The 57,671-nt window shown below is 61.8% G+C and carries 50 protein-coding genes and 2 pseudogenes (1 of these 52 running past the window's edge); 34 read left to right on the forward strand and 18 right to left on the reverse strand.

Features of this window, described 5'->3' with window-relative positions; genetic code table 11:
- Window positions 1-202 (reverse strand): annotated as a pseudogene (locus tag GK109_RS21975) (MFS transporter); the annotation flags it as partial.
- A gap of 563 nt (window positions 203-765) precedes the next feature.
- Here GK109_RS21975 and GK109_RS00005 point away from each other — a divergent pair.
- Window positions 766-978, forward strand: coding sequence for a hypothetical protein (locus tag GK109_RS00005; RefSeq protein ID WP_157238210.1), 213 nt, complete (start codon window positions 766-768; stop codon window positions 976-978).
- A gap of 420 nt (window positions 979-1,398) precedes the next feature.
- Here the strand turns inward: GK109_RS00005 and GK109_RS00010 are convergent, their stop codons facing one another.
- Complete coding sequence (locus GK109_RS00010) at window positions 1,399-1,983, reverse strand: GntR family transcriptional regulator (protein ID WP_157238211.1); 585 nt, start codon at window positions 1,981-1,983, stop codon at window positions 1,399-1,401.
- 383 nt (window positions 1,984-2,366) lie between these two features.
- Window positions 2,367-2,545 (reverse strand): annotated as a pseudogene (locus GK109_RS00015) (IS3 family transposase); the annotation flags it as partial.
- 219 nt (window positions 2,546-2,764) lie between these two features.
- On the opposite strand from GK109_RS00015, the gene GK109_RS00020 reads away from it, so the two are divergent.
- On the forward strand, window positions 2,765-3,823 hold the full coding sequence (locus tag GK109_RS00020; protein ID WP_157238212.1) for a BMP family protein: 1,059 nt from the start codon (window positions 2,765-2,767) through the stop codon (window positions 3,821-3,823).
- 212 nt (window positions 3,824-4,035) lie between these two features.
- Here the strand turns inward: GK109_RS00020 and GK109_RS00025 are convergent, their stop codons facing one another.
- Window positions 4,036-4,560 carry an AAA family ATPase gene (locus tag GK109_RS00025; RefSeq protein WP_157238213.1) on the reverse strand — a complete coding sequence of 175 codons (525 nt, stop codon included), beginning with the start codon at window positions 4,558-4,560 and terminating at the stop codon, window positions 4,036-4,038.
- A gap of 274 nt (window positions 4,561-4,834) precedes the next feature.
- Between GK109_RS00025 and GK109_RS00030 the strand changes: the two genes are divergently transcribed.
- Entirely contained in the window at window positions 4,835-5,299 is a 465-nt protein-coding gene (locus tag GK109_RS00030) for a hypothetical protein (RefSeq protein ID WP_157238214.1), read from the forward strand.
- A gap of 443 nt (window positions 5,300-5,742) precedes the next feature.
- Here the strand turns inward: GK109_RS00030 and GK109_RS00035 are convergent, their stop codons facing one another.
- Entirely contained in the window at window positions 5,743-6,321 is a 579-nt protein-coding gene (locus GK109_RS00035; RefSeq protein WP_321216094.1) for a TetR family transcriptional regulator, read from the reverse strand.
- A 134-nt stretch (window positions 6,322-6,455) separates the two neighbouring features.
- Between GK109_RS00035 and GK109_RS00040 the strand changes: the two genes are divergently transcribed.
- Window positions 6,456-7,133: an NADPH-dependent F420 reductase gene (locus tag GK109_RS00040; RefSeq protein ID WP_157238215.1), complete on the forward strand. Its 678-nt coding sequence runs from the start codon at window positions 6,456-6,458 to the stop codon at window positions 7,131-7,133.
- A gap of 526 nt (window positions 7,134-7,659) precedes the next feature.
- On the opposite strand, the gene GK109_RS00045 is transcribed toward GK109_RS00040, so the two are convergent.
- Window positions 7,660-8,253 carry a lytic transglycosylase domain-containing protein gene (locus GK109_RS00045; RefSeq protein ID WP_370460287.1) on the reverse strand — a complete coding sequence of 198 codons (594 nt, stop codon included), beginning with the start codon at window positions 8,251-8,253 and terminating at the stop codon, window positions 7,660-7,662.
- A gap of 849 nt (window positions 8,254-9,102) precedes the next feature.
- On the opposite strand from GK109_RS00045, the gene GK109_RS00050 reads away from it, so the two are divergent.
- Complete coding sequence (locus GK109_RS00050) at window positions 9,103-9,882, forward strand: hypothetical protein (RefSeq protein WP_370460288.1); 780 nt, start codon at window positions 9,103-9,105, stop codon at window positions 9,880-9,882.
- A 213-nt stretch (window positions 9,883-10,095) separates the two neighbouring features.
- Here GK109_RS00050 and GK109_RS21980 read toward each other — a convergent pair whose 3' ends face one another.
- Window positions 10,096-10,245, reverse strand: coding sequence for a hypothetical protein (locus GK109_RS21980; RefSeq protein ID WP_231754767.1), 150 nt, complete (start codon window positions 10,243-10,245; stop codon window positions 10,096-10,098).
- 132 nt (window positions 10,246-10,377) lie between these two features.
- Between GK109_RS21980 and GK109_RS00060 the strand changes: the two genes are divergently transcribed.
- Window positions 10,378-10,647: a hypothetical protein gene (locus GK109_RS00060; protein WP_157238218.1), complete on the forward strand. Its 270-nt coding sequence runs from the start codon at window positions 10,378-10,380 to the stop codon at window positions 10,645-10,647.
- A 1,006-nt stretch (window positions 10,648-11,653) separates the two neighbouring features.
- On the opposite strand, the gene GK109_RS00065 is transcribed toward GK109_RS00060, so the two are convergent.
- On the reverse strand, window positions 11,654-11,857 hold the full coding sequence (locus GK109_RS00065; protein ID WP_157238219.1) for a hypothetical protein: 204 nt from the start codon (window positions 11,855-11,857) through the stop codon (window positions 11,654-11,656).
- Between the two features lie 814 nt (window positions 11,858-12,671).
- Between GK109_RS00065 and GK109_RS00070 the strand changes: the two genes are divergently transcribed.
- The 14 genes from GK109_RS00070 to GK109_RS00135 all read left to right on the forward strand — a co-directional run bounded on the left by GK109_RS00070 (window position 12,672) and on the right by GK109_RS00135 (window position 30,083).
- Complete coding sequence (locus tag GK109_RS00070; protein ID WP_157238220.1) at window positions 12,672-13,715, forward strand: LacI family DNA-binding transcriptional regulator; 1,044 nt, start codon at window positions 12,672-12,674, stop codon at window positions 13,713-13,715.
- A 206-nt stretch (window positions 13,716-13,921) separates the two neighbouring features.
- The gene (locus tag GK109_RS00075) at window positions 13,922-15,382 is read left to right on the forward strand and encodes an extracellular solute-binding protein (RefSeq protein ID WP_157238221.1); all 1,461 of its coding nucleotides are present in this window, start codon (window positions 13,922-13,924) and stop codon (window positions 15,380-15,382) included.
- On the forward strand, window positions 15,379-16,308 hold the full coding sequence (locus tag GK109_RS00080; protein WP_157238222.1) for a carbohydrate ABC transporter permease: 930 nt from the start codon (window positions 15,379-15,381) through the stop codon (window positions 16,306-16,308). The genes GK109_RS00075 and GK109_RS00080 overlap by 4 nt, the downstream gene beginning before the upstream one ends.
- Before the next feature lie 8 nt (window positions 16,309-16,316).
- Window positions 16,317-17,228, forward strand: a complete 912-nt coding sequence (locus GK109_RS00085) for a carbohydrate ABC transporter permease (protein ID WP_157238223.1) — start codon at window positions 16,317-16,319, stop codon at window positions 17,226-17,228.
- A gap of 23 nt (window positions 17,229-17,251) precedes the next feature.
- Window positions 17,252-18,769, forward strand: a complete 1,518-nt coding sequence (locus GK109_RS00090) for a glycoside hydrolase family 32 protein (RefSeq protein WP_157238224.1) — start codon at window positions 17,252-17,254, stop codon at window positions 18,767-18,769.
- 27 nt (window positions 18,770-18,796) lie between these two features.
- Window positions 18,797-19,759, forward strand: a complete 963-nt coding sequence (locus GK109_RS00095) for a carbohydrate kinase (protein WP_157238225.1) — start codon at window positions 18,797-18,799, stop codon at window positions 19,757-19,759.
- A gap of 162 nt (window positions 19,760-19,921) precedes the next feature.
- The gene (locus GK109_RS00100; RefSeq protein WP_157238226.1) at window positions 19,922-20,992 is read left to right on the forward strand and encodes a LacI family DNA-binding transcriptional regulator; all 1,071 of its coding nucleotides are present in this window, start codon (window positions 19,922-19,924) and stop codon (window positions 20,990-20,992) included.
- Window positions 20,993-21,070: 78 nt separating this feature from the next.
- Window positions 21,071-22,747: an ABC transporter substrate-binding protein gene (locus GK109_RS00105; protein WP_157238227.1), complete on the forward strand. Its 1,677-nt coding sequence runs from the start codon at window positions 21,071-21,073 to the stop codon at window positions 22,745-22,747.
- A 141-nt stretch (window positions 22,748-22,888) separates the two neighbouring features.
- Complete coding sequence (locus GK109_RS00110; protein WP_066275479.1) at window positions 22,889-23,866, forward strand: ABC transporter permease; 978 nt, start codon at window positions 22,889-22,891, stop codon at window positions 23,864-23,866.
- 11 nt (window positions 23,867-23,877) lie between these two features.
- On the forward strand, window positions 23,878-24,816 hold the full coding sequence (locus tag GK109_RS00115; RefSeq protein ID WP_157238228.1) for an ABC transporter permease: 939 nt from the start codon (window positions 23,878-23,880) through the stop codon (window positions 24,814-24,816).
- Window positions 24,813-25,775 (forward strand): ABC transporter ATP-binding protein, encoded by a 963-nt coding sequence (locus tag GK109_RS00120; RefSeq protein WP_157238229.1) that lies wholly within the window; start codon window positions 24,813-24,815, stop codon window positions 25,773-25,775. The genes GK109_RS00115 and GK109_RS00120 overlap by 4 nt, the downstream gene beginning before the upstream one ends.
- Window positions 25,772-26,866, forward strand: a complete 1,095-nt coding sequence (locus tag GK109_RS00125; protein ID WP_157238230.1) for an ABC transporter ATP-binding protein — start codon at window positions 25,772-25,774, stop codon at window positions 26,864-26,866. The genes GK109_RS00120 and GK109_RS00125 overlap by 4 nt, the downstream gene beginning before the upstream one ends.
- Window positions 26,863-28,419 (forward strand): glycoside hydrolase family 32 protein, encoded by a 1,557-nt coding sequence (locus tag GK109_RS00130; protein ID WP_157238231.1) that lies wholly within the window; start codon window positions 26,863-26,865, stop codon window positions 28,417-28,419. Before GK109_RS00125 ends, GK109_RS00130 begins: the two co-directional genes overlap by 4 nt.
- A 239-nt stretch (window positions 28,420-28,658) precedes the next feature.
- A complete protein-coding gene (locus tag GK109_RS00135; protein WP_157238232.1) occupies window positions 28,659-30,083 on the forward strand; it encodes a glycoside hydrolase family 32 protein in 1,425 nt (474 codons plus the stop codon).
- An 801-nt stretch (window positions 30,084-30,884) separates the two neighbouring features.
- On the opposite strand, the gene GK109_RS00140 is transcribed toward GK109_RS00135, so the two are convergent.
- The 6 genes from GK109_RS00140 to GK109_RS00165 form a co-directional block, all read right to left on the reverse strand.
- Window positions 30,885-31,634: an SDR family NAD(P)-dependent oxidoreductase gene (locus GK109_RS00140; RefSeq protein ID WP_157238233.1), complete on the reverse strand. Its 750-nt coding sequence runs from the start codon at window positions 31,632-31,634 to the stop codon at window positions 30,885-30,887.
- Between the two features lie 216 nt (window positions 31,635-31,850).
- Window positions 31,851-32,846: a Gfo/Idh/MocA family protein gene (locus GK109_RS00145; protein ID WP_157238234.1), complete on the reverse strand. Its 996-nt coding sequence runs from the start codon at window positions 32,844-32,846 to the stop codon at window positions 31,851-31,853.
- The gene (locus GK109_RS00150) at window positions 32,843-33,748 is read right to left on the reverse strand and encodes a sugar phosphate isomerase/epimerase (protein WP_231754768.1); all 906 of its coding nucleotides are present in this window, start codon (window positions 33,746-33,748) and stop codon (window positions 32,843-32,845) included. The genes GK109_RS00145 and GK109_RS00150 overlap by 4 nt, the downstream gene beginning before the upstream one ends.
- Complete coding sequence (locus GK109_RS00155) at window positions 33,745-34,329, reverse strand: VOC family protein (protein WP_231754769.1); 585 nt, start codon at window positions 34,327-34,329, stop codon at window positions 33,745-33,747. Before GK109_RS00155 ends, GK109_RS00150 begins: the two co-directional genes overlap by 4 nt.
- The gene (locus GK109_RS00160) at window positions 34,326-35,321 is read right to left on the reverse strand and encodes a LacI family DNA-binding transcriptional regulator (protein ID WP_157238235.1); all 996 of its coding nucleotides are present in this window, start codon (window positions 35,319-35,321) and stop codon (window positions 34,326-34,328) included. The genes GK109_RS00155 and GK109_RS00160 overlap by 4 nt, the downstream gene beginning before the upstream one ends.
- The gene (locus GK109_RS00165; RefSeq protein WP_157238236.1) at window positions 35,314-36,294 is read right to left on the reverse strand and encodes a Gfo/Idh/MocA family protein; all 981 of its coding nucleotides are present in this window, start codon (window positions 36,292-36,294) and stop codon (window positions 35,314-35,316) included. Before GK109_RS00165 ends, GK109_RS00160 begins: the two co-directional genes overlap by 8 nt.
- A gap of 143 nt (window positions 36,295-36,437) precedes the next feature.
- On the opposite strand from GK109_RS00165, the gene GK109_RS00170 reads away from it, so the two are divergent.
- From GK109_RS00170 to GK109_RS00180, 3 genes are all read left to right on the forward strand, one after another.
- On the forward strand, window positions 36,438-37,085 hold the full coding sequence (locus GK109_RS00170; RefSeq protein WP_157238237.1) for a bifunctional 4-hydroxy-2-oxoglutarate aldolase/2-dehydro-3-deoxy-phosphogluconate aldolase: 648 nt from the start codon (window positions 36,438-36,440) through the stop codon (window positions 37,083-37,085).
- Window positions 37,082-37,630, forward strand: coding sequence for an AAA family ATPase (locus GK109_RS00175; protein WP_157238238.1), 549 nt, complete (start codon window positions 37,082-37,084; stop codon window positions 37,628-37,630). Before GK109_RS00170 ends, GK109_RS00175 begins: the two co-directional genes overlap by 4 nt.
- Window positions 37,631-37,977: 347 nt before the next feature.
- Window positions 37,978-39,399, forward strand: a complete 1,422-nt coding sequence (locus GK109_RS00180) for an MFS transporter (protein ID WP_157238239.1) — start codon at window positions 37,978-37,980, stop codon at window positions 39,397-39,399.
- 1,825 nt (window positions 39,400-41,224) lie between these two features.
- Here the strand turns inward: GK109_RS00180 and GK109_RS00185 are convergent.
- The 4 genes from GK109_RS00185 to GK109_RS00205 all read right to left on the reverse strand — a co-directional run bounded on the left by GK109_RS00185 (window position 41,225) and on the right by GK109_RS00205 (window position 44,854).
- A complete protein-coding gene (locus tag GK109_RS00185) occupies window positions 41,225-41,668 on the reverse strand; it encodes a hypothetical protein (RefSeq protein ID WP_157238240.1) in 444 nt (147 codons plus the stop codon).
- A gap of 973 nt (window positions 41,669-42,641) precedes the next feature.
- Entirely contained in the window at window positions 42,642-42,917 is a 276-nt protein-coding gene (locus GK109_RS00195) for an HPr family phosphocarrier protein (protein WP_157238242.1), read from the reverse strand.
- A gap of 192 nt (window positions 42,918-43,109) precedes the next feature.
- Window positions 43,110-43,904: an HAD family hydrolase gene (locus tag GK109_RS00200; protein WP_157238243.1), complete on the reverse strand. Its 795-nt coding sequence runs from the start codon at window positions 43,902-43,904 to the stop codon at window positions 43,110-43,112.
- The gene (locus tag GK109_RS00205; RefSeq protein WP_157238244.1) at window positions 43,901-44,854 is read right to left on the reverse strand and encodes a metallophosphoesterase; all 954 of its coding nucleotides are present in this window, start codon (window positions 44,852-44,854) and stop codon (window positions 43,901-43,903) included. Before GK109_RS00205 ends, GK109_RS00200 begins: the two co-directional genes overlap by 4 nt.
- 279 nt (window positions 44,855-45,133) lie before the next feature.
- Between GK109_RS00205 and GK109_RS00210 the strand changes: the two genes are divergently transcribed.
- The 11 genes from GK109_RS00210 to GK109_RS00260 all read left to right on the forward strand — a co-directional run.
- Complete coding sequence (locus GK109_RS00210; protein ID WP_157238245.1) at window positions 45,134-46,117, forward strand: sugar-binding transcriptional regulator; 984 nt, start codon at window positions 45,134-45,136, stop codon at window positions 46,115-46,117.
- Between the two features lie 1,197 nt (window positions 46,118-47,314).
- On the forward strand, window positions 47,315-48,004 hold the full coding sequence (locus tag GK109_RS00215) for a PTS glucitol/sorbitol transporter subunit IIC (RefSeq protein ID WP_370460289.1): 690 nt from the start codon (window positions 47,315-47,317) through the stop codon (window positions 48,002-48,004).
- Between the two features lie 3 nt (window positions 48,005-48,007).
- Complete coding sequence (locus GK109_RS00220; protein WP_157238247.1) at window positions 48,008-49,096, forward strand: PTS glucitol/sorbitol transporter subunit IIB; 1,089 nt, start codon at window positions 48,008-48,010, stop codon at window positions 49,094-49,096.
- A gap of 23 nt (window positions 49,097-49,119) precedes the next feature.
- Window positions 49,120-49,530 carry a PTS glucitol/sorbitol transporter subunit IIA gene (locus tag GK109_RS00225; protein ID WP_157238248.1) on the forward strand — a complete coding sequence of 137 codons (411 nt, stop codon included), beginning with the start codon at window positions 49,120-49,122 and terminating at the stop codon, window positions 49,528-49,530.
- Window positions 49,527-49,922: a transcriptional regulator GutM gene (locus tag GK109_RS22265; RefSeq protein WP_157238249.1), complete on the forward strand. Its 396-nt coding sequence runs from the start codon at window positions 49,527-49,529 to the stop codon at window positions 49,920-49,922. The genes GK109_RS00225 and GK109_RS22265 overlap by 4 nt, the downstream gene beginning before the upstream one ends.
- Before the next feature lie 87 nt (window positions 49,923-50,009).
- Window positions 50,010-51,326 (forward strand): NAD(P)H-dependent oxidoreductase, encoded by a 1,317-nt coding sequence (locus GK109_RS00235; RefSeq protein WP_157238250.1) that lies wholly within the window; start codon window positions 50,010-50,012, stop codon window positions 51,324-51,326.
- Between the two features lie 49 nt (window positions 51,327-51,375).
- Window positions 51,376-52,347, forward strand: coding sequence for a thiamine pyrophosphate-dependent dehydrogenase E1 component subunit alpha (locus tag GK109_RS00240; RefSeq protein WP_157238251.1), 972 nt, complete (start codon window positions 51,376-51,378; stop codon window positions 52,345-52,347).
- A gap of 64 nt (window positions 52,348-52,411) precedes the next feature.
- The gene (locus tag GK109_RS00245; RefSeq protein WP_157242480.1) at window positions 52,412-53,386 is read left to right on the forward strand and encodes an alpha-ketoacid dehydrogenase subunit beta; all 975 of its coding nucleotides are present in this window, start codon (window positions 52,412-52,414) and stop codon (window positions 53,384-53,386) included.
- A gap of 1 nt (window position 53,387) precedes the next feature.
- Window positions 53,388-54,653: a dihydrolipoamide acetyltransferase family protein gene (locus GK109_RS00250; RefSeq protein ID WP_157238252.1), complete on the forward strand. Its 1,266-nt coding sequence runs from the start codon at window positions 53,388-53,390 to the stop codon at window positions 54,651-54,653.
- 215 nt (window positions 54,654-54,868) lie between these two features.
- Complete coding sequence (ppsA, locus tag GK109_RS00255) at window positions 54,869-57,280, forward strand: phosphoenolpyruvate synthase (protein ID WP_370460759.1); 2,412 nt, start codon at window positions 54,869-54,871, stop codon at window positions 57,278-57,280.
- A gap of 48 nt (window positions 57,281-57,328) precedes the next feature.
- Window positions 57,329-57,671, forward strand: partial view of a pyruvate, water dikinase regulatory protein gene (locus GK109_RS00260; RefSeq protein ID WP_370460290.1) — the 5' end (the start) only. 476 nt of this gene lie beyond the right edge of the window; 343 of the gene's 819 nt are visible here — the first part of the coding sequence; the start codon lies at window positions 57,329-57,331; its stop codon lies beyond the right edge, outside the window.

Raw genomic sequence — 57,671 nt, forward strand, 5'->3', positions numbered from 1 at the left:
CGGCAAGGGCCCACGTCACGCTGCCTCCAAACAGGTACTGCAAAGGCTGTGTCAGTCCTGCCCCCAACGCCGCACCGAGACCGATACCCATGGTCCACAGTCCGGTTGACCATGCTGTGCCGCGGTTTGCCCTTAGTACCTGGGGCACCAGGACGCTCGCCGCCATGATGGCAACGCCGGCCAGAAAGGTGCCGGGGAGCATGACAACGGGACCTAGAACACGCCCGCTCAAAGCGGCAGCGAGAACAACCATTGCGACTGCAATGGCGCGTCCAGGGCCGACACGGCGAGCGAGCCACGGTCCACAAGGGGCAGAAAGTCCGAAAGCCAGTACCGGAAGCGCCACGAGAAGGGGAATTGCCCGCGGGTCCAAGCCCAGTACAGATCTGAGTTCTTCTAAAACTGCTGCCACAGATGTGATTGCTGGACGAAGGTTGAAGGCGACGAGCGTGATGGCGACAAGCAGCCACCAATTCCGGAACATCATCACCCGACGGCAGCCCACTGATACATCTTCCGCTTGGTGCGACATCGGGCCCTCCTGTAGACTTGGTATACCAAAGTGTAGTCGAGGGTTTTGGACTCCACGCGTTGGTAACAACGTAGATGCAGCGGGTCGTGCATGGCGCCGCAACGTGCCATCCGGGGAGACGTCTCTGGCGGCATCAGAGATTCCCCCAAAACAGCGACTTCCCGTGGGACGCGGAAAAGCACGGGCCAGATGGCCGGCATCCGTACACCGGCACCGACAAAGAAGGACAGCAAATGGCAGCGTTTGAATTGATCATGACCATCACTGCGGAGAACAAAGCGGCTATGGACCATCAAATCGCCGAAGCCGAACGCATCGCCATAGCCCGCGCCGTCGTCGACGGCACCAAAGGCATTATGGTCACCCGTCATAAGCCGAACTTGTGCACTGTGGTACTCAGCGACGAGGTTCCCTACGGCCTAACGCGGGAACGCCTGCTTATGTAGCAGCGGGGAATCCCACACGTTCAGGCGCGGGAGCAAATCCAGGCGGCTCAGTGATCTGTCCTCAATTGCGTCGATCAGCATGCCGGCCATTCCTGGCGCTGGGCTTCGATGGCGACTCCCGGCAGTGGTGAGTCAGGCCCGGTTAAAGGTGTTGTGCCAGCTGGACAGCCCTACAAGTAACGACTGCCACTTCATCAACGATGTCCCCTTTCCTCTCGGCGCACTAGGCTAAGAACCCGCGTTCGGCGCCGCCAGTCAGGTCTAGGGCTGAATCGACGTGAGGACGTCCTCGTAAGCCAATCAGGAAACCCCGAACGCTCGCTCTTTCGGTGATTGGTCAGACCTCTGGAAGACATCCAGCCAGACCTTGGAGCGATGGAGCGAGGCCCAGCTCCACGTGGGCAAAGCCCAGGGCTGCCGCTAGGTCCGCTTTGCCGTTACAGATGGCTGGCACAGGCTTAGGTGCTCCGCACACTGAACCTGCGGGTTGCGGTGCCCGGTCAGGGTGAAAAGCCACTGCGTCCTGCCCAACAGAGGCTTCATTGAGTACTCCAGCAGGGAGTTGCCCCCCCCCCATCGAAACGATTTTGCATGCAGGGCGGTGTTTTTGAGTGGCATCTGCGCATGGTCATGGTGCAGGGTTACTTCTTCTGCCTTGCCCATCATCTGCTGCAGACGCGACGACGACTCGCCCCGTGCCGCGGCCTGGGCCGCGAGGCGCGCGGCGACGACTTCGAGGCTGAGCCGGACGTCGAATAGTTCTTTAACGTCCCGCAGGGTGGTCTGCTTGACGGTGGCTCCACGCCGCGGGGAGGTCTGAGTGAAGCCTTCTGTTTCAAGCTGCTGAAGGGCTTCGCGGAAGGGCACGCGGGAAACGTCCAGAGCCTGTGACAGCTCGCGTTCCCTAAGCCGTGAACCGGGCGCGAAGTCAGCTCCCACGTGGGTGCCGTGTTCGGCTTCGATGTCCTCAACGCCCATGACGCCCTCGGTCACAGGGATGATCACGCGCCCGATTAGGCCTTGGCCGTGGCCAGGCTGTCCACAAAGACCCGCGCGCGAACCATGCCTGCCGAATCTATCTGCAGGTGGTCCGCTCTCTGGCGGGATCCGAAGCGTTAACGGAATCAGACCGGTGGATTCAGGCTAAGCCTCAGGCTGGCCGCGTGCCGACGGAAAGCCGGGCGGGTCGTGAATTGAGCGGAATGAAACTTGCCCGTTTGGCGTCGATGACTATCCGGCCGTTTGCTGCACAAACCTTGCTCTCACTCAGCGCTCCCATTGGGAAATGACCGCAGTCTTGAACCAATTGCTGGCATAGGTGCATTTCAATTTCGAATTAATCGTACGTGCACGACAAGGGACTGCCCGGTTTTAGTTGAGCCGGAATCTTAGGCCGCTGTGAGCGCGGGCGGGTTGATTGGTTCATATTTGATGGGGTTAGTTTTCCCAGCCGTATTTGCCGTCGGCGGCGGTGGTAAGTCCTTTAGATCCAGGTCGTGATGGCCAGCCGCACGTCCTGCCTATTTTGCCACCGCCGACGGTCCACAACGTTCTTCTGCAGTAGCGCCAGAGAGCCTCAGGCGCAACATAAAGGGGTGGAGATATGTGGAGCAGGATGCTCACGGTCACATTCGATAAACACTGATAAACCCGTCACCCCTTGAATGAGTCGCTGTATCCTTCTGAAACAACGTGGCGCGAGTCACGTGACCTGAGAGCAGCAGGCAGGGTCGTAATGAGCTGGCATCAATTGATGCCAGCTCTTTTTTGTTGACCGACCGTCTGGATGCAGAAGATCTATCAAAGGAGAAAGATGAAGCGAGAGTTAGCAGTACTTGCCGTTATTGGGATTGCCTTGACTGGTTGCAGTGCCCAGAGTGTGGCCCCGAAGACCGGCGAGAACGCAGCATCGTCCTCGGCCTCAAAGTTGGAGGTCGCCATGTTGCTTGCAGGGTCAGCGTCTGATGGCGGCTTCATGGAATCAGGGTTCAACGGACTTCAGCGCGCCCACGATCAGTTGGGAGTTGAAATCAGCTACAAGGAAGGCGTTGAGCCGGAAAAAGCTGCTTTGGAGAGCGCGCTAGACGAGCTCGCCAGCTCAGGCGTGGACATGGTCATCGCACACGGCGGCCAGAACGCCGAAGCCGCGAAGACAGTAGCACAACGTTTCCCGGAAACCATGTTTGTCGTCACCCAGGCAAACGTCACCGGTCCGAATCTATCAAGTTACGAGGTCCTCCAAGAAGAGTCTGCGTGGTTGGCAGGGGCAGCCGCTGGACTCCTGACGGAAACCAACGTCGTCGGCCACATGTCGGGCATCCGGCCAATTCCTGGACTCAAAGGTAGGGCGGCGTTCGTCGACGGAGTAGCTCACACAAACCCTCAAGCGACCGTCCTATCAAACTTTTCGGGGGACCAGGATGATATTGAGCTCTCACGAAAGATAGCCGTCGCGGAGATAGAGGAAGGCGCTGACTACATCTTCACGATGCTCAACGCTGGGCGCCCAGGAGTAACCCAGGCTATTCAGGAGACAGGAAGAGCCCGACAGTTTGGAAACGTCCGGGACTTCACCCAAGATGACGCAAAGGTATTTGCCGGTTCTGCCGTTGCTGATTCCGGGGCAGCAGCATTCGCTGCAGTAAAAGACTTGGTGGGCGGTACGTTCCAGGCAGGCTCCAGCCACCACATAGGCCTTGAAAACCCTGACGCAGTCAGGCTGACGCTTAGCGAGGACATTCCACAGGAGGTAAGGGCAAAAATAAATGATCTCGCTACGAAAATCGCTGCTGACGAGATTACCGTAAGGACCGAATATACTGGCCCGGAATTCGATGTGAAGTAGCCCCGGCTCCGGCAGCAAGTATGTCAATACTTGGGCCACGGTCGCCGGAAATGTACGGCCGTGACTCAATAAAGCTAAATATAGAGCCCTGTGAGTGCCGCGCAGCTGTGGGCGGCACTCACCGGAAGGCCGGCATCAGACGTGAAGGAACTATTGGAGACCCATCTGAAGGACACTTCAGCGGACTCTACAATCCCGGACGTTTGGCTGTCTCAGCGGCCAAGCACCGACGCTGCGATCTGCTGTGCGGCTTGTCCCGGTGTGATGTCGGTGGTGTCGATGACCTCTGCTTCATTGTGCAGCCAGGTGCGGGCTGCGTCAGCGTATGGTTCCAGATACGCGAAGCGAAACGTTGAGGGGCCGAGAACTTTGTCGTTCTGCATGCGTTCGCGCAGAGTCGCTTGGTCGGCATGGAGCACGAAATGCCGGATCGGTATGCCGTGCTTAGTAAGACCGTCGCTGATCTCCCGCCAGTAGCTCTCAACCAGAACTGTCATCGGCATCACTAGTGTGCCTCCAGTGAACTCAAGCACGCGCCGCGCAGTTTCGACAACGAGCGGCCGCCATGGCTCCCAGTGTTGGAAGTTATCTGTCGCGGGGAGCCCTGGTGTAATGTCCATGAGCACCTCGCCGACCTTCTCAGCGTCGAGGGCGCGCGCGTCGGGCAGCATTGGCTGCAAGAGCGCGCTTGTCGTCGTCTTTCCCGCCCCGTGGGTCCCGTTGAGCCAAACGATCATGGAGCGAACTCTAGCGTCACGGAGTATCGTTCATAGACAAGTTCTTCTCACGTTTGCCTAGTACCCTCATCGTCATAGGGCAGATTGCCAAGAGCGAGCCGATGAGCAGCACGACGTCGCCGTGAGCAAGGTCCCAGATCGCGCTTCGGACCAGTATCCGGTCTTTCATGGACCCTGGGCCCGCCCCGAGGTACTCTGGCCTGCAAAGCTCTGGGGTAAAACCGGGCTCACTGCGCCGGCGGGGACGCCGTTGAACCGCATCCGGGGGGATTCGATGACCACACCGGTCCATGCCGAAGGCGAACAGCGTTCTCTGGCAGACGAAAGCTCCGGGGACGGACCCGCAGCCTCAGAGCCCGGCTCGACGAACTTCACCCTCACCGTTGAAAGCGAACGGATTCTCCGGATTACGTTGCGTCCCGGAAGTCAGATTACTGCCGCGGACGGAACCTCCGTGCGGGAGCGCTTCCTGACCCTGACCGGAGGCGCGGGCTGCGCGGTCTTACTGCAGGTCACGGGCGTTGAGCATGTCAGCCGCGATGCCGTCCGTGTCTTCAGTGAAGCCGTAACCGTCACAGCCTTTGCAATCCTCGGCAGCACGTCAGTGGACCGGGTCATCGCCCACGGGCGGCGCGGACTGCCCCTGCCAAAGTGCCCGAGCAGGTATTTCACAGACGAGCAGGAGGCTTTGAAATGGCTCCGCGCTGCTAGCATCCCGGCCGGGGCATGCGCCTCATGACCCCCGACCCTAGCGGCCCGGTTCCACGGCGCGGAACCCGCCCCACATGCCTGATCGAGGGATTTCCACTTCGCTGCGAGTCACACGCCCATGGATCACCGCACCGTTCGTGCCCGTTAGCGGAACCCTCTGCGGCACTTTCCGCTAGGCTCCGGACCATACTTTCGTCCTGGATCATTCTGATTTCACTTCACGCAGTCGCCGGATAGGCAGCGGAGAGAACACAGACGGTGACGTGATCCATTTCCGTGGTGGCTGCGGTGAGCTGTGCGGTGATCCGCGAATTTTCCAGATCAGGGCGGGCAACGACGACGAGGGTGCGATGCGGGGTTCATGAAGGGTTGTGTTCTTTCACAATCAGGTTCAAAGCTACGAAATCCGTGCCGATTTGCTGGAGACGGCCAGCGTCGACCGGGGTGGCCAGCAGAGCAGCAGTCCGGGATTTAGGGGCGGGGACAGGCATCGTGGACGATGCGTCGGGCCAGGCCCAGGGCGCGTGTCCCGTAGGCAGCGCCGTCGAGTACGGAGCCTGTGGCATAGGCGCCGTTGAGGATAAGAAGAAGTTCATCCGCGAGCTGGTCGGAGTCGTTGGCGTCGGCCTCGGCGGCGAGGGAATGGAACCAGTCCCGTACCTTCTGCTTGTGCTCCACGGCCACCAAATGCGCCGGGTGCTCCCCCTCCGGGAACTCGGTGTTCGTGTTCAGCATCGGGCACCCGCGATAGGAGGCTCCGGCTGTGTCACCGGCGAGTACCTCAAAGACGGCTACGAGCTTGTCGCGGGGGTCCGGGAATTCCTCGGCAGCCTGCCGCATCCGTTCGAACCAGGCTTCCGCGCGGCTCTGCACGTAGGCGGTGGCGAGAGCGTCCTTGGTGGGAAACTGGCGGTAAATGGTGGCGTTGCCGACGCCGCATTCCTTGACCACCGTGTCCATCCCGACGGCCCGGATGCCGCGCTGGTAGAACAGGCGGGTCGCCACTTCGAGAACGTTGCGCCGGTTCTCTTCGCCGGTCTTGCGTGCCACGGAAATCCCACTCCTATTTGAACTCTCACCAGAGGCCTTGCTGCTTCAAGTTTGACAGACGGATCGATCCGTCACAAACTGTGGGAGAACGATCCGTCACATCGGATCCAGTCATCGACAACGGGAGACAGCCCATGAAGACCGCCATTCTCGGAACCGGCACCGTAGGCCGCATTATCGCCGCACGGCTGGTCGAACTCGGACACGGTGTCACTATCGGCACCCGCGATCGTGAGGCCACACTTGCTCGCACGGACGCCGACGCCATGGGCAACGCACCTTTCGCCGACTGGGCAGCGGAGAACCCCGGCGTCGCCCTGGCCGGCTTCGCGGACGCCGCAGCAGGGGCTGAACTCATTGTCAATGCCACGAATGGCGCCGCCTCCCTGGACGTCCTGGCCCAGGCCGGGGTGGAACACCTCGACGGCAAGGTCATTCTGGACATCGCCAACCCCCTCGACTTCAGCCAGGGCATGCCGCCGACCCTGTTCGTCAAGGACACTGATTCACTCGGCGAGCAGATCCAGCGCGCTTTCCCCGCCGCCCGAGTCGTGAAGTCGCTCAACACCCTCAACGCCGATCTCATGGCCCGTCCGGGTAGCCTTCCCGAAGCCAGCACGGTCTTTGTCTCCGGGAATGATTCTGCCGCCAAGCAAACCGTCACGGAACTGCTAAAGGAGTTCGGCCACCAGGATGTCATCGACCTCGGCGACATCACGACAGCGCGGGGCACCGAAATGCTCCTCCCCGTCTGGCTCCGCCTTTGGGGCGCACTCGGCACACCTGCCTTCAACTTCAAGATCGTCCGCTAGGACACTGGACAAGGCAGCAGATCACCGTCCGCCACAGTGGCCCGGAAGCTGCACCTCATGGCAAGGGTTCCGCGCGATATAGCCGAGCATCTCCGCGGTATTCATGGCTGCCGTGAACGCTGGGGATAGTCTTGGGCGCCTTTTCCTAGGCCATCATCGATTTGGCCCAGTGATTGAGGAGCCGGTAGTCGATTTTGTCGACCAATGATGTTCCGGATGTGCAGGTCCAGCATTACCTGATACGTCCTGGTGGTTCCACTGGACGGACGGGTCAAAAGATCGATGTGTTCCTGGACGACCTCGGCAACTGTGGGAACGCGGGTCTCGTTTGACAGGATCGCATGCTGGGCGATCTCGTAGGACTGACCATTCGCGTCCAGCAGCCGTTTGAGAGTTTCAGCCTCAGTTTCGGAGGCAACTGTTAGGCCCTGCTGCTCGCGACTCTTCGGGTCCCGCCAGGACGCCATATAGGCACGTCCGACGTTTTCTTCATACGAAGGAGGGGATGGGCTCTCCACACTCCTGCTCATCCCCTGGTGCCAGTCTTCGAGGCGTATTCAGTCGCTTGGTGACGTACTTGACGGATGTAGGCGTCGGACTGGTTGTAGGCGTAGATCGCCTCGGTCCACCCGTCCGTAGTGGTGAGGTCACGGCCGCCGGAACACAGATACGTCGCCGCACTGAGGGCGGCATCATCGATATTGAATGGATCCGCCGTGCCATCCCCGTTCCCGTCCCGCCCGACGAGCTGCCACGTGGAAGGAATGAACTGCATCGGTCCCACAGCACGGTCCCAACGGGAATCCCCGTCCAGGGCACCCGCATCTGTGTCAGCGATAGCGGCGAAACCGGCACCGTCGAGAACCGGGCCCACAACCGGTCGGCTCACCTCCCCCGCGGCGGTCAGGCTGCCGCCGCCGTACGTCCCGTGTGCTGTTTCGACGAAACCAACGGCCGCCACAGTGTTCCAACCGATCCCGCACGTCGGAGCAGCAACATTCACGGTCGCGGCCGCGGCAACATACGCCCGCAGCGCGCGTTCAGGGATCCCGGTCTGCCCAGCAGCCCGGACAACCCAGTCAGCATCCGGGTTTCTGGTGACATTCACGGCGGTGGTCATGCCGCCAGGCAGCATCTCAAGCTCAGCCTCCGCTCGCGGCGGTGGAGAAAAGGCACGCCGCGCTTCAACGCCAGCTTGCCCAAGGGCCCAGGACAATGAAGCGGTTGTGACACAAACTGCAAACACGATTAGAACCACGAGGCGTCTGAGACGAAGCACCAACCAATCAAACCACCGTAGAAGTCATGCTGCCTGTTCTCCGCACCCAGATGAATGAGCAGAAGTACGAACTGCTTGTCATTCTGATATGCCCCCACGATCGCTGGGCGGGTCCTCCGCGCAACCAGGGCGCTACCGCGCCGACCCCAAGATCGAAAACTTGCCAGACCGGAGGGGAATGGCTTCGAAACGAAGTTTTCGCTCCCGACACAGGTTTCCCAAGTTGCACTTCGGCCCCTCAACCCAGCGCGTGGTCCCCTACCAGAACGACACCCACAACCACTAACCGGAGAAAAGCCCGGCAACACCAGGTGAGGGGAATCAACGGGATTATGGAAAAGCTTACGATGAGAACACCACCAGGTCCTCAGCTTTATGGAGCACACCCTGGGTTTTCGGCCACAGGTGAGATTCTGTTTGCTTCCGCGCCTAGACGTCTCGGGCTACTTAGACCCGCGCAGCGAAAAGCTGCCCAATATTTGGCGTTTCCTCAACACTGCCTCAGCGCGTTCCTGTCATTTCGGGGATTGCTTGAGTCGAAACTGATCTCCGTACAACTCTTCATTGTCACGGGTTCTGTGCCGGAGGAGACTTGAGGCGACGGCATCCCATCCCGGACCGCCCGCGGGGGCCACCCGGCTGCAGGGCCTCACAGCACCCCTGTAGCGGCTTGGTGGATCGATGAGTTCCATGACACCCCTCGAACTGGCCGCTCAGCGGCCGCGCCATCTCCTGCCCCTGGTGGCTATCGCACTGATTGGATGTCTCGGCGGGTGCCAGTATGAGTCCGACGACGTCTCCCTCCCGTCCGCCAGTACTCCGACTACGGAGGTTCGCACGCCCCCACCGCTGCCGAACGGCGGCGACACTGGCACGGTCCCACCTCTGCCGAAGAATGGCGACATCGACGCCGGCACATACCTCGTCCTCGTCCCCGGCTACACGGAGCCTTTCGAGATCACCGTCCCAGACGGCTGGAAGTCCTTCGACGGCGACAGCGTGATCAAGGACGACCCGGATCACCCGGATGAATGGGCCGTTTACCTCACTTTTTGGCCCGCCGACTATGTGGCGACGGACGCATGCACGTGGGTGGGCAAGCTCGCCGAGGTCGAACCGTCGCCTAAGGCCTTCGTCGATGCGATGGCGTCGCAGACGTCAACGGCAAGCACCCCTGCCGTCGAGGTCATGGTGGGCAATTACTCCGGCTTCGAGTTCGACCACTCCGTCGAGGGCGACGCGGACATCACAGCCTGCGACGGCGGCAAGTTATGCATCCACTCAGGATCCTCATACGAATGCTCACGCTGGTACTCAAGCGTGGCTGAACGCGAAACCTACCGGGTGGTCGACTTGAACGGCCAGCGCGCTGTGATCGCGGTGAGCCAACTCCACGAATCGATCAACCCGGAGCTGACGAGAGAGGCACGCGCCGTCTTCGACTCCATCGTGTTCAGGTCCGGCAAGTGACCAGCTGATGCGATAGGCGATCCCGCCTGTGGCGCCGACTCATTGCATGGGCAAGCAAGAATACGGCATACCGGCACTAAGCCCATGGGAGCCTGAAATAGGCCTTCGGATCATCGGTACCCAGCAGGTCATGATGGAAGGCAATGGCGTCCACGGGCCGGGTGTCAACGAACAGAATCGCCACATCCCTGGAGTGGACCACGGTGTAGCGAGTCAGGTCTTCGACCCAGGAACGGATCCCGGTGTACTCATCGACGAACAATCCGTCACCGAGCAGTCCCGCTGCTCGAGCAGGTCGTAGACAACATTCCAGGCCAGATCCATCAGTTCGTGGATTGCCGCCTCAACAGTTGGAGCCGTCATAGGACCATGGTGCTCCCGGGCACCGACAGTCTGGTGGACGACGGCGGGCGTGTCCTGGGAGCAGGCGCAGTCGCGGGTTAGGCTGACCGGAATAGGGACGGATTGGGGGATCCAGTAAAGCGCAGGATCTGCTTGGTCTTCGCCGTGGTCCTGGCGCTGGGGGTCACGGTGCACTTCGTGGTCCGCTCCGCCGAGGACAAGGTAACCGCTGACATGCTGTCCCGCGCCGGCCGGTTCGCCATCCCGGCCGACTGGAAGCTGACCGATGAGATTGTCCGGCCCGAACGGTTCATCTGCATCAGCACCAACCCGTGCCCGAGTCTTTCGCGCCGCTGGGAGACCGGAAAAGAGCTCACCGATAACGACGTCGCGGCAGTAGTCTCGGGGTTGGTGTCGAGATGACTGCCGACGGACCGTGCAAGCGACAGTCCAACGTCATCGGGAACAGCACCATCTGCATCCGGCGGGAAAGGACGGCGAATTCAACTACTGGCTCTCTGTCGCCGGCCCCGGCCCGGGGGAACCTCAGAAAGTCGGCCTGAACATCAGGGCCCGCATGGCCCCGGACTAGCTACTCCGGTTCCCCGGTCTAGCCTTCGTCCTGAGGTCGCCCGGTAGCAATACGTTCGGCGACGCACCGGTGAACCTTGGTGCCCACGATCCAAGACATCGGATCGCACACTCGACGATGGTTGCCGACCGACTGGTGCCAGTACCTGGAGTCCCGGTCCGGAGTATGGCATCGGGCTTCCAAGGTGCCAGCCAGAGCTGAAGGAGGTAGTCATCGACCGCGCCATCGGCGAACTCCCCCCCGCATGGCCTTCATCCCGGCCTTTGGCACTGACGCGGAGCCGGTGAAGTTCGAAGCGGCGTGGACAGTGTCCGCCAGGACCTGCGGGCACTTCTGGGCGCAGGAGGCATCCTTCCAAGGGTTGCCGTCCGGATCGAGTAGGTAGACCAGCAGGCCCCCTGCGTTAGGGCCGGACGTTGGCGTAACTGGGCTGGACACGGCCGCATACCCGAGGGCCTTCATCTCGGCGAAGACTTCCCACCACCGCTACGAAACCTGGCTCGACAGGCAATCCCCTACAACTCAAGCTACGCCCCGCGGGTAGACCCCAAGCTTCGGCCCAGCGGCCACCCACCACGGGGGGCGACCGTCTGTTCGGTCGCGCCCAGGCCTATGCATACCCGACCGGGGGGCGGCAGAGGCTCCCGGGTCAAGGGCGGCCGCAGGCCGTCGCGCAGCGATCGCAGACCCTTGAGGCCGGAGTGGCCGGCCCCGGTAACCTTCGCGGCACGGGGGCGCTCAGGACCATTGACACCAATAGGAGCATCATTGTCCACACCCCCGTTTGCCCTAGAAGGGGTCCACCCGCCAGGGACTGCCCCGGTATGCCCAGACGGCTTAATTAGCTGGTGCCACAACGTCCTCCAACACTGACCTGTCGAAGAAACGGATCTCGCCCGTTGCCTCGAAGAACACCGGAACTACTGATGTGCTCAGGTCTTTGGACGTTTCGTAGATTTCAGCCGAACTCCCGTGCTTCCTGGCAATTGTTCCAACCAGCTCGGTACCACGAATCCGAACAGTTCGATATTTGTAGCTCATCGTGACTCCTTCGTCGGCTAGGGCATACCCTACCCCTTGGGAGTCCCGATTCGGGAGGTTGGCCGGCGCCGACACCATTGGCGGCGGCGGCTTCGGACACTTCTCCATAAACGCAGCGGAAGCATGGAACTGCACTCGAGTCCTACCAAACACTGGGAATCCGCGAAGACGTGATCCGAGCAACCGGAACCCGAATGGCTGGTATGAGGCTGAAACACCCAAACCGGACGTCACGAAACCGCCGGGGATAGTCAGACTGAGGTTCGCTTATCCTCCACTACTGAGAAGTCGGAGCAGCTTTAAGTTCGGAAATGCGACTCATGATTTGCTCAAACTCAGCGCCACTTCAACGTTCATCGACCCGGTCGCTCGTCAGTACTTCTCGGTCCTGGCGTCGCTCCCCTGCGCAACCAAATCGTACGCTCGGTCGGAACTTCGAAAACTTGCCGCGGCGTTCCCACGTTACCCCGGACCAGTGTACAACCCGATCCGAGACGAAGACTGTGGACAATGTCCACACCCCAATTTCAGCCCCCTGCCATACGTCTACGACGAAGGCACCTAAAGGAAATCATGGCCGCTAAGACGACAGTGACCTGGTCAGGGATGCGACTCTGGGGCACGAGCGGAGCAGTACTTAGTCTAAGTTCCGCAGCACCTACTCCTCCAGTGCGCATCGAATTCCATTACCGGCGGCTCCTCCGACCAAGACGTTCATCCGTTTCGTCTTCGCCAGAAAGCAGACCCAAACACGGCATCTCTCAACCTCACACGAGTTAGGTATGCTGGGCCGAAAGGCAGGGGATGGATCGGCATGGCCAAACGTAAAGCAACAGCACTGGATGTGGCACGACGGGCGGGGGTGTCCCGCAGTGCAGTGTCACTGGTACTAAACGGCAGGGCAGACGGCAACGTCACCGCCGAACGCCAGGAGAGGGTGCTCCGCGCTGCGGCGGAGCTAAATTACACGCCCAACTCCGTTGCCGTCAGCCTGCGTAACCAGCAGACATCGACGATCGGCATCATCACGGATGACATCGTTACCAGCCCTTTCGCCGGTCGTTTGATCAGCGGCGCCTCACGCACGGCCTTGGCCCGCGGATACATGGTCCTGGTGGTCGACACAGAACATGACACGGCCCGTGATGGCGCTGCGGCGCAGCAACTCGTGCACCGGCAGGTCGACGGGATCATGTACGCCACCGGCAGCCTGCGCGAAATTACGGCCCCGCCGGCGATGCTCACCGTGCCCGCCGTTCTGGCCAATTGCACTGATACCGGCTCGCAGCTCCATTCGGTGATACCGGCAGAGATCGACGGCGGACGCGCGGCGGCGCAGTTGCTGCTTGACCTGGGCCACCGCCGCATCACCTTGTTGACCGGAACTCTCAGCTCCCCCGCCGCCCCGCAGCGTGAACAGGGTTACCGTGAGGCTATGGCCGAAGCGGGGCTGGGCCTCGAACAACAGCATGTCCACGCGACCGGATGGGACATCGACGAGGGCTACCGGGCCGCTTCCTCCGTCCTGGGCGGCAGAGACCGGCCGACGGCGATCATTTGCTCCAACGACCGGGTTGCCACCGGCGTTTTGCTCTACGCGGCGACCGCAGGACTGCGCGTACCGCAGGATCTGTCCGTAGTGGGCTACGACGACCAGCAGAACCTCGCTGCCAACCTTGTTCCCGCCCTTACCACGGTGGCACTTCCGCACGCCGAAATCGGAGCAGCGGCCATGTCCCTGCTGTTGGATGCGGTCGAAGGAAAAGCCCCGGCAGCTGAGCAAGTTGAAGCAGGCACTCTTTACATGCCCTGCCGGATCATACCGCGGGCGTCCACTGCAGCGGTCCCGGCCGGCTAACCTGGCGGACCGTTTCCGCAGCGCCTGGCTGCGGAAAAGTTATGCCAGGGATGACCCGCCCAGCCTCCGCGGGAGCCCACTGTCCGCGCTTCGTCAAGCAGCTCACGCTCGTAATTCAAGTTCATCTAAGCTCCAGCAAAAGTCTCACTTGACACGTGTTAGGTGCTCTATTTACCCTACTTAACACGTGTTAGGAGGAGCCGACAATGACGTCTGAAAAGACACCGGGGAACACACCCCCCTCGTATGCGCCGCGGTCCGGCAGCGGACTTTCGCGGCTCACGCGTCGTTCCGTGCTGGGCCTTACTGGCCTCGCTGTTGCGGGAGCCACGGTGGGCGCCTGGCCCCGACTGACCGGGAGTGACATTCCGGGCCGCGGGAGCAAGGCACTGAACATCGCCATCCTTGGAACGGCAGCAGATGCCGCGGCCCGGCAGGGCCTGGTTAACGCCTTTACCGCCGCCCACCCAGATATTCCGGTCCGCTTGCAGGCGATCCAAGGCGCGGACTGGAAGGATTTCTTTTCCAAGATCCTCACCATGGCAGCCGCCGGAACACCGCCGGACGTCGTCTACGTAGCCACCGAGGGCGCCCAGCTGTTCGCCGACAAGCTCGCCGAGCCGCTCGATGATTATGTCCGCCGGGACGCTGGGGACATGAGCGACTACTTCGATGATGTTCATCCGAGCCTGCTGGAAGCCTTCATGTACCAGGGAAGCCTGTACCAGCTTCCGCTGGACTGGAACGCGGCGAACATGTATTTGAATACCACCACCTTCGCCCAGGCCGGCCTTGACCGGCCAAAGGACGACTGGACACAGGATGACTTCAGCGCCACCCTCCGCGCCCTGCGGAAAGCGCGCCCGGCCGACTTCACCCCGTACTACTGGACCAACCGGCTTTTTGGCGGAGTCGTGCCATGGCTGTACGCCAACGACACCAGCTTCCTAACCGAGAGCAAGGCCCCCGGCGGGGAGTGGCTCTGGGACCGCTTTTATCCCAAGGACCCTGCCCGGGCGACCCGCGGCGGCGGGTATCAATGGCTGGCTCCCAACGCCGAGGACGGCCGGGTTATCGAGACCTTCGACTACCTGCGCGAACTCGTGTCCGAAGGACTGGGCGTGCGGCCTGAATCGGGGGGCGGCAACGCCCTCGTTGGCTTGTTCGGGAACAACCGCATCGGCACCACGCCAGCGGGTGGCTACTGGGCGCAAGGTCTGCATGATGCAGGCATGACGGCCGATCAGTTCGATGTGCAGTTCTTCCCCCGCTGGCGGACGCAGCGGCACCAGTTCGGCGCTGCCGGCTATGCGATCATGCGTACGGCGAAGGATAAGGACGCAGCCTGGGAATGGGTGAAGTTCTGCTCCAGCCGCGAAGCGATGCAGCTGGCCATTCCCAAGCCGAACACCACTCCAACCCGCCGTTCGATGGTAAAAGAGTCCTTTTACGCCGCCACCGGGCCCCGGCATTGGAAGGTCTTTTACGACACCCTCGACAGGTTCCCCACGTCCGGCCCGATACCCGCGCCGCCGCAGCAGGCCGCCGTCGAAACTGCCCTGATGAAAAACGTTTCCACCGCTGTCAGCGGCAGCTCCGCCGGCGTACGGACAGCGATGGGCACCCTGCAGCGCGATCTCGAACTGGCCCTCAGGAGGAACGCATGACCACCACTTCTACTACCCCACGCCACACCGTAAAACCACCGGCCACGCGCCGCTCGTTCGTCGAGCGACGGTTGGCGATGATTTTCCTTGCCCCGACGCTGCTGGGGATGGCCCTGTTCACCTTCCTGCCGATCATCGGCTCGCTGGTCCTGGCCTTCTTCCGCTGGGACATCATTTCGGCACCCCAATTCGTCGGTTTCGCCAACTTCGCTTCCCTGGCACAGGACCCCACCGTCCGCGTGTCTTTCCTTAACACCATCGTGTTCGTGGTCGTCGCAGTAATCCTTCAACTCGGCATTGCACTCAGACTGGCTTCCATGCTCCAGGGCAGGATGCCGTCCTGGCTCAGGGTATTCCTCCGTTCCACCTTCTTCTTTCCCCTGGTGCTGTCCGCCGCGTCGGTGTCCATCTTCATGCGGTATATGTTCAACGAACAGTTTGGCGTGGTGAACTGGCTCCTGTCCCTCATCGGCATTCCCGCAGTACCCTGGCTGACCAGTCCCGTGGCGTCCGCCGCCGTCGTCGTCCTGGTGTACGTCTGGCAGAACTTCGGGTTCTCCTTCCTCCTCTTCCTCGGCGCCCTGAGCAACATTCCGAAAGAACTGCACGAAGCAGCAAACCTGGACGGCGCCACGGGCTGGAAACAGTTCAGCAACGTCACCCTTCCGCTGATCAGCCCCACCGTGCTCGTCGCCTCCGTCATGGCGATCATCAGCGCACTGCAGGTCTTCGACCAGCCCTACGTACTGACCAACGGCGGTCCAGGGGATTCCACCCGCACCGCCGTCATGGTGATCTTTGAATCCGCCTTCCAGCAACTGGAATTCGGCGAAGCCTCGGCCATCGGCCTCGTACTGACCGTGCTGATCCTGGCCGTCACCGCCCTGCAATTCCGCCTCAGCCGCCGCTTCGTCTTCTACCAGTGAGGTTCCTTATGTCCAGCCAGACCCTGAACACAGGGACCAACGAGCATCCGGGTTCCACCGCCGGCACACCGGCCACCCCACAGCCCTACCGCAACCGCCGCCTGCCCGCCGCAGGAACCGTCGGCAGATACGCCGCGCTGGCGGTGGCTGCGGCGCTGACGCTCGGCCCCGTCCTGTGGACCCTGTCCACCTCGCTGCGAACGCCGTCGGAGTCGTTCAACCTGCCCCCGTCCTTCCTGCCCATCAACCCTGACTTCACCGCCTACCGGGAGGTGTTCAAGCAGATCAATGTCGGCCTCCTGGTCCTGAACAGCGCCCTGGTGACCGGGCTGATCGCGCTTGGCCAGATGGCCTCCGCCACTCTGGCCGGCTACGCCTTCGCCCGCCTGGACTTCAGGGGCAAGAACGCCATCTTCTCGCTGGTGCTGGCCACGATGATGGTTCCAGTGCAGGTCACCATCGTCCCCGTCTTTATGCTCATCCGTGGGATGGGTCTGTCCGATACCTTGCTGGCACTGATCCTGCCGGCCATTCCCACCGCCTTCGGCACGTTCCTGATGCGTCAGTATTTCCTTGGCCTGCCAAATGATTTTGCGGAAGCGGCCGCCCTGGATGGTGCCGGACCGTGGCGGATCTTCCGTTCCGTCTACGTGCCGCTGGCCGTTCCGGGCATGGCCATCGTCGGGATCCTTGCCTTCAACTTCCACTGGAACGAGTTCTTCCGGCCACTGATCCTTACTATCAGCGAACAGAATTTCACCCTCCCCCTCGGCCTGGTCACACTCCAAGGCAACCTCGGCACCGGGAGCATATCGGTGGTCCTCGCTGGAGTGATCCTGTCCATGCTGCCCGCACTGGTCGTCTTTATCTTCGGCCAACGCACCCTGCGCGAAGGCCTCACAGCCGGCGCGAGCAAATAGCACGCACTTCCAAAAGGAACCTCATGGATACACTCACCTCGGCCAGTACGGCAGCCACAACAGACAGCTACCGCCCGGCCCTGCACTACACGGCGAAGGACACCTGGCTCAATGACCCCAACGGCCTGATCTTTCACAACGGCGTTTACCACCTCTACTACCAGAACAACCCGCTGGGAAACGTCTGGGGCAACATGTCCTGGGGACACGCAACCTCCACCGATTTGCTGACCTGGACCGAACACCCCGTCGCCATCGCCTGCGACGAGAACGAAGACATCTTCTCCGGAAGCATCGTCCATGACCGTCACAACACCAGCGGATTCGGCAACGGATCCACTGCGCCCCTGGTGGCGATCTATACCAGCGCCTTCAAACCGGGCTCCGGGCATGAGGGCGTCCAGGCCCAGTCCCTGGCCTACAGCCTGGACGGGGGCTACAGCTGGACAAAACACGGAGGCAACCCTGTTCTTAACCGCGGCTCCGCCGAGTTCCGTGACCCCAAGGTCATCCGGTACGACGGCGGCGCGGACAGTTACTGGGTGATGGTCGCCGTCGAAGCCACCGACTTCCAGGTAGTCCTCTACAAATCCCGCGACCTGAAGAACTGGGAACTGCTGAGCACCTTCGGCCCCGCGAACGCCACCGGCGGCGTCTGGGAATGCCCCGACCTTTTCCCGCTCCCGGTGGACGGAAAGCCGGACAACCTCAAATGGGTCCTCACCGTCAACATCAACCCCGGCGGGCCCAACAACGGCTCAGCCGGCCAATACTTCATCGGTGACTTCGACGGCACCACCTTCACCTCCGCCACCACCGTGACCGAAGGCCCCCAGGACCCCGACCGGCTCAACGAATACCAGTGGCTGGACTGGGGCCGGGACTACTACGCCGCCGTCTCCTTCAGCGACGCCCCGGACAACCGCCGCCTCATGATCGCCTGGATGAACAACTGGGAATACGCCAACCACATCCCCACCACACCCTGGCGCAGCCCCATGAGCCTCGCCCGGGAAATTTCACTCCAGGCCCGCGACGGAGACCTGTGCCTGGCCCAGCAGCCCGCGGGCGACTGGACCGCCCTGGCTGACACTGAACTGTTCCGCCTCGCCGACACCACCATCCACGACGGCTCGCAGGTCCTGGCGGACGCGGCCGGCACCGTCCAGCGGATTGACGTCAGCTTCACGCCCGGAGGCGCAGAGGAATTCGGCCTCATCCTGCGTGGGGACGGCCTGAAGGGAACCCGCGTGGGCATCCGGCCCGGGCAGGCCACACTCCTCGTGGACCGGCGCGAGTCCGGCAGGACAGACTTCCACGCATCTTTCAGCTCCATTGACACCGCCCCCATCCAGGAAACGCGCGGGTCCTACACCCTCACCATCTACGTGGACCGCTGCTCCGTTGAAGTCTTCGCCCAGGACGGCCAGGTCACCATGACCGAACTGATCTTCCCGGCCGAGACCAGCACCAGCCTCGCCGCCTACGCCGTCGGCGGCGCGGCAACCATCACCAGCCTCCAGGTCACTCAGCTCGGCTAGGGCAGCACCCAAAGCAAGGAACAAGACATGCACAACAACGGCAGGCCGCACCCCTCCCGGCAGGTGCCGGACGTCGTCGTCATCGGCGAAGCCCTCACCGACGTCGTCACCACGCCTGAGGGAACCACAGAACACCCGGGCGGGTCACCGGCCAACGTCGCCTACGGCCTGGCCCGGCTCGGAGTCAGCACCGGACTGCTCACCTCAATCGGCGCGGACCGCCGCGGGCACGCACTCGAAACACACCTGGCCGACGCCGGCGTGACGGTCCTGCCCGGCTCCCGCCCACTGGAGAGAACCTCGACGGCGACCGCCACCATCGCCCACGACGGCTCAGCGAGCTACGCCTTCGACATCACCTGGGATATCGAACCACCGGATCTTGCACATACTCCGCCCAAGCTCGTGCACACCGGTTCGATCGCAAGCTTCCTGCCACCGGGCGCCAACTGCGTCAAAGCCATCCTCCAGAAACTCCGCAGCGAGTGCATCATCACCTACGATCCCAACATCAGGCCCGCCCTGCTCGGAACCCAAGCCGAAGCACGGCACACTTTCGAAGAACTGGTGCAGCTCACCAGCGTCGTCAAACTCAGCGACGAGGACGCCAAATGGCTTTACCCGGAAAAAGCGTTGGAGGAAACCGCCACACACATCCTGGGTCTCGGAGCAGAGCTGGCTGTCATCACCAAGGGCCAATCAGGCTCCTTGCTCGCCACACCCACCACCGCCCTCAGCATTCCAGCCGTGAAGACCCCCGTGGTCGACACCATCGGCGCCGGCGACTCCTACATGTCCGCCCTGATCCTGGGACTCCTCACCCACGGAACCAACGGCCTCGCCCCTTCCGTCCTCGACCAGCTAGGATGCACGGCAGCCGCCGCGGCCGCAATCACCGTATCCCGGGCCGGCGCCAAGCCACCCACCGAAGACGAACTCCGCACACAGCTCCAGCATCAGCACCAGTCCCAGCTGCATCCGCACGCCTAGCACGAGCCCTCGGTGCGGCTGCTCTGATCGTCGGCAGCAGTCACCTCGCACGCGAAAATGTAACCCTTGACACAGATCTAGTAACGCGCGTAACCTCTATCTATGCGCAAGTAACGCGCGTTACCCACCTGGCAGCACCACCGATTATCACCGGAGCATTCAATGGCGAAAACCACCACCTCGAACCATGCCGGGGCCGCGCGGCAGCGGGGTGTCACCATGAATGATGTTGCCAAGCACGCGGGAGTTTCCCGGACTGCGGTTTCGTTCGTGCTGAGCAACCGCGAAAATGCCAGCATCTCCGAAGAGACCCGCACCCGGATCAACGAAGCTGTCCAGGCCTTGGGCTACCGCCCGAACGCCGGAGCGCGTGCACTGGCATCCCAGCGCAGTGACTGGTACGGGATTGTCACCGAGATCGTCACGGCACCGTTCGCCGTCGACATCATCAAAGGTGCACAAGACCAAGCCTGGCTCGACCGCAAGTTCCTGCTCATCGCGCCCTCCGACCAGGCCGATGCCGTAGGACCCAACCAGGGCCTGGAGGACGCAGCAACCGAAAAGCTGCTGGAGCAGCGCGTGGAAGGACTTCTATACGCAGCCACATTCCACCGTGGCGTGCACGTGCCCGAAACCGCCAAGGAAGTACCCACCGTACTGATCAACTGCTTCGACGCCGACGGGAAGCTGCCCTCGATCGTCCCGGACGAACGCGCCGGCGGCCGCACCGCCGTCGAACGCTTGCTCCGGGCCGGCCACGGCCGGATCGGAGTCATCAACCTGGACCCGGCCATTCCCGCAGCAATCGGGCGTTTGGAGGGTGCACGCGAAGCACTCGCCGATGCCGGACTCGAGCTGGACCCCGAGCTCGTGGTGCCCGGATATGCAACGGCCGACGGCGGGTATGAGGCCGCGTGCTGCATCCTGGACCGCTACCCGCAGGAGGACAGGCCAACCGCGCTGTTCTGCCTCAACGACCGCATGGCGATGGGCGCTTACGACGCCATCAAGGAACGGGGCCTGACCATCCCCGGAGACATCGCCGTGATCGGCTTCGACAACCAGGAACTGATTGCGGCCTACCTCAGGCCCAAGCTGACCACGGTTGCGTTGCCGTTTGAAAAAATGGGCGCCCTGGGAGTCCAGACGCTCGCAGCTCTGACAGCAGGACAGCCGATTATTGCCGACCAGCAATTGGTCGGCTGTCCGCTGCTAGAACGCTCTTCGGTCTGACCGCGAAATCACTTTCGAAGAGCAACCCCTCCCCCACCCCTTCACCTTGCTGATGAAGATAGGAAAGAGATAACCATCATGACACAACCCCGATTCCTGAGGGCTGCCCGCACCACGGCGGCCGGGCTGGCGGTGGGCGCACTGCTGCTGACCGGCTGTGCGGCCAACGGCAACAAGGCCGCCGGCACCGACGCCGCAGCGAACGCCAGCGCCTTCCTCACCATTCCGCGTGAAGACATGGGCACGTTCGTACAGAACTTCAACCCGTTCGCCCCCACCGTCAACCCGATGGTCCAGCAGTCCATCTACGAGTCGCTGCTGATCTTCAACCCGGCCAAGGGTGACACCGTGCCGTGGCTGGCCACTGAATGGAAGGCCGCCGACGACGGCAAGTCCATCACCTTCACCCTGCGCGACGGCGTCAAGTGGTCCGACGGCCAGCCCTTCGTGGCCGAGGACGTCGCCTACACCTTCGAGCTCCAGAAGAAGATCAAGGGTGGCTTCGAGTACCTGGACACCGTGAGCGCCGAAGGCACCAACAAAGTGACCTTCACCTTCAACAAGCCGTGGTCGCCGGCCCTGTACGACGTCGGGCACCTCACCATCCTGCCCAAGCACATCTGGTCCGCCCTCGCCGATCCGGAGAAGGACGCCAACGCCAAACCCGTCGGCACAGGCCCCTACACCGAGGTTGACAGTTTCCAGGCCCAGTCGTTTGTGCTGAAAAAGAACCCCAACTACTGGCAGCCGGACAAGCAGAAGATCGCCGGTATCAAGATGCTCGCTTTTGCGGGAAACGACGGCGCCAACCTCGCCGCCGCGAACGGCGATGTGGACTGGGCCCCGCAATACATTCCGAACATCGAAAAGACGTTCGTTTCCAAGGACAAGGAACACCGCCACTACTGGTTCCCGGCCACCGGCGCCATGATCAACTGGCAGCTCAACACCACCAAGGCCCCCTTCAACGATGTCGACGTCCGCAAGGCCCTGAGCATGGCCGTTGACCGGGAGCAGGTCACCACGATCGGCATGAGCGGCTACGCCGAGCCTGCGGACTGCACCGGGCTTTCCGGCAACTACGAGACCTGGAAGAACAAGGAGGTCAAGGAGAATTGCACCTGGACCAAGCTGGACGTCCAGAAGGCCAATGAGCTGCTGGACAAGGCGGGCTACCCGAAGGGTGCCGACGGCAAGCGCACGCTCAAGGACGGCAAGCCGTTCGAGTTCAAGATCTCCGTGGGCGCATCCTCTTCCGACTGGCTGTCCGTGGCCAACGTGATCGCACAGAACCTGGCAGAAGTCGGCGTCACGGCAAAGGTGGAGTCCCCGGACTGGGCTGCCGTGGTTGCCGGCTACGAGACGGGCGATTTTGACTCCGGCATCGTCTGGAGCGCCAACGACCCCAGCCCGTACAAGTATTTCAACGCCGCAATGGGCACGTCGACCGTCAAGCCTGTGGGCACCAAGACGTTCGACAACTACCACCGCTTCGGCGACGCCGGGGCTGACGCCCTGCTGGCAGAGTTCGCTGCAGAGTCCGACGAGTCCAAGCAGAAGGACATCGCCAACAAGCTGCAGGAAGAATACGACGACGCCGCACCGCTGGTGCCGCTGTTCTCCGGTCCGGAGTGGGGCGCCTTCAATGACACCCGCTTCACCGGCTGGCCCACCGAGGACAACCCTTACGCAACCCTTTCGGTCCGCTCACCTTCTACGGTGCTTGTGCTGACCACGCTGGAACCGCGCAAGTAACTCCCCACCGCCTCCCTAGCCTCGCTTCGCTTCGGCCAGGGAACCCGGGCGGCGTGGGCCCATCACGCACCACTGCTGGCCGCCGGATCATCCGGCGGCCAGCCCCCAAACTTTTCCGTAATTCCCGAATGGAGGGAAACCGTGCGCTTCATCCTGCGCCGCCTGGGTTTCTACCTGATCGCCTTCTGGGCATCCATCACCCTGAATTTCCTGCTCCCCCGATTCATGCCCGGGGACCCCGTCTCCCGCATGTTCGCCCGCTCCCAGGACAGAATGCAGCCCGAACAGATTGAGGCCCTGCGCAAGCTGCTGGGTGTTGACGACCGGCCCCTCTGGGAGCAGTACATCGGCTACATGACCAACATCTTCACCGGGCAGATGGGCGTCTCCATCTCCCGGTTCCCCACCCCGGTCACCGAGGTCATCTCGTCCCAGATCGGCTGGACCCTCCTGCTCGGCGGAACCGCGCTGGTGATTGCCGCCGTCGTGGGTAACCTGCTGGGCGTCCTCGCCGCCTGGCGGCGCGGCGGCGCGATCGACTCCGCGCTTCCACCGCTGCTCGTATTCATCGGCTCGTTCCCGTACTTCTGGCTCGCAATGGGCGCCCTGTACCTTTTCGGCGTAGTGCTGAACTGGTTCCCCATCCGCCACGCCTTCACCGCCGGCCTGGAGCCCGGGTTCACGTGGGAATTCATCGGCGACGTGGGCGCCCACCTGGTGCTTCCGGCACTCACCATCGTGCTGGTCTCCATCGGCGGCTGGATGCTGGGCATGCGGAACACCATGATCGCCACCAACTCCGAGGACTACATCACCATGGCCGAAGCCAAGGGGCTCCGTCCGGGCCGCATCATGCTCCGCTACGCAGCCCGCAACGCCATGCTCCCGTCGGTCACAAGCTTCGGCATGGGACTGGGGTTCGTGGTGGGCGGTGCGTTGCTCACCGAGGTGGTCTTCGCCTACCCCGGCGTCGGATACCAGCTCCTCAACGCCGTCCAGGGCCTCGACTACCCGCTCATGCAAGGCCTGTTCCTGACCATCACCGCCGCCGTGCTGCTGGCCAACTTCCTGGTGGACATCCTCTACGTCCGCCTCGACCCGCGCGTGCGCAGCAACTAGAGGGAGCGATCATGACAACCGCAATCCTGAAGCAACCCGGCACAACGGCCGCCAAAACCCCGGCGGCCCGCAAGCCCAACCGCAGCTTCGTCCACGGCATCCTCACCAACAAGAAGGCCCTGGCAGGCATGGCCGTGATGCTCGTCTTCATCGCACTGGCCCTGCTGGCACCGGTGCTTTTCCCCGGCGACCCGTCGCGGATCACCGCGATGGCGTCGCTGGAACCGTCAGCCGAGCACTGGCTGGGAACTACAGCCAAGGGACAGGACGTGCTCGCCCTGACCGTCCACGGCTCCCGGAGTTCCCTCTTCGTGGGGCTCACCGTGGGCTTCGCGTCCACCTTCATCGGCATCCTGGTGGGACTTGCCTCGGCGTACTTCGGCAAGTTCATCGACGAAGCGCTGTCCCTGGCAACCAACGTCTTCCTGCTCCTCCCCGGTCTGCCGCTGCTGGTCATCCTGGCCGCGTTCCTCCCTCCGGGACTGGGCACAGTGATTCTTGTCCTCGTGGTCACCGGCTGGGCAGGCTCAGCACGCGTCCTGCGCTCACAGGCCCTGTCCATCCGCTCGAAGGACTTTGTGGCCGCGGCCGTGGTATCCGGCGAACGGGCCGGCCGGATCATGTTCCGCGAAATCCTGCCCAACATGGCCTCGATCGTGATGGGCACCCTGCTGGCCTGCGTCATCTACGGCATCGGTGCCCAAGCAGGCCTGGAGTTCCTGGGCCTGGGCGACGCCAGCACGGTCTCGTGGGGCAACAACCTCTTCTGGGCAGGCAACGAAGGCGCCCTGCTGACCGGCAGCTGGTGGGTGTTCGTTCCCTCGGGCGTCTGCATCGCACTGGTCGCCTTCGCCCTGGCCCTCATCAACTACGCCGTGGACGAGGTCACCAACCCGCGCCTGCGGAAGATCAAAACCCCGAAAGATACCGAAAGGAGCGCCTCCAAATGACCATCTCCCAAGTGTCCTTCGGCTCCCACGAACCCGTCCTGGACGTCAAGGACCTCACCGTCAAGTACATCGGGGACACCCGCTCCACCACCGCCGTGGACCGCGTTTCCTTCAGCATCGGCACCGGTGAGGTGTTCGGGCTCGCAGGGGAATCAGGCTGCGGAAAATCAACCATTGCCAACTCGATCATGCGGCTGCTCAAGGATCCCGCGAAGATCGCAGGTGGCAGCATTTCCTTTGGCGGCAAGGACGTCCTGGCCATGAGCCCGGAGGAATTGCGGCGCTTCCGCTGGCAGGACGTGGCCATGGTCTTCCAGTCAGCCATGAACTCACTCAACCCCGTGCTGACCATCGGCGAACAGATCGTGGACATCTTCACCACCCACGCCGGCTACTCCCGCAAGGAGTCCCTCCGGAGGGCCGGCGAACTGCTGGAACTGGTGAGGATAGACCCCGCACGCCTCAAGTCCTACCCGCACCAGCTCTCCGGCGGCATGCGTCAGCGTGCAGTGATAGCGATGGCCGTGGCGCTCAAGCCATCCCTCCTGATCCTGGACGAACCCACCACCGCGCTGGACGTGGTGGTGCAGCAGGAGATCATGGCCCAGATCAAAGACCTCCAGCGCGAGCTCGGCTTCTCTGTCCTCTTTATCACCCACGACATGTCACTCATGGTGGAACTCTCGCACCGCATGGCCGTGATGTACGGCGGCAGGATCGTGGAGACTGCAAAAGCGCAGGACGTCTACACCAACCCCTGCCACCCCTACACCCAGGCGCTGATGGGCGCATTCCCGCCGCTCACCGGCCCGCGGGTACTGCTGACGGGACTGCCCGACGGCGTGAAGTTCCGTAACATCCCGGACCTCACCGAGGCGGCACCCGGCCATTTCGTGGCTCCGCTTGGTGCCGACGCTCCAGTGATTGATTCCGCAGACCTGGCAGGAGCCGCACGATGAGCCACTCCCTGACATCCCCGGTGGCTGCGTCCTCCACACGCACCCCCGCCCTTGAAATCCGTGGCCTCGGCAAATCGTTCCCCATTGGAGGGCTGTTCTCCCGCGACTCAGTCCGCGCCCTGCACGGCGTGGATCTGACAATCAACCGCGGCGAAATCGTCGCGCTTGTGGGAGAGTCCGGTTCCGGCAAAAGCACCCTGGCCCGCTGCGTTGCCCGGCTCGAGAAGCCAAGCAGCGGCGCGATCCTGATCGACGGCGTCGACATCCTCAAGCGCGACCGGTTCCAGGCGTCGCGTGCGTTCCGGTCCCAACTGCAGATGGTCTTCCAGGACCCCTTCGGTTCACTGAACCCGGCCCACCGGATCGAGCACTTCCTGCGGAGGTCGCTGGCCATCCACGGCAAAGGCGGCGGTTCCGCGGAGGAGACCGTGCGGCGGCTCGAAGAACTCATGACCACCGTGGGACTGCAGGCCGACATGCTGAATTCCTACCCGCACGAGCTCTCCGGCGGCCAGCGCCAGCGCGTTGCGATTGCCCGGGCCCTCGCTGTGGAACCCAAAGTCATCCTCGCCGACGAGCCCACCTCCATGCTGGACGTTTCCGTCCGGATCGGTGTGCTGAACCTGATGCGGAAGCTCCGCGACGAGCAGGGAATCTCCATGCTCTACATCACCCACGACCTCGCATCCGCCCGATACCTGGCGGACCGGACGGCCGTCATGTTCGCCGGTGAACTCGTTGAGGAAGGCGAGTCCCTGGACCTGCTGTCCAACCCCGCACACCCTTACACCCAACTCCTCGTTTCGGCTGTCCCGGACCCGGCCCGGGCAGGCTCCTACGATCCCGTCCGCCGGGCCGAACTACGGCAGGCGGTGATGGCTTCGACCACGTGCGCTTTTGACGGCCACCCGAACCAGGCCTGTTCAGCCGAAGAACCCGTGCGCCACCAGGTTGGAGACCCCGAAAACCGCCACTGGGTGCGCTGCCACCTCTACCGGCCGTGGGCCGGCGCCGCCGGCCATGCCCTGGCCGGCGAACCAACCCAGCCCAGCCGTCCGGCGTCGAACGCTCAAAAAGGGGCTTCCGCATGACTGAACTGACCCACCCGCTCGCAACGGTTCCACAGGATGAACTGGTGGCCCGGGCCGAAGCCGACCCCCTCCGGCCCCGCTTCCATTTCGTGTCACCGGCCGGCTGGCTCAACGATCCCAACGGCGTCAGCCAATGGAACGGCACGTACCACCTCTTCTACCAGTACAACCCGGAGGGCGCGTTCCACCACCGCATCCAGTGGGGCCACGCCACCAGCACGGACCTGGTCACGTGGAAGGACCAGCCCGTTGCCCTGGAACCGTCCGCAGGACCGGACGCCGAGGGCTGCTGGTCCGGGGTCCTGGTGAACGACGGCGGCAAGCCCACCCTGGTGTATTCGGGGCGGTCCGAGGGCAAGGAGCTGCCCTGCGTCGCCGTCGGATCCCCGGACCTCCTGAACTGGACCAAGGACAGCGGAAATCCCGTGATCGCAGCGCCGCCGGCTGGAGTAGACATCACGGCGTACCGCGATCACTGCGTCTGGCGGGAAGGAACAAAGTGGCGGCAGCTGGTGGGTTCGGGCATCAGCCAGCGCGGCGGTACAGCGTTCCTGTACGAGTCAGCGGACCTGCGGCGATGGGACTACATCGGGCCGCTGTTCATCGGCGACGCCTCGCAGGGCGATCCTGCGGACACTGACTGGACGGGGACCATGTGGGAATGCGTGGACCTTTTCCGGGCGGGACAGGGTTCGCTGGGGTCCGCACCCTCCGCCGGCTCGCCGGACGTGCTGGTTTTCTCGGCATGGAACGACGGCGACACCCGCCACCCGCTGTACTGGACCGGCCGGTACGCCGGGGACAGCTTCGAACCCGCGGCGCTGCACCGGCTCGATTACGGCGGCCGTTTCTTCTACGCACCGCAGTCGTTCCAGGATGAGTCCGGCCGGCGTGTCATGTTCGGCTGGCTGCAGGAAGGCCGAAGTGATCTCGCGATGGTGGAGGCCGGCTGGTCCGGGGTGATGAGCCTGCCGCGTACCGTCACGGCGGCCGAGGACGGGACCCTCCGTTTCGCACCCGTACCGGAAATCAAGAAGCTGCGCCGGGACCACGCCGGTCTGCGCGGGCAGGTGCTGACCGGTGACCTGGCGCCCCTGGAAACCGGTGTCTCGGGCAGGCAACTCGACCTCGAACTGGACCTTCAGCTGGCACTTGGCGCAGTGGTGCGGCTCGGTGTACTGGGCTCCACTGTCCCTGGCAGTCCCGGAGGCCCCAGCGAGGAGACGGTCATCGAGCTGCGCAGGGCGGCTGACGACACCGTCAATGGCACGCTCCGCCTGGACCGCACCCACAGCAGCCTTGATCCAGCCGTTGATGCGGAAGACAAGTCAGGACCCGTCCCCATGCCCGAAGGACGGGTGCACCTTCGTGTCCTCCTGGACCGGTCCGCCGTCGAAATTTTTGCCAACGGAATGCCGCTCACCGCCCGCGTCTACCCCACGCTGGGCGGGGACCATGTCAGCCTTGCCGCCGAGGGCACGGCACAGGTAGTCTCCCTCGACGCATGGACCATGGCCGACATTTTTGACGGTGCTCGGAGCCTCCTTCCCTGAACCGGGGCCATACACCACCACCAACTTTTACAGCAGCATCGAAGCTGCCCAGCAAGAAGAAGGAACCCATGCAAGATTCACCCGCGGTCTCCCGTCGGTCACTCCTCACCGGAAGCGGCGCGGCTGCACTCAGCGGATCACTCGCACTGTCTGCGGCGTTCGCCGGACCCGCCGCAGCCGCACCGGCCAGGACACCAGATCCAGCATCAAACGGCTCAATTTCGAAAGGATCACGCCGGATGCGTCCCGCCTTTCACTTCAGCGTCCCGGACAACTGGAAGAACGACCCCCAGCGCCCCGTCTACATAGACGGGGAATACCACTACTACTACCTGTACAATGCCGACTATCTGCGCGGCGGCGGAGGCACGTCGTGGCGCCGCGCGACCACTACGGATCACGTCGCGTTCACTGACCACGGCGTCGCGATCCCGAAGTTCAGCGATGGCAACGGCGACTGCTGGTCAGGGTCTCTGGTGGTGGACGAGCGGAATACCGCCGGATACGGCGAGGGTGCGGTGATTGCCCTCGTGACGCAGGCGCCCGAAGGCCGCCAGGCCCAGTACCTCTGGTACTCGACGGACCGGGGGCGCTCGTTCCGGGCCGCCGGTCCGGCCCCGGTGCTGCCCAACCCCGGAGTGCACGACTTCCGCGATCCCAAAGTCATCTGGGACGATGACCGCGGACGCTGGTTCATGGCGAACGCCGAGGGGCAGAAGCTCGGCTTCTACACATCCGCCGACCTGCGGTCCTGGCGGCGCGTTGGCGAGTTTGTACGCACCGATCTTGGGCTTCTGGAATGCCCTGACATCTTCCGCATGACCGCTGACGACGGCACCTCCCGCTGGATCCTCGGTACGAGTGCCAACGGCAAAGCCCGTGGCCTGCCCGCCACCTACGCGTACTGGACTGGCGCCTTCGACGGAACATCGTTCAAGCCTGATCAGCCCGAGCCCGAATGGCTCGACCACGGCTACGACTTTTACGGGGCAGTCACCTATCCACATCACGACGCCTCGGGTGCGGAAGATGAGACGCTCCGCCGGGCAATCGGGTGGGCGAACTTCTGGGACTACCCCCACAACACACCGACCCTTGAGACGGACGCGTACAACGGCGATGACATGATTGTGCGCGACATCCGCCTCAAACACGCGGACGGTGGGTACTACCTGGTCTCCGCGCCCACGTCAGCACTGGAAAACCACGTGAAGCGCACCCACCTCCTGGGCGACATAGTTGTAAAGGGCACCCGTGACCTCGACGTCCGTGCGACCGCTTACGACCTCACCTGCGAGCTCGTCTGGGACCCCGCTTCCCCACCTGCCAACGTTGGCCTTGAAGTATGCCGGGCAGAGGGCGGCGGCAGGCACGTTGCCGCCGGTGCATTCCTGCGGGGCCCCTTCGCCTACCTCAACAGGCGTCCAACGATCAACCCAACAGGAGGCGAAACCCAGACCCCGATCGACCCCTCGGCAGGACGGCTCACAATCCGCATCCTCGTGGACAGCACAAGCGTGGAGATGTTCCTCGGAGAAGGACGGCTGGTGCACTCGCACCGGGTGTTCCCCCTTAAAGGCGACAACGCAATCCGCCTCTACGCCCACGAAGGAGCCGCCACTTTCCGGGACCTGACCATTCACGAAATCAAGGCAACGCATTAGTCCAGGTCCTGACTGTCCGGCAGGTCTTTCCGTAGACCGCGCTCATGGTCCGCAGAAAGACCTGCCAGGACACGCTCACAATCACCTTCGATTCGAGATAGCCATTACATACCTCAAAGCTGTTCGGGGCGCCCGGCCAAGCTGAACGACACCGTTGTGGGCGAAGCACTGGTTAGACCTGGTCACAATGCCACGTGGCCAAGCGGAACACCCATACAACGCGTCTCGGCGGAAATTGGGCCTGCTCATAGCCATAGCCCCCCGGGATACCCGGGGAACAGGCGAGCAATCTGCCTTGAAGGCCACAGCTTGAAAAATGGCAGTCAGGGACGCGACCGTAACCGCTTATAGACTTTTACATTGTGTGTGTCACGCTCTGTACACACCAAACGGCGCGAAAGCTTCTGACCTGCGGTAACACTGTGCCCGAGGTGGGACTCGAACCGCATTCTGGGCCTTGCAGACACAGGGAACCTGCGAAAACATGCGGAAATCGAAGCAGTCCGAGGGCGGTAAAAGCCGATCCGAGGCCAAGACTGTGGACTATGTCCACACCCCGATTTCGCCCCGCCGAACCATTCAACCTACGACCGCACCCCAAAGGGACGACATCGCATCTGCAAAACAGCGCGGCGCTAACAACGGGCGGGAACCGGCACCGAGGTTCGTCCAGAAAGCACGCAACGGAGTATCAAAGGTTGCTTCACTCAGGTCTCCGGGATTAGCAGGGAGACGCTACCAGTTCCTGCGCCAGGCAAAGCCAGCCTGGAGCCCTGCATCGTCCTTCGGTGGATTCCTGGATCAGGTTCCCATTCCCAGATGTGCTCCGCCTGCAACATCAAGGGATACGCCGGTGATGTAACGGTTGTCCGGATCGGCAAGGAAGAGGATGGCGCGGGCGACTTCGTCGGGTTCAGCGAACCGGCGCATGGGAAGCTGGGCGGCGCGCTTGGCCCGGTTGGCGGCTGCATCCGGGCCCGAGTCCTTCGCGAATTGGGCCCACATGGGAGTGTTTACCGGGCCCGGCGCGATGGCGTTGACCGAGATGCCGTTGGGGCCGAGCAGCTCGGCGAAGGACCACATGATGTGAAGCACCGCGAGTTTGCTTGCGTTGTAGGGCAAGTAGTTGAGTCGGGCCTCTTTGGCTGCAACGGAGGAGAGGATCACGATCGCGCCGGCAGTTCCGGTCCCAATCATTGATTGTGCGGTTTCCCGGACCATGGAGAAGGTGCCCGAACCGTTGATCCGCATGATGGAGTCGAATTCTTCGGTCGTTGTTTTCATGATGTCCGGCGTGGCACCCAGGACTCCAGCTGCATGGACAAGCGCGTCGACGCGGCCGTACCTGGCTGTGACATCACGGACGACGGTGGCGCATTGTTCTTCGGAGGTGATGTCGAGCGTGAAGAAGCCGGCTAGTTCTTGGCCCTCCTTCGCGCCGCGGTCGGCACCTATAACGATGGCCCCTTCGGCTGTGAGGGCGTCGACGACTGCGTCGCCGATTCCGCCGCTTGATCCGGTTACCAGAACGACTTGGTCTTTAAGGCTCATCTGATAACTCCGCTTGTCCGTTGCTGCCCAGCGACTGGCTGGTGGGCTGCTCGTTTCATCTTTCCAGCTCCTTAGTTGAGGTGTTTCAAAGGGTGTCCCCGCTCCGGGCGCGGCTGCTTCAGTGAGCGCCGCTCCGCGCCCTGACCTGCTGCCGCACTGTTAAAGCCCAGGTTCTCTGCCGACCCCGGTCCAGAATGGCGCAGGTGCCCGTGCTGCCTAGCTGTTGCCGCTGGTGGCGTGGCTGGCCCATTCCCGGCCTGGTTGTTCTTCTGTGGGCAGTCCCGAGGCGGCGAGGACTTGGTCAAGCAGCCTCTGGGTATGGACAGCTTCCCGGCCGGAGGTCAGTGGCTGGGCCCTGTCGGCGACGCGGTCCAGGAAGTGATGGACGGCGGCGGAGAATCCGAGCGTGTCGGTGGCCGTTGCCCAGCCGTACGCCTCGGCGCTGAGCTCGCGTGATGTGGTGACTCCCTGGACAGTGGTCGAGACGGTTTCCGGGGCCCTGACTTCCACGGTCTTGCCGTCGCCGTAGGCATCGAGTTTTTCGCTCCAGGCACCGGCTGTCCGGGCTGCCATGAGCACTCCGGTGTTGCCGGTGCTGAAGCGGATCATGGCCGCGACGCCGTCTTCCTCCCACGGGTCGTCGCCCGCTGCGTGCGCCGCCACGTCAACAGGTTCGCCACCGCAGTACCAGCGGAGCAGATCGACCATGTGGATGGCGTTCTCGAAGGTTGCGCGGTATTCCGATCCGGGGCGGTTCTTCTGGGCCACGCAGAAGGTAGCGCCTTTCGTGCCAAACAGCTCGCGGCCGGCCGTGTAAACGGGGGCATACCGGCGGTTGAAGTCGACCATCAGGATGCGGCCGCGCTCATCGGCCAGGTCCGCCAAACGTTCTGCCTCCTCAGTGGCCGGGGCCAGAGGCTTTTCGCAGAACACATCGACGTCGCGGCTCAGGCACAGTTGGACTGCGTGGGCATGCTCGGAGCGGGGCGTCAGGACGAAGACTGCGTCCAGGTCCTGCGCACCCAGCATGTCCTCGACCGACTTGTAGGCGGAGCCGAAGCCCCAGCGTCGGACCAGGCTGCCCGGATCCTCACGGCGTGATACCAGGGCGGCAAGCTCAACGTCATGCCGCTGTACGAGTGTGGGCAATTGGGCAATCGTGGCGATGTTTCCGGCGCCGATGACGCCGACGCGGAGGCGGTTGGTGTTCATCGGGCGTTCCTTACATGGGCGGGATCGGAGAGCATGGCGCGCAGGACGTCGGCTGATTCCCTGAATCCGTCCTCGGGCTTGGGAAGGTCTTGCCGGTGCCAGCGGTATTCAAGTTCGATGCTGAGCACGTCGTTGTAGCCGTGCTGCACCAGCCCGGCCAGAATTTGGGGCCAGGGAACGACGCCGCTTCCTACGACGCGGGACCGTACGGCCCGCTCGGAAGCGTTGACACGCGCTGTTTCGGTTGCGCGGAATGCTGCGTTGGGATCGGTGAAGACAAGGTCCTTCACGTGCACGTGGCCGAGCAGGTCGCCCTGGACGGCGAGGGCCTGTTCGAACTTTTCGTCGTGGGTGAACGTCAGGTTCGCCTGATCGTACAGAACGCGGATGGCCGGGTGCGCGACTTCGCGGACCAGGGCTGCGGTTTCGGCCGCGGACTGGGTCATTGTGCCGAAGTGGTTCTCAACGCACAGCCGTACGCCTGCCTGTTCAGCTTCAGGCGCAAGGGTCTGCAACGCATCCACGAGCTTTGCCCACCGCCGGGCATGGTCGAAGTCCCCGGCATGCCAGGACCCGGCGTAGACACGGACCCGATCAGCCCCGACCATATGCGCGGTTTCAATGGCACCCCGAAATTCATCGACCGCGCCGCGCCACTCCACGTCCTCAAGGGAGTTGATGGCTGTCGTGTATGGCGTCAGGCCTACGATCGGCACGCCTTCACTGTCGGAAGCCTTCAACGCCTCCATCGCCGCGCGCCGGTCACCCAGAGGCAGCCCTGACAGGTAGTCGTCCTGGTAGATAACCTCCGCGGCGTCGAGGCCGGCGGCTTTGAAGAGCGCCAGTGCCTGGGGAACCGTGTGGTCCGGGGTTCCGAGTGTGTGACCTGCAAGCCGCATCATTGAGTGTCCTTTCTGGAAGTGTTTGGAGCCGCTGCCCAGTCCGCAGGACCGACCAGCCGCGGTGGGGCTGCGACGCGGGACCGGTCGACGATCTCCATCAGCAGGCCCCAGGGGGTAAGGAAGTAAGTCCAGCGGTTACCGGCTACGCGCGGGCTATCGCCTGCGACTTCTTTGCGCTCACCGAGCACCCGTACCCCAGGTATTTCCCGGAGCACGGCGAGCGCTTCATCGACGTCGTCCACGACGAAGCACAGGTGGTGTCCGCCGGCATCACAATGCCGCGGCGGGGTTTCGCGCCGCTCAGCACTGCTCCACTCGAAGAGTTCAATATTGAGGTTCGGGGGCAGTCGCAGCATGGCCAGCGTGAGTTTCGCATCTGCCGGGACGTCAAAGTTTGTGGGCATGAATTCTTCGTCGGGACCCCGCTCTGAGCGATACAGTTCCTCGGCCCCGAGCACGTCGACGAAGAACCGGATACCTTCCTCAAGGCTGGGGACGGTCAGGCCGACGTGGTCCGTGTGCTGGAGCCCCGGCAGCCGCCGCAGTGTTTCTGCCGGGGCGCCATCCATTTGCGCGGTCATGCGCGCGGTCCCGAGGTGGAGCCACGGACCAGAAGCTCAGGCTCGAGGACGATGTGGTCCACGGAGCCGTCGATATTCTGCTTCTCAGCCAGTTCGATGGCGATGTGGCCCATGTCGGCGATCGGCTGCCGCACCGTTGTCAGAGGAGGGTTGAACCGGGCTCCAAGGGCCAGACCATCGAAACCGATGACCGACACGTCCTCCGGAACACGCACGCCGCTCTTGCCGAGGGCCGAGATTACCGCAAAGGCCACCATGTCATTGGCCGCGATGATCGCCGTCGGCGGATTCTCCATCTCGAGGAAATGCTCGGCCCCACGCGTGCCCGCATCCAGATCTGACCCGCTGTCCAGCACCACAGGTGCGCTGCCGCTCTCAGCGGATAGCTCCAGGTACGCGTCCATCCGGTCCTGAGCGGTGTGCGTTCCGGCGATGCCGGAAACATAGCCGATCGAAGTGTGCCCCAGAGAATGCAGGTGGTCCAGCGCGAGCATGATTCCGCGGCGGCTGTCGACGGTGACCGTGGGGACCGCATCGTCCCCTTCCACCCGGTCGATCACGACCACCTTGTGGCCGAAGTCGAAGCGTTTCAGCGCCTCGGTATCGACCTTCGTGGAAGGCGCGACGATCCCGAAGGGGGCATACATGGCCTGCATGGCGATGAAGTAACCCTCAGTTTTGGCAGGGTCACCATTGGTTACGCAGAGCAGCAGCTGGTAGCCGCGCTCGTCCGCCGCCTGCGTCATCGTCTTGGCAAGTTCTGCAAAGAACGGGTTGGTGATGTCAGGGACGATCAGCGGGATGAAGGTGCTGGTTTTTCGTCGAAGCGCCTGGGCGAGTGGACTCATCGTGTAGCCCAGCCCCTCGGCGACCCGGAGGATGTGCTCGCGTGTTTCGCTTTTCACAGCTTCCGGGCGGGAGAATGCCCGGGAGACCGTGGACCGGTGGACACCGGCGGCTTTCGCAACGACGTCGATACTCAGATCAGGCATGTTCTCTTCCTCCGTGCTGGTCGTCATAGGCCTGCCAAATGGGGCGCATAACGTTTTCGAGCTGGGCCAGCGTCGGCAAGCCCTGGAATCCATCTTCCAGCGTCTGAGCGACCCGCCGCACAAACGGATCGTAGAGAGGGTCGCTGTCCACGTTGATCGTGGCGGACTCGCTTGTCCCGTCCAGGGCGGTGAAGGTAGCAGAACCATCGGAGTTAACGGAGGCGTATCCTGCCTCACCAACCGACGTGTAGCTGCAGTAACGCTTTAACGGGGAGCCAGGGAAGGCATAGCCGACCTCCACGATGGCTTCCCGTCCCTCCGGCGTAGTGATGATGAGGCTGGCGTGGTCCTCCACGCCTCCGCCGTGCAACGTTGACGAAAGCCGGGACAGCACACGAACCGTGGTTGCGCTACAGCCCTGCAGGAACAGGTCCACGAAGTGTGGACCCAGGTTCGCCAGGCACCCTCCGCCGGCCTTGGCCGGATCCAGCATCCACGCATTGCCGTTATTGAGGTAGCGGGACGGCGGCCCGGCAATAAATGAGATCCGCTGATATGTCGGCCGGCCGGCTTTGGCGAGCCATCGGTCGGCGGCGCCGCCCCGCTGGATCAGCGGGACGGTGGCAGGGACACCGGCTGCCTCGGCGGCTTTGCGCACCGCAGCTAGTTCGGCAAGGGACGTTCCCAGTGGCTTTTCCACCACGAACGGAATCCCCCGTTCGATCAGGGCAAGACACTTCTCCGCCATGCCGTGATGCGGGCCAAACACATAGGCAAGGCCAACGTCGGGAAGGTCAACCAGCTTCCGCCAGTCAGCTTCCACCGGTGCTCCCCAGCCATCGGCCAGGCCCTGGACGAGGGACACGTCGTCGTCACTGACGCCGACGACCTGGTGCATTTCGGCAATCGCCTGTGCGTACAGCGGAACGTGCCAGTGGGAAGCACCAAGAATGATTGTGCGTTCGTGAGTCAACCGCGATACCCCCTTGTATGAGATCGGTTGCTGAGATCGGTTGCAATAACACTATGGATGGTGGGAGAGTTTGTCAACGACACCACAACAGCGGCCCAGACGATAAGCAAAACCAAACCCGCTTGGGCCCAAGAAAGGCCACCATGTATAAGAAACTTCGCACCCTGCAGACCATCGACGAATCAGGCGCCGTCCTCATCGTCCGCCTGGAGAACGCCGACGTGGCAGAACGCGTTGCGGAAGCTGCCATCGCCGGAGGCTTCCGCGCCCTTGAAATCACACTGTCGATCCCGGGCGCCGTCGAGGTAATCCGCCGGCTCTCCGCCAAACATGGGGCCAATGGAGTCGCGATCGGCGCCGGAACGGTACTGGACGAGCACTCGGCCTACGAGTGCATCCGCGCCGGGGCTGAATTCCTGGTCAGTCCCCAGCTGAACCCGGCGATGATCCGGACAGCGAACCGCTACCAGATACCCACTATTAGCGGGGCCTACACGCCGACCGAGCTTGTTAACTCCGCAGAGGCGGGCGCTGACATCCTCAAGCTCTTCCCCACCGAGGCTGGCGGCATCCCCTACGCCAAGTCCGTGCTCGCTCCGCTGGCACACCTGCCGATCATGCCGGCAGGCGGCGTAACGCTGGAGAACGTCAGCGAATGGTTTGCCGCGGGCGTTGCAGGTGTCGGCGTCGGCAGCTATGTGACCAAAGCCTGGCAGCCCGATGGCGACTTTGGCCGCGTCACCAAAGCCGCCGAAGAGTTCCTTTCCGCAGTGGCAGAGGCCCGCCGATGACAGTCCCCAGCGTCTTTATTGTCATCGGCCCGGCGGGCTCCGGGAAAACCACGATCGCGCAGAGAACAGCACAAGAAAACAACGCGGCATACCTGGACAAAGACCGGATATGCGGACGCTTCGTCGAGTTCGCGCTGAAGGCAACTGGACACGACCCCACCGACCGGGAATCCAACGACTACTATCGCGACAACCTGCTGCCCCTCGAGTACGAGACACTCATGGACGTGGCCGGAGCCAACCTGCGTCTGGGCCGGTCCGTCGTGCTCGATGCCCCTTTCGGAGCCTACTTTGACGATCCGGATTTTCTGACGCGCGCGGCAGAAAAGTTCCATTGGCCACCTTCTGAGACCACGGTGGTGCGGGTAAGGGTCCCCCAGGACCTTCTGCGGGACCGGCTGACCCGCCGCGGCCTGGAACGGGACCAGTGGAAGCTTTCCCATTGGGATGAGTACTGGTCCGTCTATGGGAGTTTGGAATGCACGTGGTCAGGCGTGCAGTACCTGGACTTCAACAACGAGACACCCCTTCCGGCAGAGGGGTGACGGCTCAGCCGCCAGAGCCGCTCATTTCGGCCAGTTCTACGCGGGCCGCTCTTTCAGCCTGCAGCATGAATTGGCCACACCACCCCTAAATCGACCGAGGCAGCACGACTGCCTCCAGTGCACAAAGTGGTTGCTCTCCTCCGGAGGCGGCAATGCCAGAATCTGCGACGCGACTCACAAAAAGACGTTGACAAGTCTCTTTTGCCACCCTTAGTGTTGTTGCAACCGATCTCTGCAACCGATCTCAGCAATCGATCTTATTGGTTCCGGTGAAAAGCCGGAGGACCGATTGCCTCCGGTGCAATCCCTAACCCCTCCTCAGCAAACGTGAAAGTATGGAGAGTTCAATGAAGACCTCAAAAGATGCGCTCGACAGCTCGGGCCCTTCTGAATTTTTGGAAGTGCCGGAGCCGCCCCGGCGCTCCGTCAACATGGTGGCAGGCACGATCGGCCACTTTGTGGAGTGGTACGACTGGTACATCTACGGGCTGCTGGCAGCGGTGTTCGCGGGACAGATATTCCCAAGCGAGAACCCCTTCGCGTCCCTTGTCGCAGCGCTGCTCACCTACGCCGTCGGTTTTGTTATACGCCCGCTCAGCGGAATCATCATCTCGCCGCTGGCCGACCGTTACGGCCGCCGGCTCATCCTGACGCTGTCCATCTCCGGAATGGCGCTCGGCTCTCTCATCATCGGCCTCACCCCCTCATTCGCGACGATCGGCTACGCAGCACCTGTTCTCTTCCTGGTTGCACGCATCCTCCAGGGAATCTCGGCCGGCACCGAGCAGCAAAGCGCCATCGCGTTCATGGTCGAACACGCTCCCGCGAACCGGAGGGGCCTGTTCGGCTCGTTCTCCAACATGGCAAGCGGCCTCGCAACCCTCGCAGCGACCGGTTCCGCCGCAATCGTGACATCATCCTTTGCTCCCGCCGAACTCGCAGCCTGGGGTTGGCGAATCCCATTCGTCATCGGCGGCGTTCTCGGCGTCGCCGGTCTCATCCTGCGGGCCCGCTCGGATGAGACCCCTGAGTTTGAGGCAGCTGCCCTCGTCGATCAAAAGTCCGCCTGGGCGCGCCTGAAGGACCTGATCCGCGAACACCCGAAGGCTCTGCTCCAGGCAGCGGCACTCTCTGCCCCGGCAGTGGCCTACTACACCTGGGCCACCTTCCTCCCCACCTATGCCAAGCTGACCACCGGCCGGGACCTGTCCTCCACCCTGGCCGGGAGCGTTATCGGGCTGGTATTGCTCGTGGTCATCGTGCCGGTCTGCGGATACCTTTCCGACCGCCTCGGCCGACGCAAGATCTTCCCCATCATCGGTGCCATCGGCATGATCGTGCTCTTCTACCCACTGCTTCTGCTGCTGAACCAGCCAGGCTTCTGGGTATACGTTCTAGTTTCGGCATCCGGGTGGGTAGTTCTCGGTATTTGGCAGGCCGTTTACCCGACAATCCAGGCCGAGCTCTTTCCGGCCTCAGTCCGGGTAGCAGGCATCGGCTTCGCGCACCAGATCGTCATCGCCGTCTTCGGTGGCACCGCACCACTTATCGCCGCTGCATTCGTCGGCGCCGGACAGCCCATGTTCGTTGCGTACTACATGATCGCCATTGTCACCCTCTCCCTCATCGTCTACTTCACGCTCCCCGAGACCGGCAGCAAGGGCCCACGTGCCACCGTCGCACCGGCAGACCCCGAAGTGCTCGAAGGAGAGCACCTGCTCTTCGAGACTCCACACGGCGGGACCCAGGCGAACGGTTCCAAGGCGTAGACCTCCATCTCCTCCCCAGCACTGCACATGAAGAAGGCCCTCGACCCGCTCCGGTCGAGGGCTTTCCCCTTCCCGGCCGGGGCCGGCTCCAAGATGAGGCACACGTCAGGCTGGCGTGTGCCAGGTGTCAGAGTAGGGCCCCTCCTCCATTTTTGTGGCGATGGCTCAAGAAACTCGTAGACCCAAACCGGACACTTCTGACTCCGCTCAAACCGCCACGCCACTCAAAAGGACACGGCCAGGTCATTCGTCGGTTTCATGCCCGTCCGGACGTACTGCAGCCGGTCAATGGGCACATAGGAAGGCAAACAAATTCACACTGCCAAGGCTGCCGCGCCGCCAGCTAGTGCCCCAAGAACTCAGAGCGGCCAGGCCCATCCCTGCACTTTTTGTACAACCAGATCCAGCGTCGCTGTCTGTCATTTCCAGCACCTGGATGGGGCCACTCCCCTGCGGAATCGAGGCGGTATGCTCGGCCGGCAATCTGGAATCTGCTGCAACGCCCACAAGTCGGCCCCAGCGGCCCTTAAGGCAGAAGTAAGTGTTGACACTGTCCACACCTCCTTTGGCAGGACAAAACAGCGGTTCCCCAGTTCCCGCGCCCAAAAAGCGGGGCCGTCCAAGGAAGTTTCGCACCGCAATCGGCGAAGTCATGTTGTGCCCGCTCCCCCGGCCCATGAACAGGTGTAGGCCACCCCCGGCCAACCCGAGACAACCAACACGAGGTACCGCATAACCGCAGCCACAGCAGGCGGAAGGCCCACCAGCAAGGGCCTTGAACCCGCCACCCCACACACCTGCACAGGCCACCGCGGCGGCCAGGCCACAGCCCGCGAACCAACCCGTCAGAGCGACGAGAATCAAGCTTTGTACACACGTCAAAGCAAAATTGCCTCTGACGAGGCGATATGTCGTGCCCGAGGTGGGACTCGAACCGCATTCCCGGCCTTGCAATCACTGGGAACCCCCGGAAACATGCGGAATTAGAGGCGGTCCGCACCCTGTACCACCCGCTCCGGGCCGGAAAGTGTGGACAATGTGCACACCCCAATTTCGGCCCCTCAAAGAGCTCAAACCCACGACCGCACACCTCAACGACAGTGGGCGGTTCTTGTTTGTCCTAACACATTCAGCGCTCACCCCGGGCGGCGTTCCTCGCCCTTACACTTGGAACGCCGGTCCGGAGCCAAGACCGCCACGGTCAGCGATCCATATACTCCACGATGCGCACGCCGAGCCGCTATCGCCCCAAGTACTCCGCAACCGCAGATCTTCCCCACTCAGGCTGTTCCATTCCATATCGCCGATAGACAAGCAGAAGCATGAACTCTGTACGTCAATCTGGTATGTCTTCATGGTCGCTGGGCGGGTCCTCCGCGCAGCCAGGGCGCTGCCGCCGGCCCTGGAAACGAAAACTTTCCAGAACAAGAACCCAACTCTCCACACCGAAGTTTTCGCGTCCCGCGCCAGTCCCCCAACCCTCAACCCAGCAAATCGACCCTTACTAGAACGATGCCTGCAACCAACAACCGAAAAATCACGACCCCCGAAGTTTTCACCCACCGAGTGGGCACACAGCTCCGCTTCCACGGCCATTCCCGCTCCAGCACACAACAGTCAGGACCGGTCATGTGGTCGGGCAGGCTGCGACTTTGCCCAAAGGTCGGCGTCCGAGGCAGAAACCTTGAGTCGGGGGCAGCCGATCTCGGAACTCAACATGACCGTCGATAAACAAGCCACTGGCCAGCGATGGCAGGTCCCTCCGGGGCGTGCCGAATCAGGGACAGATTCACTCATCGGGAGCGTGTCTAGCCACCGAAAACAGTCATACTTCAGACACGAAGACGGCCCTGAGTGCTGCCAGCCTTCGCGGTGAAAGGGTTTGAAACACTGTGTCTTCGGTTCGGATCGTCAATTGCAGGATGAGCTCGCTCAGCTTGCTGACGATCGCTTGTCTGGTTATCAGGTCCGTAGTCCCCTGCACGTTTAAGAGTTCCTTGTGGCAGTGGAATGCTAAGCGGCGTTCGTCCGCCTCTGTTATCTCACCGTTTATCAAGGCGATGCGGATGAGCGCGGCCAAGAGGGCGGCGGCTTCGCCGGGAGTGGATGTGTCTCCTGATTGATTGATTACTGCCAGCTTCGACTTGGGGGTTTCGGATAAGCGAAAAGTCCCTTTGTTGATCCAGCCGGCACAATTCTGCGTAACGGTCCTGACACGGCGTTTCATCTGAAGCGCTGTGTGGGAAGTGCCCATCTCAGCAAATCGCATTTTCGTTCCATCCTTTGGCTGACTTGGAGCCTTGAAGGGCCTCTCTCTTGCGCTCTCCCGGACCGGCTAGGGCGGCGATAAATCAGTCCACACCTGCGTGGACTTTTGGTTTTACCCCCACCCTTTTTGAGTGTCAAGACTTGGCTGGTGTCGCGCCTAAGGATTCGGGCTGACTGTGGGTACGCCGCTCCGTTCTCGCGCCCAAGCGCAGGGAGTCCAAGCACGCCGCGGCAGGGTTTCGTTCCCGTGCATGCTTCGAAAATTGTGGTTCTCAGCCGGGCCATGCGGCGGAGGGTAACTGCCTGTTGCTCTTCGCCTAACTGCGGCCGGAGCATTCCATTCAGTAGGCGCCACCGAGGTCGACTACGCGTTCGGACTCCAGGCAGCGTCCTTGCCAGCTAAGGTTCGACTGTTCAGGAAACTAGGAGAGCGGTAAGGGCCGCCATTCGGTGGGGAGAGAGGGTCTGAAAAGCGGTGTCTTCCGTTCGGACGGCCAGGTGAAAGCATAAAGTACGTAGCTTGCTCACAATGGCAGATCTGCTTTCCAAAGCTGTCGACGCGTCGACACTTCTCAGCTCCTCAAGGCACTGAAGAGCCAAATTGCGTTCGGGAGCCTGGGTGATCTCTCCATTCATCAAGGCGGTATCTATCAGTGCCACCAGGAGCGCTGCTGCTTCTTCAGGTGTGGAAGTTTCTGCAATGTAAGTCATGTCAACTCACAGCCCTACTGAGCATAGTTTTGTTATGCGGAATGCTACTCCCGCGGACGCAGCGTCGCGAGTCCGAAGGCCTGTAAACCTTGCGGTTTGCCTGCCCGACCCATTTAGACCGGACAAGAGGCCTACGACGTGGAGAAGTCCAGCGGGGGCTTGCCGGGTACCCAAACAGGAAGACTAGGTCGGTGGGAGTTGCAAAAGCCCCTCCCACCGAGCCCCGCCTTTCGGCGTTCCGCCTGTCACAGAACGGGCAAGCCCTATTCGTCGTGGTTTGTCTCCAGGATCCGCACGAGTCCGTCAAGCGCTTCCCCTGCTCCATCGCCCTCAGCGCGCAGTACCACCACATCGCCGTGTGAGGCGCCAAGGCTCATGAGAGAAAGGATGCTGGCAGCATCCATTGCGTCGCTGGCCGGCTCCCCGTCACGCCCAATCGTTACGTCCACGTCCAGTTCCGATACAGCTGCGGCGAAGATGGCAGCCGGTCGCGCGTGGAGGCCGACACGGCTGGCTATGGTGGCGGTTCGTTCAGTCATTGTTTCTCCTTCTGTTCTGGCCCGGGTAGGGGCCAAGTTGTTTGGGTTAGTAAAAAAGAGGGCATAGGGACTGGCCTGGCTGCGACGAAGCAATTTTCTTCGCCCAATCGTTCTTCAGCCTTACAGGGGTGGCGGGCGCGAGTGCTTCGTAAGCGCAGTTCATCTCGAAGCAATCCGGAGGTCGGCAGACCACTAATTGAAGGCGCTACGGTCAAGAGGTGAGTCAGGGGTGGGCGTCCCAAGGCGGCCCAATTCGGGTAGCAGCAGGAGTTCCTCCAGATCTTTGATCCTGTGATCCGGTTCGACTCCCCGGACCGGGCGACCTGGACCCGACGGGGCTTGCCTCAATATGCACAAGGCAAGACCAGCTCTGCGACCTGCGAGAATATCGCGATCTAACCGGTCCCCCACGAAGCATGCTTCGTGGGCCGGTGTCTGGACTGCGGCAAGCGCCTCTTCCAGGAGTTGGGGCCCGGGCTTCCTGTACCCAACTTCGTCAGAGAACAAGGTGGCGTCAAACAGCTCCAGCAGACCGTCATGGCGCAGCTGCACCCGTGCTGCTGCACCAGAAAGACAATTACTTGCCAACACAAGTTTCTTCCCGCCATGCCGGAGAGTCTTCAAGACTTGTGCCACGCCGGGGTTTGCGGGTCTGGAGATCACTTGCAGCTCAAGTTCCTGCGTGAGGCGAGCGGTATTGGCAAGGATCACGTCCCTTTCCACGTCCTGCCAGCCGTACGTGACGAGATCCCAGAATGTGTCTTGTGACATCTCCAACGGAATCCTCCGACGGTTTTGCAGGCGCTTCCATCCGTCGTACGCACCCCACGCACCTTCGATATCTTCGCTGATAATGGCGGGGCTCAACCGAGAGCGTGGAATAAGCCTATGAACGAAATGACCCATGGCCTCAAACCCGTGGGCAGGTTTCTGTACATCTGCCAGAACTCCTCCGTAATCAAAAATAACTGTCGTTATCGCCGTCATCCTGCCTCTCCCCACGGGCTCCTCCTGCCAGGGCTCTGCGTCCGTTCCTCAGCAGCGACCTCCAGGCATGGAGTACGACGCTTCTTGTGCACACCTTCTCGCCATTGAAGTTCCTTTGCCCCCACGTCCAGCTCGTAGTCAAGGAGCGGGGACTCCAACTCCCCTGGGATGTCCACCACGGATGCCGTTATTTCCCCGGAACTGACATCAATTAGGGAGAAGGCCCCGTGGTTCCAGCCGCGGATGTGTGAATTTTCAGCTAGGACATCCTGACTGTATGCGAGGGCAGGGCCGCACCAAACCAGCATTCCATGCCACATCGCCGAGCAGGGGTGGTGATAGTGACCTGTCACGATGCCCTTTACGTCGCTGCCTTTCAGAGCCGTTGATAGATCGGCGGAGTTACGAAGGCCGGCGAAGCGAAGCTGCGGCATGGGCGAGGAAATCGGTGGATGATGCATGCTAAGCAATGTTCCTAGTGGCGCTGGTTCTTGCGCCATTGCCTCAATCCATTCAAGCTGTTCATCGCTGAGCTCCCCGTAGGAACGTCCTGGGACGGACGAATCGACTGCCAGGAGTCTGACGCCCCCAACCATTCTCATATGGTCGTGGCTGTCCCCCGGGCGCCGAACAGCGTCTGAAGGGATGACTCCAAACAGTGCATCGAATTTTTCCCGGTTGTCATGATTACCCATCAGGGCGACTACGGGGCGGCGCAGTGCACCTTCAAGCAGCTCACTAAACTGCAAGACCTCGTCGTAGTCCCACCCGGAGGACCTGTCCACTAAATCTCCAGTCAGAAGAACGATGTCCGGCGCCGGGTCCACGGTCATCATCATGTCCATAACGGTCGCCAGGCGGAGACTGATGTCTCCCGTCTGGTGCAGAAGCGCGCTTCGGTTCATCGTGTGAAGGTCGGTGATTTGAAGGAAACGGACCCTATCGCCCATGCAGCATCATCCCTCATCCGTCATACCGGGCATACACTGGAGCGGTTCCACGAACCTTGGGCGTATGCATATTTGTGCAAACCATGATCAAACACGTGTAAACTAATTGAAGCTGACGCCGACCACATACACAACCCCTTGGGATTGATATTGTGGCGGAAGTCAGGACATTCTCGAACAGAGGGAAACGATGGATCTGTCTACCGATCGCATGCCTGCTCCAGCATTCTTGGCCGCGGCGACGTCAAAGATGGACGCACGACTGCTTAGGATGCTCTAATGCCCTCTGCCCGCGAACCCGCCCTCCTTGCCCGCGCCGCACGCCTCTACTACGTCGAGGGCCGATCCCAGGCTGAAGTTGCGGCCGCCATCGGCGTTTCCCGCTCCAACGTTTCCCGCGTTCTTGCCGCCGCCCGCGAGCAGGGGATAGTGGAAATCCGCATTAACGACTCTTTCGAAAGGGATCTTCCTCTCGAACAGCAACTGCAGAGGGCCTATGGCCTAAGTGAATGCCGTGTCGCTTCACGGAACGACTTCCAGTCGCCGCTACTGCAGGTCGGCGGCCTGGGGGCCGCCTGGGTGAAGGAGAACTTGCCCGACACGGGGGCCATCGCGATGTCATGGGGATCTACGGTTCAGGCTGTTGTTGACGCCTTTGAGGCCGAGCCAATTCACACAGGCCTGCAGGTCCTGCCGCTGATTGGCGGCCTCTCAATGGTCAACGCCGCCGCTGACGGCAATGTCTTGGTACGTTCGCTCGCGCTGAAGCTTGGCGCCCGTGAAGCACGCCTGAACGCCCCCGCCGTTGTTGGCTCCCAGGAGAGCCGGGATACTTTTTTGCGGGAGCCGTCCATCAGCAGCGTTCTTGACGCTGCCGGCGCCGCCGACTTCGCCCTCGTGGGCATTGGTGGGGTGGGAAGCGGCGCGTCCGCGGCCATCATCGAAGCAATGGAATTTACTCCCGATGAACTGCGGCAGTTTCAGCAATCAGGGGCTGCGGGCGACTGTTGCACGCGATTTTTCGATGAAAGTGGTAGGCCCGTCGACTCTCCGGCCGATGGCCGGGTCGTCAGTATAGATCTGGATGCATTGCGCAGAATCAAGAGAGTTGTCGGCGTCGCAACCGGGGCGAACAAGGCCAAAGGGGTGCGGGGGGCATTGTTGGGAGGCTTTATCGACGTGCTCATCACCGACACTGCCCTTGCAACGGCTCTCCTGTCGTCTGCGCAGGGGCCCCTCCCGGTCCTGTCAAGAGCTGAGTGACCGCGAGCAGCTAGCTGCAACAGCGAATTCTCATATCACCCCTGGACCACACCCGGCACAAGCAGGCGGGTGTTAGGTCCTTCGTGCAGCTTCGGCCGCCCCGTCTGGGGCACGCCCGCTTATGCCCGACTTATTTGGGCGCCTAAATCGAACCCGCTCCTTGGCAACTGTTGTCCTAACTCCGCTTCGACTTTCCCTCAGCGGCCAGCAACGTTGATTGCGGCTTCAGATTCTCGGTCATGGGGCACATGTGAGCCATCACTTGCCCAGGGCCGGTGAGCCGCTTTGTCGCTGACTACTCTGCCGTAACGCCCGGCCTTGTCGAGAGCTCCACGTGAATGGTGTTAGTGGCGGTTCCTGTGGCGAGTGCGATGACTTCGGCGTCGAGACGAGACCCCCGCTCCCCGCTGTGGCGACGACTCAAGCCCACCTCCCCGTCCTTGCACGTCGGGCAACTGCGGGTCCTATGCGCCTCACCATTAGGATCGTGGCTGATTCGCTCGGTGGAATCAGCTGGCGCCTGCCCTCCCCAACAAGTCCTTGCTGGCACCTCCTTTTGAGGCCAAGCCGGGGACTTCCACCAGGCCGCCCGCCCAGCCACCCCAGACACCCCGGTCCTCTCCTGTAGAAACTTGCCGAATTGCCGGCTCGCGGCCTTGATCGAGGAGTCCCGTCCTCCGGGGCGTGCACGGCAGGGTCACCAGCCGTGCCAGCTCGCAAAAAGGTGCCCGGGCACCCAGGACCACCGCTTGTCCGAGACTGGATCACCCGCGGCGGAGGGCAACCGCGGAATATGCACCCACAACGGCCCTCTGATCGCCGGATCGTTTCAGGATGGGCAGCTCCATTTACAACCGTCACGCGGGTCGTTCATCGGGCTGCCGTATACGCAGATCGCGACGGTCATTCTCGAAATGGAGGGTGCTTCGCGCGGCACAACCAATGAAAGAGGTCGCCATGGTTACCGACCGGAGACAAATTCGCCCTTCGGGGGCTGCCCGCGCGCTGGCAATAGCGAGAACTAACGCTGGGTATCACTTGAAGGGAGGGACATTTTGGTGTTATATGAATCACATGCAGATTTTGTGATTTCGGTTTTCACATTTGTGCAGACCGTCGGCGGGTCGGTCTTTGATGATCCACCCGCTGCCAGAACCTCCATCTGTAGACGAAGACGTCACCTACGAAAGGAACATTGTGGGGATTCAACTCCTGGCGCTCCAATTAGCCAATGAACCAACACCTCCGCCGCCGGCCTCCGACAGCCCCGTCATCCAAGGACTCGAATGGGCCGCTTCAAACTTCATCGGATTCTTCGAGGCGGCCGGCAAGAACTTCACGGGGCTTATCACCGGAATTCTTCCGACATTGATCGTCCTCCTGACCGCCATGTACGCAATCACTACCTGGATCGGTGAAGAACGCGTTACGCGTGCCGTCCAGTGGTCTGGACGATACGCGATTACCCGCTACACCCTCATGCCCGTGTTGGCCGTGATCATGCTGACCAATCCCATGTGTTATTCGTTTGGAAAGTTCCTCCCCGAGCGCCAAAAACCAGCCTTTTACGACTCCGCAGTATCCTTCGTGCACCCCGTCACCTCATTTTTTCCGCAAGCAAATGCGGGCGAACTCTTCGTCTGGATGGGTGTATCGGCAGGTGTTCTGAAAGCAGCTCCGGAGAAGTACGCGCTCTTGGCGCTCCTCTACTTCCTAGTCGGGATCATCGTGATCTTCCTGCGCGGCATCACGACCGAATGGATCACGAACATCATGATCAAGCGCACCGGTCAGGACGCTGTCTTTGACGAGTACGACAGGGCGTTCAAGGAAGCCGGAACTCGCCGGCACAAGGCAGGCAAAGCTGTTGCAGGAGGTGTCGCATAAACCATGAGCGAAAAACAATACAACGCCGTACGTGTCAGCGCAGGCAACGGAGGATGGGGCCCGGGCTTCGTGCTCACTCCTACTGAAGAAAAAAATGTCGTCCTCTCGGTGACCGGAGGCGGAATCCATCCTGTAGCTGCCCGGATCGCAGAGCTCACAGGGGCGGAAGCCGTGGACGGATTCGTGACACACATGGATGACAGCCGCGTTCTTGCGGCCGTCATCAACTGCGGCGGTACCGCCCGTATCGGAGTGTATCCGCGCAAGAAGATCAGCACTGTCGATGTCTTCGCCGGGGAGCCCGGGGGGCCTCTGGCGCAATTCATCACCGAAGACCTGTTCGTCTCTGCCGTGGGTGTGCGAAACATAGAACTTGTTGGAGAGGCAGCATCGGTGCAAGCCGGCTCCGCCGCTGCAGAAGGGGCGGCTGGAGCGACAACAACAGCGGGTGCCTCAGACACCCGCGAATCCCGGAATCAGGACAGGCCCCTGTCGGGGTCGAGCTCGGCTCCTGCAGCGGAGGAGGGTGCTAACAAAGAGCGCCGGACCGGCATCCTCGGTGCATTCTCTAACTTCGTGGTCAAATTCGGGACCGTCATCGGGCATCTGATATCCACCCTTTTGTCGTCCGGCCGCCAGGCCATCAACCTGACCATCTCGACCATCCTGCCGTTCATGGCCTACGTCAGCCTCCTGGTTGGTTTCGTGACTTACACCGGCATCTCTGAGTGGATCGCAGCCGGTGTCCAGCCGCTGGCTTCAAACCCGCTCGGGCTGATCCTGCTGGGAGTCATCACGGGCATCCCGATCCTTTCACCGATCCTAGGACCAGGAGCCGCAATCGCCCAGGTTGTAGGGGTGCTCATGGGGACCCAAATCGCTGCGGGCGCCCTGCCCGTCCAGTATGCACTTCCCACGCTTTTCGCCATCGACGGGCAGGTGGGTTGCGACTTCATTCCCGTCGGGCTCTCACTCGGAGAGGCAAAACCGGAAACGGTCGCCGTCGGAACTCCCGCGGTCCTTTTCTCGAGACTTATCACCTCGCCGCTGGCAGTGGTCATCGCATGGCTGGCCAGCTTCCTCCTCGTTTGATCTGACAGAAAGAACTACAAAAGGTGACTTCAACGTTGAATACCCAGACCCAGACCTATTTCCGCACTCAGGTCACTGCCGTCGCTGACGAAGCCAAGGACATGATCGAAGGTGGCGTGATGATCCTCTTCTCGCCCCCATGCCCTCCTGCACTGGGGGACGTAAGCGTTCTCCACGAGACCGTCCAACCACTCGAACGGACGCCGCAGGTAGGTGACGTGCTGAGAGTTGGTGCCGAATCGGCCGAACTCATCTCTGTGGGAGAAATCGCCGGCAGCAACCTCAAAGAACTTGGTCACGTCGTTGTCTACTTCAATAAGGCTCCCGGCGACAAGATCCTGCCTGGTGCCCTCCATGTGGCAGCAGCTTTCACTGCACCCGTCCCCGGCGACGTCATCGAACTACTCGGTGCCTCTGACGGCGGTTCACGGTGAACACGGAGTTCGCCCTCCTTCTCGGTGGAGCCTTGGTGCTGGGGGCGCTGTTGAGCTGGGCACAGCAACGCGCATATGCAAGGACAGTTCGTCGGATGGCTGACCAATACAGCGGACAGCCAGTTGCCCTCGTATCAGGCCGCGGCAAGAGCTTCGCTCGGGGCGCAATTGTTGTACTTGCCGTCGATGAACGGTCCAGGCGCGTCGTGGCAGCACAGGCAATGAAGGGTTCAACCGTCTTTGCCCGGTTCCGGCCTCAGACCGATCTGTTGGGCCCCCTCTCGAGCACAACTTCCCGTGCCCACTCTGCCCCGATGGGCAAGGCATTGCAGGAAGCGCAGAAGCAATACAAACAGCTCGGCCCTAAACCCTTGTCTCGCAAGACCGCTTAGGCCATACTTAAACACAATTGTGATTCACATTTGCACAAAGATGCAGACGTTGGGTCGAAGGTAATCATCGAAAGGTTGGGTATCCAGATGGGATACGTAAAGAAACTGCAGGAGCGCGAACTTACGGCAGGACGGCCTGTTCGTGTCGGCCTGGTGGGTGCCGGACAAATGGGCACCGGCTTCGTGGCCCAGATCGCCCGTCAGACGGGAGTCGATATCACGGTTATCGCTGACGTCCAGCTGGAGCGGGCAGTGAAGGCATTCAAGAATGCCGGCATTGAGGAGGTGAGCCAGGCAGACGACGTGGCCGAGCTTTCCGCTGTTATCAATTCCGGCGGTCGGGCTGCCGTGAACGACGCACTCATTCTGCCGAAACTGCCGATCGACCTTGTCATCGAATGCTCGGGGGTGCCGGAGGTCGCTGCAAAGGTCGCGTTGGCGTCCCTGCTCGGTGGCAAAGACGTGGCACTTATGACTGTCGAAGCAGACGTCACCGTTGGCCTGCTTCTGGCCAAGGTCGCCGCCCAGACAGGCCGGGTCTACACGGTCTGCCGCGGCGATGAGCCCGTTGAATGCCTCAAGCTTGTCGAATATGTCCAGGACATCGGCCTTGACGTAGTTTGCGCGGGCAAGGGCAAGAACAATCCCCTGAACCATGACGCCACCCCGGATACCCTGGCCGAAGAGGCCGCATCCAAGGGAATGAACCCCCGTATGCTGTGCAGCTTTGTCGACGGGACAAAGACCATGATCGAGATGGCGGCCTTGTCCAATGCCACCGGATTGCCGTTGTCGCAGCGGTCTATGATCGGCGCGCCGAGTACGGTTCCTGAACTGCACAAAACCTTCCGCCCCGAGTCTGCAGGTGGCGTTCTTCCCAAGGAAGGCGTCGTTGACTACGCGACCGGCCCTGTCGCCCCTGGCGTTTTCGTTGTGGGAAAGACTGACGACCCCGTTGTCAGGGAAGAACTGGAGTACCTCAAGTTCGGTGAAGGACCCTACTACTCCTTCTACCGCCCTTACCACCTAGCAAGCATCGAGGCCGTGTTGTCCATCGGCGAGGCCGTTATCGATCGGACTCCCTCGCTGGCTCCCGTCTGTTGGCAGTCAGATGTCGTCGCAACGGCAAAGAAAGATCTGAAAGCCGGGGAAACTATCGATGGCATCGGCGGTTTCACGGTTTACGGCGATGCCGTGGCGGCTGATACAGCCGCCGAGAACGGCGAATTGCCTATCGGGCTGGCGTACGGGGCAGTGCTCCGCCGGGACGTTCCCAAGGGTGCGGCCCTGACGTACGAAGACGTCGTTTTGGACGAACGCAAAACAATCGTCGCCCTGCGCCGAATGCAGGATGTCCTGCTCACAGAAGGAACATTGGGCGGCGAACTCCTTACAAGCCTGTGATGACCGCAGCCTCCCGACCCCAGCTAACCGTTTCACCAGATGAGGGAAAATGACTGAAATAGCGAGCAACCCCACCCAGGCGCGCGAGGTGCTCAGCACGATGTGGAAGATCCGAAAATTCGAGGAGGGCGTCGACGATCTTTTCGGCCGCGGCCTGATGCACGGAACGATGCACCTGTCCATAGGCCAAGAGGCCGTGGCTACAGCAGCCTGTCTTGCACTTAACCGTGACGACTACATCACCTCCACGCACCGAGGTCACGGCCACTGCATCGCCAAGGGTGCAGACCTGGAAAAAATGATGGCTGAGTTGTTGGCCAAGGAAACCGGATACTGCCGGGGACGTGGCGGATCTATGCATATCGCAGACACCACAACCGGCAACCTCGGGGCGAACGGCATCGTCGCCGGAGGGGTGCCCATCGCAGCAGGTGCAGCGCTTTCGGCGCAGATGCGGGGCACCTCCCAGGTGGCCGTCTGCTTCCACGGGGACGGCGCCATGGGCGAAGGGGCATGGCATGAAGGCGTCATTCTTGCCGCGATGTGGGACCTCCCGGTGGTCTTCATCTGTGAAAACAACAAGTACGGCATGTCGATGAATTCCGAAGAGGCCTTCCGGCTCGAACAGCTCTCAGACCGGGCCAAGGGCTACGGCATCCCCGGCTACACCGTTGACGGCAACGACGTACAGGCCGTTTTCGAGGTCGTGAACGAAGCTGTCTCAAGGGCCCGCGCCGGGAACGGCCCCACATTCATTGAAGCAAAGACCTACCGCTGGAAAGGTCACTCAAAGAGCGACAAAAACCTATACCGCACACGGGAAGAAATTGCCGAGTGGCGCGAACGGGACCCGATTCTGGCGTTCGAACAGAAAGCTCTCGCGGCCGGCAGCCTGACCACCCAGGACATAGAGCAGGTCCGCAACGAAGCCCGGGACGAACTCCGTGACGCTGTGCAAAAAGCAAACGCAGCACCGGACGCATCCGCAGACGAGCTCCTTTCCGCCGTATACGCGAGCTGACAGAAAGTATGGAATAGCAGTGACTAACGAAGCAGTAGAACAACACGACCAACAAGTCCAGACGATGACCTACTCCGAAGCAATCCGCAGTGCGCTCGGACAGGCCATGGACGAAGACCCCACTGTCTTCATGATGGGTGAAGACATTGGAGTGTACGGCGGTGCGTTCGGTGTTACTGGAGAGCTCATCAAGAAAGTCGGCAAAGAGCGCCTAAGAGACACCACCATCAGCGAACTCGGCACTGTCGGTGCCGGCGTCGGTGCCGCCATGACTGGCATGAAACCAATCGTTGAAATCCAGTTTTCCGATTTCACGGCCCAGGCGATGGACCAGATTGCCAACCAGGCTGCCAAGATCCACTTCATGCTCGGCGGCGCGGTCAACGTACCCCTGGTCATCCGGGCACCGGGCGGATCGGGCACGGGGGCTGCGGCACAACACTCACAGAGCCTTGAAGCGTGGTTTGCTCACATTCCAGGTCTGAAAGTCGTCATGCCCACAACGCCGGCCGACGCGAAGGGCCTCCTCCTGGCAGCCATTGACGACCCTAACCCGGTCATCATGATCGAACACAAACTGCTGTACCGCACCAGCGGTCCGGTCCCTGTGGCGGCAGAACGCACCCCCTTGGGTGTCGCCAAAGTACGCCGCCACGGGGCTGACCTCACAATCGTCGCAACCGGCATCGAAGTATCGCGCGCCCTTGAGGCAGCAGAAGAACTGGCGGCCGCCGGCATCGAAGCAACCGTTATCGATCCCGTAACCCTGAAACCCCTTGACGAAGAGACCATCCTGAAGTCGGTGATGGAGACAGGGCGGGTCCTCCTGGTACAGGAAGCAGTAAGGACGCTGGGTTTCATGTCCGAAGTCGCTGCAATCATTTCCGAATCGGAAGCGTTCGTCCACCTGAGGGCACCCATCAAACGGCTCGCCGGCCTCGACATCCCCATGCCCTACGCCCCTCAACTCGAACGTGCCTCCGTGCCGCAAACTGACGACATCGTCAAGGCGGCGCTGCAGATGGTAAAGGAGTGGTGACATGGCCGAGATGCCACTGACCATGCCGAAGATGTCCATGACCATGGAAGAAGGCATCATGGTCGCCTGGTTCAAAGGGGCCGGGGATGCAGTCGCTGCCGGAGAGCCTGTATGCGAAGTCACCACCGACAAGGTGGAGATGGAAGTTGAAAGCCCGGTGGACGGAACTCTAAGCCGGATTGTCGCCTCTCCGGATGACGTCGTCAAGGTCGGTGATCCCATCGCCTTCATCAACACCGAGGCCGAAGACCTGTTCGGAGACCTCCTACGTGCCGAGCCAGAGCCATCGGCGTCACTTGAAGCTCCCGACGGAGGGGCCGTTCCGGAGACAGCCGAGGCACCGGCCGCTCAGCCCGCACAGGAAAGCGCCCCGGCGCCCATCTCCCGCCCCACTGCCGTCCCCCTGGCCCGTCGACTAGCCGAGCAGGACCGCCTTGATCTCTCAACTGTAAAAGGCACCGGTCCGTGGGGCGCCGTCCGCGTCCAGGACGTCGAACAACTCTCGGCTGATTCCAGAGAGCCTAGGCAGGTCCAGCCGTCCACGCCGGCTCGCCCCGCAAAGGAGGTTGTTCCGGCATCTCCGACGGCGACGGTTGCCGGAGTCGACCAAGGCTGGCTGAGGATGCGTACCCAGGTAGCGAAGGTGATGACGGCGTCGGCCTTAATCCCCCAGTTCACCGCATACGCGGATGTAGACCTCAGCAAGCTGGCCAAAGTCCGCAAGACTCTCCTTGGAGGGGCAAGTTGGACGACCATTCTAATCAAGGCCCAGGCTCTCGCTTTGCGCACCCACCATCATCTGAATGACTACTGGGAGGACTCGAACGTAGTTCGGAATCCACATATCGGCATCGGGTTGGCCGTTGATTCCGAAAGGGGCCTTCTGGCGCCAGTACTCCACAACCCGGATCTAGTCCCGCTCCTGGAGTTGAACGAGCAAGTACGTTCAACCGCCCAGGCCGTGCGCGAGGGAAAAACCAGCTTGGCAGCCCTGTCGGGAGGGACCGCGGTGTTTTCGAACCTCGGATCCTACGGCGTCGATTCTTTCAACGCCTTGCTGACCCCCCGTCAGTCCACGGCCATTTCCTGCGGATCCGTCGGTCCGAAAGTCATGGCCACGGGCGAGGACACTTTTGGTGTGCGGACAGGCTGCACCGTCGGTCTGACCGTAGATCACCGGATCGCCGATGGGGCGGACGCCGCACGGTACCTCAACACCCTGAGGGAGATCCTTTCCGATCCAACCCGACTGGGCGCAATCAAGTAGGGACGAGCACGATCTCCGGGTAGCCCGTTTCACTCAGCTGTCTTCTGAGTGGCCGAGCCCCGCCGCGACCTCCTGGCGGTCTCCGGAGGAAAGGAAGATGGTGTTCCGTGTCCAGGCGCGACAGGAACACCATCTTCCAAAACAAACACAACGAATTGCTCCGGCGCCCCAGTGGGGCATGCCGGGCTCAGACACGCAACCGGCAAGGGAACTCAGTGGGAAATATTTTGTGGTTTTCGGAAGTAGGCATGGACGACGTTCATCGCGTCGGAGGCAAGAATGCCTCGCTTGGCGAGATGATCCAGAACCTGACCGCCGCCGGCGTCAACATACCTCCCGGGTTTGCAACCTCGGCAGATGCCTTCCGGCATTTCCTTGCCTCCGCGGGTCTGACGGACCTGATCGAGCGAGAGCTCACGGATTTGGACGTTACTGACGTTGAGGCCTTGGCTGTAACTGGCGCCCGCATCAGGGCCGCGATCGTCGCAGCACCGTTCCCCGAATCCTTCGAAAAAGAAATCCGGGACGCGTATCAGACCCTTGGAGCTGCAGCTTCGGAGAACCAGGTCTCCTGGGCCGTACGCTCGAGCGCGACCGCCGAAGACCTTCCTGATGCCTCGTTCGCTGGGCAGCAAGAAACGTTCCTCAACGTTTCCGGTATCGACAACATCCTGGTTTCCGTCAAGGAAGTTTTTGCTTCCCTCTATAACGATCGCGCCATCGCCTACCGCGTCCACCACGGCTTCACACACGCGGATGTAGCCATTTCAGCTGGTGTGCAGCGCATGGTGCGCTCAGATCTCGCGGCTTCGGGTGTCATGTTCACCATGGACACCGAGACGGGATTCCAGGAAGCCGTCTTCATCACCTCGTCGTATGGACTGGGCGAAGCGGTGGTTCAGGGTGCCGTGAATCCTGACGAATTTTACGTATACAAACCCGGCCTACGGGAAGGCCGGCCCGCCATCCTGAAGCGAGGCCTCGGCGAGAAAGCTGTGCAGATGGTTTACGCCGAAGCGGAATCGGGGCGTAACGTCGAATTCACCGACGTCCCAGCCGAACTCCGTGACCGGTTCAGCATCAGCGATGACGAAATCCATGAACTCGCCCGGCAAGCGCTCAAAATCGAACAGCACTACGGACGCCCCATGGACATCGAATGGGGCAAGGATGGATCCGATGGACGCCTTTACATCCTCCAGGCACGCCCTGAAACGGTCCAGTCCCGGCAACCGGCAGGACTGCTGACAAGGTACCGCCTGTTGGAACAGGGTGAAGTGCTCCTGGAAGGGCGCGCGATCGGACAGCGCATCGGCGCCGGAACAGTCCGAGTCCTTGGCTCGCTGGAGAACATGTCCCAGTTTCAGCCTGGAGAGGTCCTCGTCGCAGACATGACCGACCCTGACTGGGAACCGATCATGAAGCGGGCGTCAGCCATCGTCACCAACAGGGGCGGGCGCACCTGCCATGCGGCAATCATCGCCCGGGAACTGGGCATCCCTGCAATCGTAGGCACCGGCAACGCCACCACTGCACTCTCCGAGGGCACGGAGGTGACAGTCTCCTGCGCCAGTGGAGAAACGGGACTCGTTTTTGAAGGAAAGCTCGATTTCGAGATCGAAGAAAATACCGCAGAAGAAACTGGCGAGCTGCCCACAAAGATCATGATGAACGTCGGCACCCCCGAGCAGGCATTCAGCTTCGCCCGGTTACCCCACGCCGGTGTTGGGCTGGCCCGGCTGGAATTCATCATCAATCGCCAAATCGGCATCCATCCCAAGGTATTGCTTGCGATGGAAGAAAGCGGCCCGGGGCAACAGCCGGGCATACCGGAAAACACCATGGCCGTAATCCGACGCAGGATGGCAGCCTACGCTGGCCCACGTGACTACTACATTCAGCGCCTGGCAGAGGGCATCGCCACGCTCGGGGCAGCATTCGCGCCGCACCCGGTGATCATCCGGCTCTCGGACTTCAAGTCCAACGAATATGCGAACCTTCTGGGGGGGAATCAGTACGAGCCCGAAGAGGAAAACCCGATGATCGGATTCCGTGGAGCCGCGCGCTATGTCTCTTCCGACTTCCAGGCCGCCTTCGAACTTGAATGCGAGGCAGTGAAGTACGTGCGCGACATCATGGGGCTAACCAACATCAAACTCATGATCCCCTTCGTCCGCACAGTGCCTGAGGCGCGCGCCGTTGTTGACCTGCTTGCTGCCAACGGGCTGAACCGCGGGGCAAAAGGCCTGGAAGTGATCATGATGTGCGAGCTCCCGGTCAACGCATTGATGGCCGACGAATTCCTCGAACACTTCGACGGATTCTCCATCGGCTCCAACGACCTTACCCAGCTCACGCTTGGACTCGACCGGGATTCAGCGCTGGTTGCCGACAGCTTCGACGAAAGAAACCAGGCCGTAAAACACCTGATCAGCCTTGCCATCCAAAGTTGCAAAGCACAGGGCAAATACGTCGGGATATGCGGCCAAGGGCCCAGCGATCACCCCGACTTCGCTGAATGGCTCGTGGCCCAGGGGATAGATTCTCTCTCCCTGAACCCTGACAGCGTTGTGGAAACCAGGGCGCGGATTGCTGCCATCAAGGTCAAACCACTCACAACTGTCTAGCTGATTGCCCGTCCGCTGAGTAGCGCTCCTGCTCCCCAAGGAAACCATGTGAACCATCCACTCGCACGACAAGTGTTTTTTCTCTCGGACAGTACGGGGATCACTGCGGAGACCCTCGGCAACACGCTTCTCACCCAATTCCCTCATGAACGATTTGACAGGGACACCATTCCCTTCGTCACCTCACAGGAACAAGCAATTGAAGCGGTTGCCATGATTGACCGCCTGGCTGACACCAGGCCCCGCCCAATCGTCTTCTCCACAGCCGTCAACAGCGAAATACGGGCAATCCTCAGCCGCAGCCGGGGGCTGCTTATCGATTTCTTCGGGACCCACATCGGAGGACTTGAAGCGACCCTAAACAGCCCCGCTAGCGGTAAACCCGGGCAAG

This window comes from Pseudarthrobacter sp. GA104, from assembly GCF_009741265.1.
Taxonomy (GTDB): Bacteria; Actinomycetota; Actinomycetes; order Actinomycetales; family Micrococcaceae; genus Arthrobacter.

Excerpts from the sequence above, each read along its gene's own strand:
- GK109_RS00125 (WP_157238230.1), top strand. The coding sequence starts at position 25,772 with ATGAGCCACTCCCTGACATCCCCGGTGGCTGCGTCCTCCACACGCACC.
- GK109_RS00135 (WP_157238232.1), top strand. The coding sequence starts at position 28,659 with ATGCGTCCCGCCTTTCACTTCAGCGTCCCGGACAACTGGAAGAACGAC.
- GK109_RS00130 (WP_157238231.1), top strand. The coding sequence starts at position 26,863 with ATGACTGAACTGACCCACCCGCTCGCAACGGTTCCACAGGATGAACTG.
- GK109_RS00020 (WP_157238212.1), top strand. The coding sequence starts at position 2,765 with ATGCAGAAGATCTATCAAAGGAGAAAGATGAAGCGAGAGTTAGCAGTA.
- GK109_RS00045 (WP_370460287.1), bottom strand. The coding sequence starts at position 8,253 with ATGACCACCGCCGTGAATGTCACCAGAAACCCGGATGCTGACTGGGTT.
- GK109_RS00220 (WP_157238247.1), top strand. The coding sequence starts at position 48,008 with ATGAGCGAAAAACAATACAACGCCGTACGTGTCAGCGCAGGCAACGGA.
- GK109_RS00200 (WP_157238243.1), bottom strand. The coding sequence starts at position 43,904 with ATGACGGCGATAACGACAGTTATTTTTGATTACGGAGGAGTTCTGGCA.
- GK109_RS00030 (WP_157238214.1), top strand. The coding sequence starts at position 4,835 with ATGACCACACCGGTCCATGCCGAAGGCGAACAGCGTTCTCTGGCAGAC.
- GK109_RS00235 (WP_157238250.1), top strand. The coding sequence starts at position 50,010 with ATGGGATACGTAAAGAAACTGCAGGAGCGCGAACTTACGGCAGGACGG.
- GK109_RS00140 (WP_157238233.1), bottom strand. The coding sequence starts at position 31,634 with ATGAGCCTTAAAGACCAAGTCGTTCTGGTAACCGGATCAAGCGGCGGA.
- GK109_RS00185 (WP_157238240.1), bottom strand. The coding sequence starts at position 41,668 with ATGCGATTTGCTGAGATGGGCACTTCCCACACAGCGCTTCAGATGAAA.
- GK109_RS21980 (WP_231754767.1), bottom strand. The coding sequence starts at position 10,245 with ATGACGGCTCCAACTGTTGAGGCGGCAATCCACGAACTGATGGATCTG.
- GK109_RS00025 (WP_157238213.1), bottom strand. The coding sequence starts at position 4,560 with ATGATCGTTTGGCTCAACGGGACCCACGGGGCGGGAAAGACGACGACA.
- GK109_RS00070 (WP_157238220.1), top strand. The coding sequence starts at position 12,672 with ATGGCCAAACGTAAAGCAACAGCACTGGATGTGGCACGACGGGCGGGG.
- GK109_RS00245 (WP_157242480.1), top strand. The coding sequence starts at position 52,412 with ATGACCTACTCCGAAGCAATCCGCAGTGCGCTCGGACAGGCCATGGAC.
- GK109_RS00205 (WP_157238244.1), bottom strand. The coding sequence starts at position 44,854 with ATGGGCGATAGGGTCCGTTTCCTTCAAATCACCGACCTTCACACGATG.
- GK109_RS00085 (WP_157238223.1), top strand. The coding sequence starts at position 16,317 with ATGTCCAGCCAGACCCTGAACACAGGGACCAACGAGCATCCGGGTTCC.
- GK109_RS00150 (WP_231754768.1), bottom strand. The coding sequence starts at position 33,748 with ATGATGCGGCTTGCAGGTCACACACTCGGAACCCCGGACCACACGGTT.
- GK109_RS00155 (WP_231754769.1), bottom strand. The coding sequence starts at position 34,329 with ATGACCGCGCAAATGGATGGCGCCCCGGCAGAAACACTGCGGCGGCTG.
- GK109_RS00210 (WP_157238245.1), top strand. The coding sequence starts at position 45,134 with ATGCCCTCTGCCCGCGAACCCGCCCTCCTTGCCCGCGCCGCACGCCTC.
- GK109_RS00080 (WP_157238222.1), top strand. The coding sequence starts at position 15,379 with ATGACCACCACTTCTACTACCCCACGCCACACCGTAAAACCACCGGCC.
- GK109_RS00120 (WP_157238229.1), top strand. The coding sequence starts at position 24,813 with ATGACCATCTCCCAAGTGTCCTTCGGCTCCCACGAACCCGTCCTGGAC.
- GK109_RS00180 (WP_157238239.1), top strand. The coding sequence starts at position 37,978 with ATGAAGACCTCAAAAGATGCGCTCGACAGCTCGGGCCCTTCTGAATTT.
- GK109_RS00105 (WP_157238227.1), top strand. The coding sequence starts at position 21,071 with ATGACACAACCCCGATTCCTGAGGGCTGCCCGCACCACGGCGGCCGGG.
- GK109_RS00090 (WP_157238224.1), top strand. The coding sequence starts at position 17,252 with ATGGATACACTCACCTCGGCCAGTACGGCAGCCACAACAGACAGCTAC.
- GK109_RS00170 (WP_157238237.1), top strand. The coding sequence starts at position 36,438 with ATGTATAAGAAACTTCGCACCCTGCAGACCATCGACGAATCAGGCGCC.
- GK109_RS00175 (WP_157238238.1), top strand. The coding sequence starts at position 37,082 with ATGACAGTCCCCAGCGTCTTTATTGTCATCGGCCCGGCGGGCTCCGGG.
- GK109_RS00005 (WP_157238210.1), top strand. The coding sequence starts at position 766 with ATGGCAGCGTTTGAATTGATCATGACCATCACTGCGGAGAACAAAGCG.
- GK109_RS00100 (WP_157238226.1), top strand. The coding sequence starts at position 19,922 with ATGGCGAAAACCACCACCTCGAACCATGCCGGGGCCGCGCGGCAGCGG.
- GK109_RS00095 (WP_157238225.1), top strand. The coding sequence starts at position 18,797 with ATGCACAACAACGGCAGGCCGCACCCCTCCCGGCAGGTGCCGGACGTC.
- GK109_RS00050 (WP_370460288.1), top strand. The coding sequence starts at position 9,103 with ATGACACCCCTCGAACTGGCCGCTCAGCGGCCGCGCCATCTCCTGCCC.
- GK109_RS00195 (WP_157238242.1), bottom strand. The coding sequence starts at position 42,917 with ATGACTGAACGAACCGCCACCATAGCCAGCCGTGTCGGCCTCCACGCG.
- GK109_RS00145 (WP_157238234.1), bottom strand. The coding sequence starts at position 32,846 with ATGAACACCAACCGCCTCCGCGTCGGCGTCATCGGCGCCGGAAACATC.
- GK109_RS00040 (WP_157238215.1), top strand. The coding sequence starts at position 6,456 with ATGAAGACCGCCATTCTCGGAACCGGCACCGTAGGCCGCATTATCGCC.
- GK109_RS00250 (WP_157238252.1), top strand. The coding sequence starts at position 53,388 with ATGGCCGAGATGCCACTGACCATGCCGAAGATGTCCATGACCATGGAA.
- GK109_RS00075 (WP_157238221.1), top strand. The coding sequence starts at position 13,922 with ATGACGTCTGAAAAGACACCGGGGAACACACCCCCCTCGTATGCGCCG.
- GK109_RS00160 (WP_157238235.1), bottom strand. The coding sequence starts at position 35,321 with ATGCCTGATCTGAGTATCGACGTCGTTGCGAAAGCCGCCGGTGTCCAC.
- GK109_RS00115 (WP_157238228.1), top strand. The coding sequence starts at position 23,878 with ATGACAACCGCAATCCTGAAGCAACCCGGCACAACGGCCGCCAAAACC.
- GK109_RS00240 (WP_157238251.1), top strand. The coding sequence starts at position 51,376 with ATGACTGAAATAGCGAGCAACCCCACCCAGGCGCGCGAGGTGCTCAGC.
- GK109_RS00065 (WP_157238219.1), bottom strand. The coding sequence starts at position 11,857 with ATGAGCTACAAATATCGAACTGTTCGGATTCGTGGTACCGAGCTGGTT.